54 protein-coding genes (2 of these 54 cut by a window edge) are annotated in these 56141 nt (G+C 67.8%); 32 read left to right on the top strand and 22 right to left on the bottom strand.

Annotation, left to right across the window (positions count from 1 at the left end; translation table 11 throughout):
• Both cynS and ACKY0X_RS03240 read right to left on the bottom strand, forming a co-directional pair.
• Positions 1–406, bottom strand: partial view of a cyanase gene (gene cynS, locus ACKY0X_RS03245; protein WP_065042350.1) — the 5' portion only. It extends 56 nt beyond the left edge of the window; 406 of the gene's 462 nt are visible here — the first part of the coding sequence; it begins with the start codon at positions 404–406; its stop codon lies off the left edge, out of view.
• A gap of 11 nt (positions 407–417) precedes the next feature.
• A complete protein-coding gene (locus ACKY0X_RS03240; RefSeq protein ID WP_409428292.1) occupies positions 418–855 on the bottom strand; it encodes an SRPBCC family protein in 438 nt (145 codons plus the stop codon).
• Positions 856–899: 44 nt separating this feature from the next.
• On the opposite strand from ACKY0X_RS03240, the gene ACKY0X_RS03235 reads away from it, so the two are divergent.
• Genes ACKY0X_RS03235 through ACKY0X_RS03220 form a run of 4 tightly spaced genes read left to right on the top strand, consistent with a single transcriptional unit; the run spans position 900 to position 3443 of the window.
• On the top strand, positions 900–1412 hold the full coding sequence (locus ACKY0X_RS03235) for a redoxin domain-containing protein (protein WP_409428291.1): 513 nt from the start codon (positions 900–902) through the stop codon (positions 1410–1412).
• Positions 1409–2269, top strand: a complete 861-nt coding sequence (locus ACKY0X_RS03230) for a cytochrome c biogenesis CcdA family protein (RefSeq protein WP_409428290.1) — start codon at positions 1409–1411, stop codon at positions 2267–2269. Before ACKY0X_RS03235 ends, ACKY0X_RS03230 begins: the two co-directional genes overlap by 4 nt.
• Positions 2270–2317: 48 nt before the next feature.
• Entirely contained in the window at positions 2318–2833 is a 516-nt protein-coding gene (locus tag ACKY0X_RS03225) for a hypothetical protein (protein WP_409428289.1), read from the top strand.
• Positions 2826–3443, top strand: a complete 618-nt coding sequence (locus tag ACKY0X_RS03220; protein WP_409428288.1) for an RES family NAD+ phosphorylase — start codon at positions 2826–2828, stop codon at positions 3441–3443. The genes ACKY0X_RS03225 and ACKY0X_RS03220 overlap by 8 nt, the downstream gene beginning before the upstream one ends.
• Before the next feature lie 84 nt (positions 3444–3527).
• Here ACKY0X_RS03220 and ACKY0X_RS03215 read toward each other — a convergent pair whose 3' ends face one another.
• From ACKY0X_RS03215 to ACKY0X_RS03195, 5 genes are read right to left on the bottom strand one after another with little or no spacing between them, the layout of a single operon-like run.
• Positions 3528–4286: a class I SAM-dependent methyltransferase gene (locus ACKY0X_RS03215; protein ID WP_409428287.1), complete on the bottom strand. Its 759-nt coding sequence runs from the start codon at positions 4284–4286 to the stop codon at positions 3528–3530.
• Positions 4279–5403: a 6-phosphofructokinase gene (locus tag ACKY0X_RS03210; RefSeq protein WP_409428286.1), complete on the bottom strand. Its 1125-nt coding sequence runs from the start codon at positions 5401–5403 to the stop codon at positions 4279–4281. Before ACKY0X_RS03210 ends, ACKY0X_RS03215 begins: the two co-directional genes overlap by 8 nt.
• Positions 5400–6566 carry a zinc-binding dehydrogenase gene (locus ACKY0X_RS03205; RefSeq protein WP_409428285.1) on the bottom strand — a complete coding sequence of 389 codons (1167 nt, stop codon included), beginning with the start codon at positions 6564–6566 and terminating at the stop codon, positions 5400–5402. Before ACKY0X_RS03205 ends, ACKY0X_RS03210 begins: the two co-directional genes overlap by 4 nt.
• A gap of 37 nt (positions 6567–6603) precedes the next feature.
• Positions 6604–7431, bottom strand: coding sequence for a cytochrome c biogenesis CcdA family protein (locus tag ACKY0X_RS03200; protein ID WP_409428284.1), 828 nt, complete (start codon positions 7429–7431; stop codon positions 6604–6606).
• Positions 7432–7917, bottom strand: coding sequence for a protein disulfide oxidoreductase (locus tag ACKY0X_RS03195; RefSeq protein WP_409428283.1), 486 nt, complete (start codon positions 7915–7917; stop codon positions 7432–7434).
• Positions 7918–7988: 71 nt separating this feature from the next.
• Here ACKY0X_RS03195 and recC point away from each other — a divergent pair, with 71 nt between their 5' ends.
• The 7 genes from recC to ACKY0X_RS03160 all read left to right on the top strand — a co-directional run bounded on the left by recC (position 7989) and on the right by ACKY0X_RS03160 (position 18343).
• Positions 7989–11288: an exodeoxyribonuclease V subunit gamma gene (gene recC / locus ACKY0X_RS03190; RefSeq protein ID WP_409428282.1), complete on the top strand. Its 3300-nt coding sequence runs from the start codon at positions 7989–7991 to the stop codon at positions 11286–11288.
• Complete coding sequence (recB, locus tag ACKY0X_RS03185; protein WP_409428281.1) at positions 11288–14581, top strand: exodeoxyribonuclease V subunit beta; 3294 nt, start codon at positions 11288–11290, stop codon at positions 14579–14581. The genes recC and recB overlap by 1 nt, the downstream gene beginning before the upstream one ends.
• Positions 14578–16326 carry an exodeoxyribonuclease V subunit alpha gene (gene recD / locus ACKY0X_RS03180; protein WP_409428280.1) on the top strand — a complete coding sequence of 583 codons (1749 nt, stop codon included), beginning with the start codon at positions 14578–14580 and terminating at the stop codon, positions 16324–16326. The genes recB and recD overlap by 4 nt, the downstream gene beginning before the upstream one ends.
• Positions 16327–16362: 36 nt before the next feature.
• Positions 16363–16635 (top strand): type II toxin-antitoxin system Phd/YefM family antitoxin, encoded by a 273-nt coding sequence (locus tag ACKY0X_RS03175; RefSeq protein WP_409428279.1) that lies wholly within the window; start codon positions 16363–16365, stop codon positions 16633–16635.
• Entirely contained in the window at positions 16635–17033 is a 399-nt protein-coding gene (locus ACKY0X_RS03170; RefSeq protein ID WP_409428278.1) for a type II toxin-antitoxin system VapC family toxin, read from the top strand. The genes ACKY0X_RS03175 and ACKY0X_RS03170 overlap by 1 nt, the downstream gene beginning before the upstream one ends.
• Positions 17034–17074: 41 nt before the next feature.
• Entirely contained in the window at positions 17075–17383 is a 309-nt protein-coding gene (locus tag ACKY0X_RS03165) for a hypothetical protein (protein ID WP_409428277.1), read from the top strand.
• An 81-nt stretch (positions 17384–17464) separates the two neighbouring features.
• Positions 17465–18343, top strand: coding sequence for an NYN domain-containing protein (locus ACKY0X_RS03160; protein WP_409428276.1), 879 nt, complete (start codon positions 17465–17467; stop codon positions 18341–18343).
• Positions 18344–18351: 8 nt separating this feature from the next.
• Here the strand turns inward: ACKY0X_RS03160 and ACKY0X_RS03155 are convergent, their stop codons facing one another.
• From ACKY0X_RS03155 to ACKY0X_RS03140, 4 genes are read right to left on the bottom strand one after another with little or no spacing between them, the layout of a single operon-like run.
• Positions 18352–19944, bottom strand: coding sequence for a peptide chain release factor 3 (locus ACKY0X_RS03155; RefSeq protein WP_409428275.1), 1593 nt, complete (start codon positions 19942–19944; stop codon positions 18352–18354).
• Between the two features lie 37 nt (positions 19945–19981).
• A complete protein-coding gene (locus tag ACKY0X_RS03150; RefSeq protein WP_409428274.1) occupies positions 19982–20599 on the bottom strand; it encodes a TetR/AcrR family transcriptional regulator in 618 nt (205 codons plus the stop codon).
• A 9-nt stretch (positions 20600–20608) separates the two neighbouring features.
• A complete protein-coding gene (locus tag ACKY0X_RS03145; protein WP_409428273.1) occupies positions 20609–23482 on the bottom strand; it encodes an RND family transporter in 2874 nt (957 codons plus the stop codon).
• Entirely contained in the window at positions 23479–23919 is a 441-nt protein-coding gene (locus tag ACKY0X_RS03140; protein ID WP_105294730.1) for an MmpS family transport accessory protein, read from the bottom strand. Before ACKY0X_RS03140 ends, ACKY0X_RS03145 begins: the two co-directional genes overlap by 4 nt.
• A gap of 224 nt (positions 23920–24143) precedes the next feature.
• Between ACKY0X_RS03140 and ACKY0X_RS03135 the strand changes: the two genes are divergently transcribed.
• Complete coding sequence (locus ACKY0X_RS03135) at positions 24144–25562, top strand: SDR family NAD(P)-dependent oxidoreductase (RefSeq protein WP_409428272.1); 1419 nt, start codon at positions 24144–24146, stop codon at positions 25560–25562.
• A 4-nt stretch (positions 25563–25566) separates the two neighbouring features.
• Here the strand turns inward: ACKY0X_RS03135 and ACKY0X_RS03130 are convergent, their stop codons facing one another.
• The 3 genes from ACKY0X_RS03130 to ACKY0X_RS03120 form a co-directional block, all read right to left on the bottom strand.
• Positions 25567–26391: an SDR family NAD(P)-dependent oxidoreductase gene (locus tag ACKY0X_RS03130; RefSeq protein WP_409428271.1), complete on the bottom strand. Its 825-nt coding sequence runs from the start codon at positions 26389–26391 to the stop codon at positions 25567–25569.
• 2 nt (positions 26392–26393) lie between these two features.
• A complete protein-coding gene (locus ACKY0X_RS03125; RefSeq protein ID WP_409428270.1) occupies positions 26394–26870 on the bottom strand; it encodes a nuclear transport factor 2 family protein in 477 nt (158 codons plus the stop codon).
• 193 nt (positions 26871–27063) lie between these two features.
• Positions 27064–27198 carry a hypothetical protein gene (locus ACKY0X_RS03120; RefSeq protein WP_268811455.1) on the bottom strand — a complete coding sequence of 45 codons (135 nt, stop codon included), beginning with the start codon at positions 27196–27198 and terminating at the stop codon, positions 27064–27066.
• Between the two features lie 223 nt (positions 27199–27421).
• Here ACKY0X_RS03120 and ACKY0X_RS03115 point away from each other — a divergent pair, with 223 nt between their 5' ends.
• Positions 27422–27853: a hypothetical protein gene (locus ACKY0X_RS03115; RefSeq protein WP_409428269.1), complete on the top strand. Its 432-nt coding sequence runs from the start codon at positions 27422–27424 to the stop codon at positions 27851–27853.
• A 139-nt stretch (positions 27854–27992) separates the two neighbouring features.
• Here the strand turns inward: ACKY0X_RS03115 and abc-f are convergent, their stop codons facing one another.
• Positions 27993–29657 carry a ribosomal protection-like ABC-F family protein gene (gene abc-f, locus ACKY0X_RS03110; protein WP_409428268.1) on the bottom strand — a complete coding sequence of 555 codons (1665 nt, stop codon included), beginning with the start codon at positions 29655–29657 and terminating at the stop codon, positions 27993–27995.
• A gap of 219 nt (positions 29658–29876) precedes the next feature.
• Between abc-f and ACKY0X_RS03105 the strand changes: the two genes are divergently transcribed.
• The 9 genes from ACKY0X_RS03105 to ACKY0X_RS03065 all read left to right on the top strand — a co-directional run bounded on the left by ACKY0X_RS03105 (position 29877) and on the right by ACKY0X_RS03065 (position 38437).
• The gene (locus ACKY0X_RS03105; protein WP_409428267.1) at positions 29877–30557 is read left to right on the top strand and encodes a S1 family peptidase; all 681 of its coding nucleotides are present in this window, start codon (positions 29877–29879) and stop codon (positions 30555–30557) included.
• A 176-nt stretch (positions 30558–30733) separates the two neighbouring features.
• A complete protein-coding gene (locus ACKY0X_RS03100; protein ID WP_409428266.1) occupies positions 30734–31006 on the top strand; it encodes a sigma factor-like helix-turn-helix DNA-binding protein in 273 nt (90 codons plus the stop codon).
• A complete protein-coding gene (locus ACKY0X_RS03095) occupies positions 31003–32631 on the top strand; it encodes a carotenoid oxygenase family protein (protein ID WP_409428265.1) in 1629 nt (542 codons plus the stop codon). The genes ACKY0X_RS03100 and ACKY0X_RS03095 overlap by 4 nt, the downstream gene beginning before the upstream one ends.
• Before the next feature lie 103 nt (positions 32632–32734).
• A complete protein-coding gene (locus ACKY0X_RS03090; protein WP_046283350.1) occupies positions 32735–33226 on the top strand; it encodes a sigma-70 family RNA polymerase sigma factor in 492 nt (163 codons plus the stop codon).
• A complete protein-coding gene (locus tag ACKY0X_RS03085; RefSeq protein WP_409428264.1) occupies positions 33223–33942 on the top strand; it encodes an anti-sigma factor family protein in 720 nt (239 codons plus the stop codon). Before ACKY0X_RS03090 ends, ACKY0X_RS03085 begins: the two co-directional genes overlap by 4 nt.
• Positions 33943–33996: 54 nt before the next feature.
• A complete protein-coding gene (locus tag ACKY0X_RS03080; RefSeq protein WP_409428263.1) occupies positions 33997–35736 on the top strand; it encodes a thiamine pyrophosphate-binding protein in 1740 nt (579 codons plus the stop codon).
• On the top strand, positions 35714–36379 hold the full coding sequence (locus ACKY0X_RS03075) for an SRPBCC family protein (protein WP_409428262.1): 666 nt from the start codon (positions 35714–35716) through the stop codon (positions 36377–36379). The genes ACKY0X_RS03080 and ACKY0X_RS03075 overlap by 23 nt, the downstream gene beginning before the upstream one ends.
• A 7-nt stretch (positions 36380–36386) precedes the next feature.
• Entirely contained in the window at positions 36387–37409 is a 1023-nt protein-coding gene (locus tag ACKY0X_RS03070) for a 3-oxoacyl-ACP synthase III family protein (protein ID WP_409428261.1), read from the top strand.
• Positions 37406–38437: a pyridoxal phosphate-dependent aminotransferase gene (locus ACKY0X_RS03065; RefSeq protein WP_409428260.1), complete on the top strand. Its 1032-nt coding sequence runs from the start codon at positions 37406–37408 to the stop codon at positions 38435–38437. Before ACKY0X_RS03070 ends, ACKY0X_RS03065 begins: the two co-directional genes overlap by 4 nt.
• Positions 38438–38454: 17 nt before the next feature.
• Here the strand turns inward: ACKY0X_RS03065 and ACKY0X_RS03060 are convergent, their stop codons facing one another.
• From ACKY0X_RS03060 to ACKY0X_RS03050, 3 genes are read right to left on the bottom strand one after another with little or no spacing between them, the layout of a single operon-like run.
• The gene (locus ACKY0X_RS03060) at positions 38455–39471 is read right to left on the bottom strand and encodes an NAD(P)/FAD-dependent oxidoreductase (RefSeq protein WP_409428259.1); all 1017 of its coding nucleotides are present in this window, start codon (positions 39469–39471) and stop codon (positions 38455–38457) included.
• Entirely contained in the window at positions 39468–39968 is a 501-nt protein-coding gene (locus ACKY0X_RS03055) for an isoprenylcysteine carboxyl methyltransferase family protein (RefSeq protein WP_046283345.1), read from the bottom strand. Before ACKY0X_RS03055 ends, ACKY0X_RS03060 begins: the two co-directional genes overlap by 4 nt.
• 2 nt (positions 39969–39970) lie before the next feature.
• The gene (locus ACKY0X_RS03050; protein ID WP_409428258.1) at positions 39971–41011 is read right to left on the bottom strand and encodes a type III polyketide synthase; all 1041 of its coding nucleotides are present in this window, start codon (positions 41009–41011) and stop codon (positions 39971–39973) included.
• Between the two features lie 145 nt (positions 41012–41156).
• Between ACKY0X_RS03050 and ACKY0X_RS03045 the strand changes: the two genes are divergently transcribed.
• Positions 41157–43493: an MMPL family transporter gene (locus tag ACKY0X_RS03045; RefSeq protein ID WP_409428257.1), complete on the top strand. Its 2337-nt coding sequence runs from the start codon at positions 41157–41159 to the stop codon at positions 43491–43493.
• 13 nt (positions 43494–43506) lie between these two features.
• Here the strand turns inward: ACKY0X_RS03045 and ACKY0X_RS03040 are convergent, their stop codons facing one another.
• A complete protein-coding gene (locus tag ACKY0X_RS03040) occupies positions 43507–44934 on the bottom strand; it encodes a protein adenylyltransferase SelO (protein ID WP_409428256.1) in 1428 nt (475 codons plus the stop codon).
• Positions 44935–44968: 34 nt separating this feature from the next.
• Between ACKY0X_RS03040 and ACKY0X_RS03035 the strand changes: the two genes are divergently transcribed.
• Together ACKY0X_RS03035 and ACKY0X_RS03030 are read left to right on the top strand one after the other, a co-directional pair.
• Entirely contained in the window at positions 44969–45754 is a 786-nt protein-coding gene (locus tag ACKY0X_RS03035) for a hypothetical protein (RefSeq protein WP_409428255.1), read from the top strand.
• A 53-nt stretch (positions 45755–45807) separates the two neighbouring features.
• Entirely contained in the window at positions 45808–46248 is a 441-nt protein-coding gene (locus ACKY0X_RS03030; RefSeq protein ID WP_409428254.1) for a hypothetical protein, read from the top strand.
• A gap of 16 nt (positions 46249–46264) precedes the next feature.
• On the opposite strand, the gene ACKY0X_RS03025 is transcribed toward ACKY0X_RS03030, so the two are convergent.
• The 3 genes from ACKY0X_RS03025 to ACKY0X_RS03015 all read right to left on the bottom strand — a co-directional run bounded on the left by ACKY0X_RS03025 (position 46265) and on the right by ACKY0X_RS03015 (position 49138).
• Positions 46265–46675 carry a hypothetical protein gene (locus ACKY0X_RS03025; RefSeq protein WP_409428253.1) on the bottom strand — a complete coding sequence of 137 codons (411 nt, stop codon included), beginning with the start codon at positions 46673–46675 and terminating at the stop codon, positions 46265–46267.
• A 4-nt stretch (positions 46676–46679) separates the two neighbouring features.
• The gene (locus ACKY0X_RS03020) at positions 46680–47462 is read right to left on the bottom strand and encodes an enoyl-CoA hydratase/isomerase family protein (RefSeq protein ID WP_409428252.1); all 783 of its coding nucleotides are present in this window, start codon (positions 47460–47462) and stop codon (positions 46680–46682) included.
• A gap of 107 nt (positions 47463–47569) precedes the next feature.
• Complete coding sequence (locus ACKY0X_RS03015) at positions 47570–49138, bottom strand: acyl-CoA carboxylase subunit beta (protein WP_409428251.1); 1569 nt, start codon at positions 49136–49138, stop codon at positions 47570–47572.
• An 88-nt stretch (positions 49139–49226) separates the two neighbouring features.
• Here ACKY0X_RS03015 and ACKY0X_RS03010 point away from each other — a divergent pair, with 88 nt between their 5' ends.
• The 7 genes from ACKY0X_RS03010 to ACKY0X_RS02980 form a co-directional block, all read left to right on the top strand.
• Positions 49227–50072 carry a class I SAM-dependent methyltransferase gene (locus ACKY0X_RS03010; RefSeq protein ID WP_409428250.1) on the top strand — a complete coding sequence of 282 codons (846 nt, stop codon included), beginning with the start codon at positions 49227–49229 and terminating at the stop codon, positions 50070–50072.
• Between the two features lie 60 nt (positions 50073–50132).
• Positions 50133–50912 carry an acyl-CoA thioesterase gene (locus tag ACKY0X_RS03005; protein ID WP_409429485.1) on the top strand — a complete coding sequence of 260 codons (780 nt, stop codon included), beginning with the start codon at positions 50133–50135 and terminating at the stop codon, positions 50910–50912.
• A gap of 61 nt (positions 50913–50973) precedes the next feature.
• On the top strand, positions 50974–52212 hold the full coding sequence (locus ACKY0X_RS03000; RefSeq protein WP_409428249.1) for a DUF4226 domain-containing protein: 1239 nt from the start codon (positions 50974–50976) through the stop codon (positions 52210–52212).
• A gap of 21 nt (positions 52213–52233) precedes the next feature.
• Positions 52234–52578, top strand: coding sequence for a hypothetical protein (locus tag ACKY0X_RS02995; RefSeq protein ID WP_065041580.1), 345 nt, complete (start codon positions 52234–52236; stop codon positions 52576–52578).
• A complete protein-coding gene (locus tag ACKY0X_RS02990) occupies positions 52575–52877 on the top strand; it encodes a hypothetical protein (protein ID WP_409428248.1) in 303 nt (100 codons plus the stop codon). Before ACKY0X_RS02995 ends, ACKY0X_RS02990 begins: the two co-directional genes overlap by 4 nt.
• A 27-nt stretch (positions 52878–52904) precedes the next feature.
• A complete protein-coding gene (locus ACKY0X_RS02985; protein WP_409428247.1) occupies positions 52905–53780 on the top strand; it encodes an oxidoreductase in 876 nt (291 codons plus the stop codon).
• 175 nt (positions 53781–53955) lie between these two features.
• Positions 53956–56141, top strand: partial view of a lysylphosphatidylglycerol synthase transmembrane domain-containing protein gene (locus ACKY0X_RS02980; protein WP_065041582.1) — the 5' portion only. 181 nt of this gene lie beyond the right edge of the window; only the first 2186 of its 2367 coding nucleotides appear in the window; its start codon is at positions 53956–53958; its stop codon lies beyond the right edge, outside the window.

The raw sequence follows: 56141 nt of genomic DNA, 5'->3' as shown, positions 1-56141 counted from the left end.
CTCGGTCGCCGCCCGGATGGGGCTTGCGCTCGATGTCCATGCTGAAGTTGATCGCGCTCATGATGCCGTCGCCGAACTGTTCGTGAATCAGTTCCTTGATCGCCGGGCCGTACACGCCCACCGCCTCATAAAGCCGGTAGATGGTCGGGTCGGTGGGCGGCCCCGTAAGCCCGCCGCGCACCGGTACCGCGGCCAGTACCGGCACCACCTCCGGGTCCAGCCCGAGCAGGCTCGCGAGGACCTTGCCCGACTCGGCGGGAATGGGATGCTGGCCCAGCAGTGCCGAGGTGGTCCACACCACCGGCTTGTCGATTGCGTCGGCCAATTCCTGCCAGGTCAGTCCCTTGGCGAGGCGGGCGGCGATGATCTGCTCGGTGATCTGGCTTCGGTTCATGGCTTCCAGCATGCCCGCCTCGCTCACTGTTCGAAATAGCGACGCAGGTTGTCCCACATCGCGGCGTGGGAGCTGCCGCCGTCACGCAGCACGGTCTTCATCAACCACCTTGGCGCGCTGATGTCGACCAGTTCGTGCAATCTGGTGCCGCCGGCATGCGGGCGAACCGTCATGGTCGACCACATCTCGATGCCGGGCCGCTGCAGGGTGTGGGTGCGGATTTCGCCGGGCGCGCTTTGGCGCAGGTCCACCCGGCAGGTGAACCGAATCGGTATTCCGTAGAGGCGCATGCGATGCGGAGCCAGGTATCGGGTGACGCCGTCGGCGCCGCCGGGGAGTTGCCGCACGTCCACCAGCATCGGGTGCAGGGCTTCGTAGTTGACCAGATCGGCGAGAAACGCCGCAACGGTTTCGGGCGGCGCAGCGATGTCGGCGGTGTGCTCCAGGCGTCCGCGTGCCATGGCAGCACCTTAGCCCCGCAGGTTGCGGTGGCATACTCGCCGGTATGCCGCGAGACAAGGCCTCTGGGCGTCGCCAATCGGCCGTACTGCTCATGGCTGTGGCGGCGATAGCCGTACTGCTCTTCGGCTGCGGTTCGCAGACCCGGGCCGAGAACACCCAACTTGATTTCGCCGCTCAAACCCTCGACGGCCGACCGTTTTCCGGTGCGAGCCTGGTCGGCCGACCGGCCGTATTGTGGTTCTGGGCGCCCTGGTGTCCGCTCTGCCAACGGGATGCACCGATGGTCGCTCGACTGGCCGCCGCACACCCCAAGGTGACGTTCGTCGGCGTGGGCGCGCAGGACCGGCTCGATGCGCTGCGGGCGTTCGTCGACAGGTACGGCGTCGACGAGTTCACCGAGTTGGCCGATACCGACGCCGCGGTGTGGGCCAGGTTCGGGGTGACGCGACAACCGGCGTACGCCTTCATCAGGCCGGACGGCCGGATCGAGGTGGTGACGGGCTCGCTGGCCGAAGCCGAGCTGAACCGGCGGCTGCAGGCCCTGACGGGTTCGTGATCGACACCGCCGCACTCAGTTTTGCCCTGGGGGCAGGGCTGGTGGCGGCGCTGAACCCGTGTGGATTCGCGTTTCTTCCCGGCTATCTGGGCCTGGTGATCGCCACCAGCCGAGACGCCTCGCGACCGGCTGCACTGGGGCGGGCAGCGCTGGCCACCATGGTGATGGCCACCGGATTTCTGACGGTGTTCGGCATCTTCGGATTGGCCGTCTCGCCGTTGATCGCTTCGGCGCAGAAGTATCTGCCGTTCGCCACCGTGGTGATCGGCGTGGCGCTGCTGGCGATGGGCGCCTGGCTGTTGGCCGGCCGCGAGATCCCACTGCTACTGCCCGGCACGGCGGGCGGGACGCCCACGGCACGTCTGGGGTCGATGTACGGCTACGGCGTCGGCTACGCCGTAGCGTCCCTGTCCTGCACGATCGCGCCGTTTCTGGCGGTGATCAGCACGACGTTTCGGCAGGGTTCGACGTTGGCGGGGGTGTTGGCGTTCATCGCCTACGCCGCGGGCATGAGCATCACCGTCGGCGTTGCGGCGCTGGCGGTGGCACTGACGGGTTCTAGCGCCAGCTCCGCGATGCGGCGGGTGCTGCCGTACGTCGGACGCATCGCCGGGCTGATCGCGCTGCTGACCGGGTTGTACGTCAGCTATTACGGCTACTACGAAATCCGCCTGTACTTCGCCGAGGGCGACGCCGATGATCCGGTGGTCGGCGCGGCGGGTGCCGTGCAGTCCTGGTTGGCCGATCAGGTCGACGCACTGGGTGTTTGGCCGCTGCTGGGGGCGATCGCCGCGCTGGTGGCCGGCGCACTGGGTTGGCGAGCCCTGCGACGCCGTTATCGGCTCACCCGCGGATGATTGTTTCGATTGTTTCAATCTTGGGCAACGGCGGGTAGTATTGGGCGCATGCCCACCGCCGTCGCCCCGATCGCCCGTCAGGTCGCCGAACGCGCCCGCGCCGATGCCGGGTTCGCCCTCGTCCTCGACGCGCTGCTGGAGGCGCCCACCGCCCCTCAAGGGACGTTGGAGCGCATCGCCGCGCACGCCCTCAACGACCAGCGCCGCGCAGCCCTCGTCGATGACTTCGTCGCCGGGGCGCTGCCCACCCCGAAGGTCCAAGATCTCCTGCGGCTGGGCACACCGCAGGCGGTGCACCGGCTACGCAGCCGCGGCAAGCTCATCGGCGCGGCCGTGGGCAACCAGACCTGGTTCCCGGCCTGGCAATTCGACGACGCCCGGCTGCGCCCCGACCTGCCCGACATCCTGGAGCAGCTGGGCCGGTTCACCACCGACCCGCTGGCTGCGGACCGCATCATGCGGCTCACGCATGACGAACTGGGCGGCGTCTCGATCGCCGAGGCGCTGCGCCACAGCGAGACCGCGCCGGCCGCGCGGCGACTGCTCACCTCACTCGGTGCCTGAACTGCCCGCCGGCTATCGGGCGCCCCTGCCCGATGCCCGGCCCAGCGGGCTGCGCCGCCGACGGATCGCCGCCGGCTCACAGCTGTGGCGCCTCGATGCCGAGCATCCCGACCAGTGGACCTGGGGCGGTTTCGGCCAACCGCGCTTTCGCTTCGATCCGCCGTCGGGTGGGTTCCGTACCCGTTACGCGGCAACCGATCTCGTCGGCGCGTTCCGGGAACGCTACCGGTTGACCGGACTGATGATCCCCGGCGATCACGCCCGCCACCACCTGGTGCGCCTGTCCTCCTCCCGGCACCTGCGGGTGCTCGATCTGCGCACCGAGCGCAACCTGGATGCGCTCGGCGTCGACGACCAGATCAGCACCGGCCAGCACGACGCGGTGTGGGCCACCTGCCAACACCTGGCAGATGCCCTGCGGCGCTGGTGGCCCGAGCCCGACGAGTGCCCGGACGCGATCGTCTACCGCTCGCGCACCACCCCGGAGACTTCGGTCAACTATGCGTTCTTCGACGTCGGGGCATTCACGGTCGAGTGCTGGCCGCTCGCGGAACGCCCGGATGTGACCGCGGATCTGGTGCTGCGGCACGGGTTTACCGTCGCGTACTGAGCCTCCCGCCCGCCGAGTGGGAACCACACGACGCATCGGCGGCGTGTCGCGTCGTGGATTTCACACTCGGCGGCTCCCCGGCGCTCAGCCCGGCTTCGTCGCGGTAACCAGCCGGGTCGACGTCCACGGCCCGCCGTACCACATTCGCCAGCCCAGGTTGCGCCATGTCACGTCACGCCAACCCATTTCACGCAGTTGGGCGGCGTGGTGGCGGATCTCCCACAGGTCGGCGATGGCCAACCGGCCTCCGGGCCGCAGCACCCGGGCCGCCTCGGCCAGCGCACGCCGGCGGCCCTCGCGGGACCCGATGTTGTGGATCGCCAGGTTGGACACCACCACATCGACGCTGGCGTCGGCCAGCGGCAGCTCGGTCATGTCGCCGGTGCGCACCTCGATCCGGTCGGCGACGCCTTCCAGTGCGGCGTTGGCCCGGGTCGCATCCGCCGAGTTGTCGGTCTGATCGGCCTGCCACAGGTCGACTCCGATCGCCCGGCCGTCAGGCAATCGCTTGGCCGCGGCGCACAACACCGCGCCTCGACCACATCCCATGTCCAGTACCGTTTCGTCGCCGCGCAGCCGCAGCCCGTCGAGGACGTCGTCCCACACCTTGAACTTGCCGGCCCGCGTCGCATGCCAATACAGCCCGACCTGGGCCAGGATGGCGGCGTCGAGGACCAACGCCGCCGCGCCGGCCCACAGCGGACCGCGAGCCACCGCGAAGACGCCGTAGATCGCCAGCGCGGCGCACCCGATCACCAGGGCGGCGAGCTGCCCGCGGAGCGGCACCCGGTGAAACGATCCGTCGATGCCGTAGTCGCCGCGATGGCGTGACGCCTCAGTCATGGCGCAGGCTCTCGTCACCGAACCTGATACCCAGGTCTCGGGCGGTCTGGATCGAATCACAGTCCACTGGAACGGTTTTCTGTCGACGGGTGGCTTCGGCCAACGGCACGTAATCCACCGTCGGCGGGTTGAGCGCCACCATCACCCCGCTGTGCCCCTCGTCGAGGGCCCGCACCGCCGCAGCGCCGAACCGCAGCCCCAGTAGCCGGTCCACCGACGACGGCGAACCGCCACGCAACAGGTGCCCGAGCACGACGGCACGCGACTCGCGCCCGGTGAGCGCCTCCAGTTCGGCGGCAACCTTGGCGCCCACACCGCCCAGGCGTTCGGCCTGGCCTACCGCCTTGCCCGCCACGGTGAGTTCGCCACCCACCGGCTTGGCACCTTCGGCCACGCAGACAATGGAGTACGTCGAACCACGTTGCGCGCGTTCGCTGATCAGCTCGGCCACCGACTCCAGCCGATAGGGGATCTCCGGAAGCAGGATGGCATGCACCCCGGACGCCAGCCCGGCGTGCAGCGCGATCCAACCGGCGTAGCGGCCCATCACCTCCACCACGATGATCCGGCTGTGCGAGGTCGCGGTGGGAAACAATCGATCGATGCACTCCGAGGCGAAATCGACCGCGCTGTCGAAGCCGAACGTCGCCGCGGTGCCCTCCAGATCGTTGTCGATGGTCTTGGGCACCCCGACCAGCCGCAGCCCGGCCTGGTGCAGGTGGTGGCCGATCGCCAGAGAGCCGTCGCCGCCGATGGTGATCAGCGCGTCGATCTCGTGCTCTGCGATGCGCTCGAGCAGTTCGTCGGTGCGGTCCTGTTCACTCCAGCTGCCGTCGGGCTGTTGCACCGGGTACGCGACTGGATTGCCGCGGTTGGTGCTGCCCAAGATGGTGCCGCCCTGGTGGATGATGCCGCGCACCCGGTTACGGGTCAGCTCGATCAGTCCGCCATCGGGGTATTCGTCACCCAGCAGCAGCCCGTTGTAGCCGTCGCGGATCCCGACCACGTCCCAGCCTCGCCTTCCAGCGGCCAGGGTGGCGGCATAGATGACGGCATTGAGGCCGGGCGCGTCACCACCACCGGTGCTGATCGCGATGCGCTTGATGCCCGCGGTCACCCCTGGACCTCCTGCACCGGGCTTTTGGGATCGATCAGAACCTTGGCGTGCCGGGCCGGGTCCGCCAGCGCGTCGAACGCGTTCGCCACCCCGCCCAGTCCGACGGTGCCGGTGATCAGCGGCGAGACGTCGACCTTGCCCTCGGCGATCATGTGCAGGGTGTCTCGGAATTCCATTGGCGTGTATCCCAATACGAACCGCAGATCGGTTTCCTTGTTGATTGCGATCGCCGGCCGGATCGCGTCGGTTCCCATACAGACCCCGACCACCACCACCCGGGAGAACAGTGGCGCGCCGGCGATGATGCCGTCGATGACACCCGGCACCCCGACGCACTCGAAGATCACCGGGCGGTTGGGGGTGGCGGCGCCGACGGCTTCGGCGGCCCGCCAGACATGCCACCAGGGCAACCGCGCCTTGTACAGCTTTTCGACGGTGCCCACCGCCAGGCCCAGCGCATCGGGCGCTTTCTCCAGGTGGCCGTGGCCCGCTGCCGCCGCATATGGCGAGTCCTGTGCCGGGTCGACGACGATGTCGGCGCCGCATCGGGTGGCCAGCGCGCGCCGGCCGGGCGAGAAATCGCTGGCGATCACCGTGCGCACGCCGCGCGCCTTGAGCATGCACACCACCGCCAGGCCGATGGGTCCGCAGCCGATCACGATCGCCACGTCGCGTTTGCGCACCTCGCCGCGCCGCACGGCATGCCAGGCGACCGCCATCGGCTCGGTGAGGGCGGCCGCGTCCACCGACAGCCCGTTGGGAACCGGCAGGGCCAGCGACTGCTCGACGAGCATCTGCTCGGCGTAGCCGCCGGGCGCCGATTCCGACAACCCGACCGCATGGACGTCCTCGCCGCGCCGCAACAGTGGGATCGCGACCACCCGGGTGCCGGGCCGCGGCGCCTTTCGGGTGCGGGGACCGTGATCGAGTACTTCGCCGCAGACTTCGTGCCCGAGCACCACCTGCTGGTTCGAGCGCATGAAACCGTCGTATCCGGTCACGGCCATAACATCGGCGACCTCGTCGCAGTGCTGGCGGGCGTGCAGATCAGATCCACAAATGCCGCACCGCAACACATCGATGAGGAGCTGGCCTCTGGCCGGGATCGGAGTAGGTAGGTCGACGAGCTCGAGTTCACTGTTGCTGCAGCTGACGGCTTTCACGGTTTCCAGCCTACGAGGGTGCCCGGCCGGCGGGGTGTCAACGACCGGGGCGGCGAGCCCGCAGCAAGGCTCCCACCAGGAGGATCGCCATCACCGCCAGCCACGGCCAGGCCCCATACTGGTGCACCCATCCCGCGAGCGTGCCTTGCAACCGGCCGGCGGCGGCCAGTACCGGATCGTCGGCGCTGGCGCCGCTCTCGAACAGGCGAACTTCGTGGTAGCCGTAGTAGCCGACGTAGAGTCCGACGGCCACCAGCAGCGCGCCGCTGATCCGGCTGGCGTAGCGCGTGATTCGGCGCATCCGGTCGATCAGTGCGGAGCGAGCCAGCGCCACCGCGATCGCCAACACCCCGACCAGTAGACCGAACCCGGCCGCATACGCCAGATAGGCGATCACGGCGTCGTGGCCACCACGCAAGGCCGCCCCGGTGACCGCCAGAAACGGGCCGATCGTGCAGCCCAGCGACGCGCAGGCGTAGGCCACCCCGTAGCCGAGCATCGACCCGATCCGGGCGGTGGGAGCCCATCGTCCGCCGAACGGGGTGACCGCGAGCCGACGTCCCGCCAGCAGCCAAACACCAAGCGCCACCAGCACGATGCCGATCACCACCGTGGCGTAGGGCAGATAACTCTCCACCCGCGTGGCCACGGTGACGGTAAGCAGCCCGAAGGCGCCGAACACCGCCAAAAAGCCCAGGGTCATCGCGGCGGTGGCCGCCAACGCCCGACCCACCGCCGCCCACCCGCCGGCCCGCTCACCACGCACCACCAACGCCAGATAGGCGGGCAGCAGCGCGAACCCACACGGATTCAGGGCTGCCACCAAGCCTGCGGCGAAGGCCAGTCCCGGCAGATTCTGGTTCACCTACGTCAGCGCCGCGACGCGGTCGGACAACTCCTGTTGCGACATCGCCGACGTCGGATTGTTTACGAAGGTCGAGGTGCCATCGGAGCGCTCGAAGACGTATGCGGGCTGCCACGGCACCCCGAATCGCGCCCAGATCGAGCCGTCGGCGTCGTTGAGATTGGTGAAGTTCAGGTGGTACTTGGCCGCGAAGTCCTGCATCGACGCGACATCCGCGCGGCCCGCGACCCCGATGAAGGTCACCCGGGGGTTGGCGGCCGCGACCTGGCTCACCGACGGCGCCTCGGCGTTGCAGAACGGGCAACTCGGTCTCCAGAACCACAGCACCGCGGGTTTGCCCTGCAGGCTGGCGCCGTTGAACGGGGTCCCGTCAATGGTGGTGGCGGTGAACTGCAGGCGGTCGTCGGCGGCGGTGGCGGCCGGTGGGGCGGCCAGCCCGATAAGCAGTGCGGCGACAGCGGCCATTACCAGCGTGTAGATCCTCATGTAAGGCACCACGAACCCGACCGGCCGATGGTTCAGCCCGAGCGTCGGGGCCGCGGTTTAGGGTGGCCGCGATGGCACTGCACCTGCACCGCGCCGAGCGCACCGACGTCCTCGCCGACGGCCTCGGTGCCCTGTTGGCGGCGCCGCCGGCCGACCCGTTCGCCCAGGAGTTGGTGCTGGTGCCGGCGCGTGGGGTGGAGCGCTGGCTGTCCCAACGCCTGTCCCATGTGTTGGGTGCCGGTCCCGGAGGCGACGGGGTGTGCGCCGGCGTGGAGTTTCGCAACCCGACCTCGCTGATCGCCGAGATCACCGGCGCCGGCGACGACGATCCGTGGTCCCCGGATGCCATGACCTGGCCGCTGTTGGCGGTGATCGACGCGAGCCTGGACGAGCCCTGGTGCGCCACGCTGGCAAAGCATTTGGGCCACGACGACCCCAGCGGAGAAGGTGAGCTGCGCCGCGGCCGCCGCTATGCGGTGGCACGCCGGCTGGCCGGATTGTTCGCCTCGTACGCCCGGCAGCGCCCGCAGCTGCTCGTCGACTGGAGCGCCGGCGTGACCACCGACGGTGCCGGTGGATCGTTGCACGACGACTTGGGTTGGCAGCCGCCGCTGTGGCGGGCGCTGGTGGCTGCCGTCGGGATCGATCCCCCGCACGTTCGGCACCGCGATACGGTCGAGCGGCTGCGCCGGGCGCCGACCGAAACGCTGCCGGCCCGGCTGTCGTTGTTCGGCCACACCCGCTTGGCGTGCACCGACATCGAGTTGCTGGACGCGCTGGCCGCCCATCACGACCTGCATCTGTGGTTGCCCCATCCCTCCGATGCGCTGTGGCGCGCGCTCGGCGACGTGCACGGCACCGTTCCGCGTACCGATGACCAAACCCGGCGCCTGGCACACCATCCGCTGCTGGAGACCCTGGGCCGCGATCTGCGGGAGTTGCAGCGCGGCCTGCCCGCGGCACCCGCCAGCGATGAATACCTCAGTGCCGCAACATATCCCGATACGCTCCTGGGTTGGCTGCAATCCGATCTGGGCGCCAACGCGCTGCGCCCCGAGGGCCGCAACCGCGCCGTATCCGACCGCTCGGTGCAGGTGCACAGCTGCCACAGCCCGGCCCGGCAAGTCGACGTTTTGCGCGAAGTCCTGCTGGGGCTGCTGCACGACGATCCGACACTGGAGCCGCGCGACATCGTGGTGATGTGCCCCGACATCGAAACCTATGCGCCGTTGATCGTCGCCGATTTCGGTCTGGGCGAGCTGGCCGGCGACACCCACCCCGCGCATCGGCTACGGGTGCAGCTCGCCGACCGGGCGTTGACCCAGACCAATCCGCTGCTGGCGGTGGCGGCCGAACTGCTGGAGATCGCCGGCAGCCGCGCTACCGCCACCGCCGTGCTCAACCTCGCCCACACCGATCCGGTGCGGGCGAGGTTCGGCTTCACCGACAACGATCTGGCCCAGATCACCACCTGGGTGCGGACCGCCAACATCCGCTGGGGCTTTGACCCACACACCCGCGAGCGCTACGGCCTGTCGCACATCGTGCACAACACCTGGCGGTTCGGCCTGGATCGCATCCTGACCGGAGTCGCGATGTCCGATGATTCGCAGGCCTGGCTGGACACCGCGCTCCCCCTCGACGACGTCGGCAGCAGTCAGGTGGAGCTGGCCGGGAAGCTGGCCGAGTTCGTCGCCCGGTTGCAGTCGGCGGTCGACAAGCTGGACGGCACGCGCCCGCTGGCGGAGTGGATCACCGCGCTGCGCGACGGGGTCGCCGAGTTGGCCGATGCCGGCACTGATGCCTGGCAGAGCGCGCATCTGCAGCGGGAGTTGGCGCAGGTGCTCGACGATGCCGCGGCCCGCAGCGACACCGCACTGCGGCTGCCCGATGTGCGCGTGCTGATGGCCGGGCATCTGGCCGGGCGCCCGACCCGGGCCAACTTCCGCACCGGAACGCTGACGGTGTGCACCATGGTGCCGATGCGGTCGGTGCCACACCGGGTGGTGTGCCTGCTGGGGGTGGACGACGGGGTGTTCCCCCGGCTGGACCTGCCCGACGGCGACGACGTGCTGGCCCGGCGCCCGATGACCGGGGAACGTGATATCCGTTCTGAGGACCGGCAATTGCTGCTGGATGCGATCACCGCCGCCACCGACAAGCTGGTAATCACCTATACCGGTGCCGACGAACACAGCGGCCACGCCCGCCCGCCCGCCGTCCCGTTGGCCGAGTTGATCGACGCCCTGGATCAGACCACGCCCGAACCGGTGCGGCAGCACCTGGTTGTGGAGCATCCGCTGCAGCCGTTCGACGTCAAGAACGTCGAACCGGGCCGGCTGATCCCCGATGTGCCGTTCACCTTCGACCCGACCGTGCCGCTGGCCGCCAGAACCGCCGCCGGAACCCGGCGTGCCGCGCGGGAGTTCATCGCCGAGCCGCTGCCTGCACCGCCGCCGGGAGACGTCGCGCTCGTGGACCTGCTGAGGTTCTTCAAGGATCCGGTCAAAGGCTTTTTCAGTGCGCTGAATTACACGCTGCCGTGGGAGGTCGACGAGGTCGACGACGGTATGCCCGTCGAGATCGACGCGCTGGGCGAGTGGGCGGTGGGCAACCGAATGCTGCACGACATGCTGCTGGGCACCGACTCCGCCAATGCCATCGCGGCCGAGTGGCGGCGCGGCAGCCTGCCGCCTGGGCAACTGGGCTGGCGCGCCGCCAAACAGATCCGGGACCGGGTGGTGCAATTGGCAGCCGCGGCGCTCGAGCATCGCCGAGGTGCTCCGGCGACCTACGACATCGATCTGGATCTCGGGGGTGGGCGCCGGCTGACCGGCACGGTCACCCCGGTGTTCGACGCGACCACGGTGGCGGTCAACTACTCCAAGCTGCGGGACACCCACTTGTTGCAGGCCTGGATCCCGCTGGTGGCGCTGGCCGCCCAGCGTCCCGACATCGAGTGGACCGCGCGCTGCATCGGCCGCGACCGAGGCGGGGAACGCGCCCTGCAGCGGGTGTTCGGGCCGCCACCCAACCCGGTCGAAACGTTGCGGGAGCTGTTGTGGCTCTATGACATCGGGCGCTGCGAACCGCTGCCGCTGCCGATCAAGACGTCGTTTGCGTGGGCCGAGAAGCGGCACGCCGGTCGCGACCCGGTCTGGTATGCCAGCAGCAAGTGGGCCACCCAGCGCTATCCCGGTGAGGACGCCGAACCCGCGAGCGTCCGGGTCTGGGGACCACGCGCGCCGTTCGACGTGCTGCAGGGACCGCCGCGCCCGGGTGAGGAGACCGACGGCGAGGACACCCGACTGGGCGCGCTGGCGGCCCGACTGTGGCTGCCGCTGCTGCGCGCGGAACGGCGGGTGCGCTGATGGAACGCTTCGATCTGCTCGGCCCGCTGCCGGCCCGCGGCACCACCACCGTCCTGGAGGCCAGCGCCGGCACCGGTAAGACGTTCACGCTGGCCGGTCTGGTGACGCGCTATCTGGCCGAGGGCCACGCCACGCTGGACGAGATGCTGCTGATCACGTTCAGCCGCGCAGCCACCCGGGAGCTGCGGGACCGGGTGCGCCGCCAACTGGTGGAGACATTGGCCGCCCTCGACGGCACCGACACGCAGGAACCCAATGATCTTGTCGCGCATCTGTGCAGCGGCAGCGCCGACGAGCGGGAGTTGCGCCGGCGCCGACTGCGTGATGCGTTGGCCGGCTTCGACGCCGCGACTATCGCCACCACCCACCAGTTCTGTCATCTGGTGCTGAAGTCACTGGGCATCGCCGGTGACACCAGCGCCGGCGTCGAGTTGGTGGAAAGCCTTGACGACCTGGTGATCCAAGTGGTCGACGACCTGTACCTGGCGAAGTTCGGCACGCAGCGCGACGAGGTGGCCCTGAGCTATGCCGACGCGCTGAAACTGGCGCGGGTGGTGGTCTCCGACCCGTATGCCCAACTGCGCCCGCAGGATCCCGAACCCGACACCGTGGCCGAGGTGCGGTTGCGCTTCGTCGACGCGGTCTGCACCGAATTGGAGCTGCGCAAACGCCAGCTCGGCGTGTTGGGGTACGACGACCTGCTGCGCCGGCTGGCGGGTGCCTTGGAACCCGAGAATTCCCCGGCCCGCAAACGGATGCGGCAACGCTGGCCGATCGTGATGGTCGACGAGTTTCAAGACACGGACCCGATCCAGTGGCAGGTGATCGAACGCGGCTTCGTCGGGCATTCGGCGGTGGTGCTGATCGGCGATCCCAAGCAGGCGATCTACGGGTTCCGCGGCGGCGACATCTACACCTATCTGCAGGCGGCCCGCACCGCGGGGCAGCAGCGCACCCTGGCGGTGAACTGGCGCAGCGACGCGGCGCTGGTCGACGCGCTGCAGACCGTGATGGGCGGTGCGGCGCTGGGCGATCCGCAGATCGTGGTCCACGAGGTCGAGGCCGCGGTCGGCGGAACCCGACTGGCCGGTGCGCCCAGCACCGCGCCGTTCCGGCTGCGGGTGGTCGGCCGCGCGACCTTCGGCGTCAGCGCCGATCGTGTCGTCCCGATGCCCAAGCTGCGACGTCACATCCCCGATGATCTGGCCGCCGACGTCGCCGCCTTGTGGGCCAGCGGCGCGACTTTCGACGGCCGGACGATCAGCCCCGGCGACGTGGCGGTGATCGTCGAGAACAGCAAGGACGCGGCCGCCTGCCAAGAAGCCTTGCTGCGGGCCGGGATTCCCGCCGTGTTCACCGGCGACGCCGACGTGTTCTCCTCGGCCGCGGCCGCCGACTGGTTGTGTCTGCTGGAGGCGTTCGAAGCAACCCATCGCGCTGGGCTGGTGCGGGCCGCCGCGGCGACGGTGTTCTTCGGCCATACCGCCGCCGCACTGGCCGACGGTGGTGACGCGTTGACCGACCAGGTGGCGTCGACGTTGCGGGACTGGTCCGATGAGCTGCGGTTGCACGGGCCTGCGGCGGTGTTCGAGGCGGCGCAGCTGGCCGGGTTGAAGCGCCGGCTGCTCGGCGAGTACGGCGGGGAACGCACCATGACCGATCTGGCGCATGTGGCGCAGCTGCTGCATGAGGCCGCGCACCGGGATCGGCTGGGCCTGCCGGCGTTGCGGGATTGGTTGCGTCGCCAGTGCACGGAAGGAAACGGTGGCGGGCAGCACAATCGTCGACTGGATTCCGACGCCGCCGCCGTGCAGATTCTGACGGTGTGGGGTTCCAAGGGTTTGCAGTTCCCGATCGTGTACCTGCCGTTCGCGTTCAACCGGCACATGTTCGACGAGGCCATCCCGCTCTACCACGAAGCCGGTGTCCGCTGCCGGCACGTGGGCGGCCCGGACAGCCCCGATCACACCGACGTGCAGCGGCTGAGCCTGGCCGAGGCTGCCCGCAACGACATTCGGCTGGCCTATGTGGCGTTGACCCGCGCGCAGTCGCAGGTGGTGGCGTGGTGGTCGGCGTCCTACGACGAACCCAATGGCGGTCTGTCCCGGCTGCTGCGGGGCCGGTGCCGTGGCGAGGCGCCGGTGCCGGATCGCTGCGAGCCCAAGCCGTCCGATGACGAAGCCCTGAGTTGCTTTCGGGAGTGGGAGGCCGCCGGCGGTCTGGTCATCGAGGAGTCGGTGATCACCCCGTTGGCCCCGGTCGCCCCGGCACAGCCTCCGGATGACTTAGAAGCACGGCACTTCCACCGGCACATCGACACCGGCTGGCGGCGCACGTCGTATTCCGGGCTGATCCGGCATGCCTCTGAGGGGGTGGCAGACGGGGCGTCGGGGGTGCACAGCGAACCGGAGCTGACCGCCCGCGACGACGAGGCCGACGACATCCCGGTGGCGGTGGCGGCGCCGCCGGTCGGCGCGGATCTGGTCTCGCCGATGGCCGAGCTGCCCGCGGGGGCGGCGTTCGGTTCGCTGGTGCACGCGGTGTTGGAGACCGCCGATCCGTTCGCGGCCGACTTGGTGGCCGAGTTGGAAGCCCAGGTACGCGTGCACGCCGCCTGGTGGTCGGTCGACGCCGAGCCTGCCGCGCTGGCCGCGGCGCTGGTGCCCATGCACGACACCCCGCTGGGGCCGCTGGCAAACGGGCTGACCCTGCGCGGCATCGGCACCCGGGACCGGTTGCGGGAGCTGGACTTCGAGATCCCGTTGGCCGGCGGCGATGTTCGGGGCATGGCACCGGACGTGCGGCTGGCCGAAGTCGGGACACTGTTGCGCGAGCATTTGTCCGCCGACGATCCGTTCGCCCCGTATGCCGACCGGCTGGCCACCGAGGCACTGGGTGGCCAGCCGCTGCGCGGATATCTGTCCGGGTCGATCGATGTGGTGCTGCGGGTGCCCGAGCAGCGCTTTCTGGTGGTCGACTACAAGACCAACCGGCTCGGTGACACCGCCGCCGACTACGGCTTCGATCGGCTCACCGCCGCGATGCTGCATTCGGATTATCCGCTGCAGGCGCTGTTGTATACCGCGGTGCTGCACCGGTTCCTGCGATGGCGGCTACCCGGCTACGACCCCGAGCAGCATCTGGGCGGGGTGCTGTATCTGTTCGTGCGTGGGATGTGCGGGCCGGACACCCCGGTCATCGACGGGCATCGCGCCGGGGTGTTCGACTGGCGGCCGCCGACGGCACTGGTGGTGGCGTTGTCGGACCTGTTGCATGCAAGGCGGGCGGCATGAGCGAGTTGTTGGAGTGGCGAGTGGCCTCCGGCGCCACCGGGCTGTTGCGGGAGTTCAATCGGGCCGGCGTGCTGGATGCCGCCGATGTGCATGCCGCCCAACGCATCACGGCGTTGGGCGGTGAACCCGATGGGACGGTGGGCTTGGCGCTGGCGCTGACCGTGCGGGCGCTGCGGCACGGGTCGGTGTGTCTGGATCTGTCGTCGGTGGCCGCCGATACCGACGACGCCCAGGTGCCCTGGCCGGAGCCGGGGGCGTGGTTGGCCGCGGTGCGAGACAGCCAACTGGTGCAGGCCCGGGTGCTGCGGCTCTACGACATCCCTTCTGGCGCGCTGCTCTACCTCGACCGATATTGGCGCGAGGAGGAACAGGTCTGCGCCGACCTGCTGGCGCTGTCGGCGCCGGGGACGATACCGGCGGAGCTGCCCGCCTTTGAGCGACTTTTTCCGCCCGGCCAGTTCGATGAGCAGCGTGCGGCCGCCGAAATCGCGCTGTCGCAGCCGGTTACGGTGCTCACCGGCGGGCCGGGCACCGGCAAGACGACCACGGTGGCGCGGCTGTTGGCGCTGTTGGCCGAGCACGCCGAACGGTTGGGGACGCCAGGGCTGCGGATCGCGTTGGCCGCCCCGACCGGTAAGGCCGCGGCCCGGCTGACCGAGGCGGTCGCCGCGGAGGTGGCCGAACTGGAGCCGGTGGACCAGGCGCGGCTGGCCGGGCTGGGTGCCACCACGCTGCACACGCTGCTGGGTTCGCGGCCGGACAGTTCGGTGCGGTTCCGCCACGACCGGGCCAACCGGCTGCCGCACGAGGTGATCGTCGTCGACGAGACGTCGATGGTGTCGCTGACGCTGATGGCCCGGCTGTTGGAGGCGATGCGGCCGGATGCCCGGCTGATTCTGGTGGGCGACGCCGACCAGCTGGCGTCGGTGGAAGCCGGTGCGGTGCTGGCCGATCTGGTCGACGGGCTGGCGGCGCGGCCGGACACCCGGGTGGCGACGCTGCGGACCTCGCACCGGTTCGGCGAGTCGATCGGCGCGCTGGCGGTGGCGATCCGCGACGGCGACGCCGATCAGGCGATCGCGCTGCTGGCCGCCGGCGGCGAGCACGTGGAGTGGATCGACACCGACCACGCGGGCGACGTGGCCGAGCGGTTGGCGGCTCTGGTGGTTCCCCACGCGCTGGCGGTGCGCCAGGCGGCGCTGCTCGGTGATGCCACGGCAGCGGCGGCCACGCTGGACGAGCACCGGTTGCTGTGTGCGCACCGGGAGGGCCTGCACGGGGTGCGGCACTGGAATCAGCAGATCCGCCGCCTGGTGGCCGAGCAGACCGGTGATCCGATGTGGACCGAGTGGTATGCGGGGCGACCGTTGCTGGTGACCGCCAATGACTACGGGCTCGGGATGCGCAACGGCGATACCGGGGCGGTGGTGGTTCGCAACGAGGGGCTGCGCGCGGTGATCTCGACGGCGTCGGGGCCGCTGGAGTTCGCCACCAGCCGGCTCGCCGAGGTCGAGACCATGTATGCGATGACGATCCACAAGAGCCAGGGCAGCCAGGCCGGCGAGGTCACCGTGCTGATGCCGCCGGTCGAGTCGCGGCTGTTGACCAGGGAGCTGTTCTACACCGCGGTGACCCGGGCCAAGTCGAAGGTGCGTGTGGTGGGGTCGGAAGCTTCGGTGCGGGCGGCGCTGGGCCGCCGGGTGGTGCGGGCGTCCGGGTTGGCGTTGCGGCTGCGGGAAGCGTGACCGCGTTGTACTACAAATTCGTAGTACCATTTTTCTATGGCCGAGGTGCCGGTACGCGAGCTGAATCAGAACACCGCCGGCGTGCTCGCGCGCGTCAAACGGGGCGAACAACTTGAGATCACCGAGCGGGGCGCGGTGATCGCTCGCCTGGTCCCGGCCAAGGAGGATCCGTTAGCCGAGATGGTCAAGGCCGGGCGACTTCATCCCGCGACAGTCAGCGGGCCGGTGCCTCGTCCCTCGGGTCCGATTCGTACCGATCATGAGGCCGGAGAAGTGCTCCGCGAGATGCGGGATGACGAGCGCTACTGATGTTGTATCTGGACACGTCGGCGCTGGTGAAGCTCATCCGGCGTGAGCCGGAGACCGACGCGCTCGCCGATTGGCTCACCGCACAGGAGTCCGCGCCGTGGGTGTCGTCAATGTTGATCGAGGTCGAACTGCCCCGCGCCATTAGGCGGATGGATCCCGCCCGCCTGCCCGACATCCCCGCACTGGTATCCCGGATCTCCCGCTACGAGGTGGATGAGGTGGTTCGGACCGCCGCTGCGGCGTACCCCGACCCGACGCTGCGATCCCTGGACGCAATCCATCTGGCGACCGGTCACGCAGTGTTCGGCGCCAGGTTGACCGCGTTTGTCGCCTACGACCAACGTTTGCTCGAGGCCGCCGGAGCCCTCGGTCTGCCGACCACCTCCCCGGGTCGCTAGTAGCCCCCGGGCTGTCGTACCCCCGGATTACCGTCGCGACCATGGGGAATCGCAAGCAGTCGGGCAGCACCGGAACGGGCTTGGCCATTCTGCTGTTCATCGCGCTGCTGTGGTGGCTGCGCTGGCTCATTCTCGCCGGTGCCGTGGTCGCCCTGCTGGTGGTTGTCACGCGGCGGCTGATACGCAGCTACGCCGCGCACCGCGCCGCCGAGCTGAACCGGCTGCGCGAAATCCGGCAGCGCGCCGACGTGCAGAACGCCCAGGTGTTGCGCGGGGATCCGCACGGGTTCTTCGGGCAGTACCCGCTGCCGGACCCGGAGCTGATTCCGCGTTGGTACCGGGCCGGTTAGGCGCCTCGCCGGCCCGGACCATGTGGACCCTTGCCCGCCGAGGCGTTATGGATGGGGCCGGTGGTGCGCCACACTGGGACCATGACGGAATCCGGCGATACCCGGGTCGCGGTCTACCTGGACTTCGACAACATCGTGATCTCGCGCTATGACCAGGTCAACGGGCGCAGTTCGTTTCAGAAGGACAAGTCCAAGGGCCTGTCCAAGCATCCCGAACGCCTCGCCCGGGCGACCGTCGACGTCGGGGCGATCATCGATTTCGCCTCGTCGTTCGGGACGCTGGTACTCACCCGCGCCTACGCCGACTGGTCGGCGGAGGTCAACACCGGCTACCGCGCGCAGCTGGTGGGGCGAGCGGTCGATCTGGTGCAGTTGTTCCCGGCCGCGGCCTACGGCAAGAACGGCGCCGACATCCGCTTGGCGGTCGACGCGGTCGAGGACATGTTCCGGCTGCCGGATCTGACCCACGTGGTGATCGTGGCCGGCGACTCCGACTACATCCCGCTGGCCCAGCGCTGTAAACGGTTGGGCCGCTATGTCGTCGGCATCGGCGTGGCCGGCTCGACCAGTCGCGCCCTGGCCGCGGCCTGCGACGATTTCGTCAGCTACGACGCGCTGCCCGGCGTGCCGGTGTTCGAGCCCGCGCCGGTCACCGCCGACGCAGATGCCGAACCGAAGCGCCGCACCCGCCAGGCCAAAGAGGAGCCCGAGGAACCACAACCGGATCCCCAGGACACCGCCACCGGGCTGCTCATCCGCGCCCTGAAGATCGGCCTGGAAAAAGACGACGTCGAGTGGTTGCACAACTCGTCGGTCAAAGCACAGATGAAGCGAATGGACCCGTCGTTCAGCGAGAAAGCCCTGGGGTACAAGTCATTCAGTGATTTCCTGCGGTCCTACTCGGACCTGGTGGAGCTCGATGAGAGTTCGACGACGCGCATGGTGCGGCTGCGCACCTAACGGCCGAGCTAGCCCTCGGCGGCCACCAAGGACCGCAGCTTCACATCGGGGTTGTCGCGCTGGAAACCCTGCAGCCGCCATGCGTTGGAGAACAACACCAGGTGCACCCCGTCGGTGCGGGTCAAAACTTCCGCCAGCGACTGTTTGTTCACGAAGTCGACGTCGTCGGCGTCCACGATCCGGGCGACCTGATACGGCAGCGGCTCCAGCGTGATCGGCGCGCCCATCTCGCTGGCCATGCGGTGTGCGGCCACTTCGAACTGCATCGGGCCGACCGCGGCAAGCACCGGCGCCTGCTCACCACGGCGATCCGAGACCAGCACCTGCACCACGCCCTCTTGATCCAACTGCTCGATGCCGCGGCGGAACTGCTTGTGCTTGCTGGGATCGACGTTGCGCGCCACCGAGAAGTGCTCGGGCGAGAAGCTCGGGATCGGCGGGTACTGCACGGGCACATCGCAATACAACGTGTCGCCGGGGCGCAGCGCGGCGGCGTTGGCCAGCCCGATCACATCGCCGGGCCACGCGGTGTCCAAGGTGGAGCGCTGCTGGCCGAACACCGACTGGGCGTACTTGGTGACAAACGGCTTGCCGCTCGCGGCGTGGGTGAGCACGTCGCCACGTTCGAAGGTGCCCGAGTACACCCGCGCGAAAGCGATGCGATCGCGGTGCGCGGAGTCCATTCCGGCCTGCACCTTGAACACGAAGGCACTGAACGGTGCGTCGGTGGCGCGCCGGCCGCCGTCGACGTCGAGCGCCCCGCCGGGCGCCGGCGCCAACTCGGTGAGCACGTCGAGCAGCTGATTCACGCCGAAGTTCAATGCCGCCGAGGTGAACAGCACCGGTGTCGCCGTGCAGTCCAGGAACGCCTCGCGGTCGAAGTCGGATCCGTCGGCGCTCAGCAGCTCGCACTCTTCGACCGCGGTATCCCAGTCATCGCCGGCAGCGGCATGCGCGTCGGCCGCGGCGATGTGCTCCTCGGGTGCCGCGGTGGCGCCGCCGGCGGTACGGGTGAACCGAATGAAGTTTCCCGACCGGCGATCGAGCACCCCGTCGAATTCTCCGGCGATGCCGACCGGCCAGGTCAGCGGGGTGGGGCGCAGCCCGATGCGGGTGTGGATCTCGTCCATCAGTTCCAGGGCGTGCCGGCCGGGCCGGTCCCACTTGTTGATCACCGTGATGATCGGGATCCGACGATGGCGACACACCTGGAACAGCTTGAGGGTCTGCGGCTCAAGGCCTTTCGCGGCGTCGATGAGCATGACCGCGGAGTCGACGGCGGTCAGCACCCGGTAGGTGTCTTCGGAGAAGTCGGCGTGACCCGGAGTGTCGAGCAGGTTGATGACGCAGTCCTGCCCCTTGGGGGTGCGGTACGGGAACTGCAGCGCCGTCGAGGTGATGGAGATGCCTCGGGCTTTTTCCATCTCCATCCAGTCCGAGACCGTGGCACGACGGCCGGATTTGCCGTGCACGGCGCCGGCCTCGGTGATGGCCTTGGCGTGCAGCACCAGGGCCTCGGTCAAGGTCGATTTGCCGGCGTCTGGGTGGCTGATCACGGCGAAGGTGCGGCGGCGGCCCGCTTCAGCGGAGATCTCGGTCATTGCGCCAGCGATTGTATTTGCGACCTGGAGCGAATCACTAATCGGCGCTCGCCGCCAGGACGGCGGGCAGCACCAGCGTGTCGATGACCTGCCGGGCGAACTTCGCGTCGAAGCTCTGACCGCTCATGACTCGGATCAGACCCACTCCGGCCAGCACATCGGCGATCAGCGACCAGTCACGGCCGGGTGCCACCTCGCCACGGTCGGCGGCCCGCTGCAAGATGGTGGTCACCACCCGTCTGCCCTTGAGCAGAAGCATGTCGTCGAGCGCCGTGGCGAGGTGTGGATCATGGGCGGCCTCGACCGCAACCCGCAGCACCACGTCGTTGGGGATCAGCGCGTCGTCGGTGCGCGCCATCCGTCCCACCAACGCGTCGAAATCGCCGGCAAGGCTGCCGGTGTCGGCGACGTCGTTGTCCATCAGGTCGGGCCGCCAGTACACCAGCGCATCGGCGATCAGCGCGGCCTTCGACGACCAGCGGCGGTAGATGGCGGCCTTGCCGACACCGGCTCGCGCCGCGATGTCGTTCATGTTGGTGTCGTCGTAGCCGTGCTCGGCCAAGGCGGCCAAGGCGGCATCGAGGATCGCGGGGTCACGCGACCGGTCGAGTCGCCCATCGGTGCGCCTGCGCAACTTCGATTCGGTGTCTGCCATCGCTGACACCTACGACGTGGGTTGCGGAATGGGCGCGGTGTTGTCTTCGGCCGGCTGCGGTTCGGGTCCGCTGCGGCCTCGCCTGGTGATCTCAAAAGTGTTGAGCGGCCACCAGAACCAGCGACCCAGCGCCGCAGCGATCGACGGTGTCATGAACGCCCGGACGATCAACGTGTCGATGATCAGGCCGATACCGATAGTCGTACCGAGCTGTCCGACCACGCGCAGGTCACTGACGATCATCGCCATCATGGTGAAGGCGAACACCAAACCCGCCGCGGTCACGACACGCCCAGTCGCCCCCACACCTCGGATGATGCCGGTGTTGAGCCCGGCGGCTATCTCTTCCCGCAGGCGCGAGACCACCAGGAGGTTGTAGTCCGAACCCACTGCCAGCAGGATCACCATCGACAACGGGATCACGATCCACTGCACGCCCAGGCCCAGGATGTCCTGCCAGAGCAGGACCGACAATCCGCAGGCGATACCCAAGGATGCCGCCACGGTGCCGACGATCACCAGGGCGGCCACCACGCTGCGGGTGATGATCAGCATGATCGCGAAGATCAGGATCAGCGACGCGATAAGCACAATCATCAGGTCGATGACGACACCGTCCTGCATGTCGGCGTACAGCGATGCGGTACCGGCGAGCGAGACCTTCGCGCTGGCCAGCGGGGTGCCCTTGAGCGCGTCGGCGACAACGTCTTTGAGGTCCCGGACATGTGCGATGCCCTCCACCGAGGCCGGGTCGCCCTGGTGGGTGATGATCATCCGGACCGACTTGTGATCGGGCGACATGAACATCTTGATGCCGCGCTTGAAGTCTGGATTGTCGAACACATCCGGCGGCATGTAGAAGAAATCGTCGTTCTTGGCCTGATCGAAGTACAGGCCTATCTCCGTCTCGCCTTTGGCCAATTCCTGTTGCTGGGCCTGGGTTCCGGCCATGGTGCTGTGGGTCGCGAGCATGAAGTCGCGCATCGTGGTCATCGAGTCGATGGTGTTCTGCAGAACCGGCAACATCTGCGGCAGCAACTTATCCAGACGGTCCATGTCGACGGTGAGATTCTGGATCTGTTCGTCGAGTTCGTCGATGCCGTCCATGGTGTCGAAGATCGATCGCAGTGAGTTGCAGATCGGGATGTCGAAGCAGTGCGGTTCCCAGTAGAAGTAGTTGCGGAACACTCGGAAGAAATCGTCGAAATCGGCTATATGGTCCCGCAATTGATCGGTGGTGTCCGCCATGTCGTGAGTCCTGGCGACCATACTGTGCGTGACTTCGGTCATGCGCTTGGTGATGTCGTACATGCGTTCCATGTTGGCGACGGTCTTGCTCATTTCGTCGGCCTGTTCGAGCATCTGAGCCGAGTTATCGTTGTTGAACTTCGCGGCCTGCAGGGTGCCGGCGTTCTGCGCACCGAGCAGGAAGGGGATCGAGCTGTGCTCGATCGGTGCGCCCAGCGGGCGGGTGATGGTCTGCACCCGATCGATGCCCCGCATGCGAAAGACGCTCTTGGCGACCTTCTCGATCACCAGCATGTCTGCGGGGGTGCGCAGGTCATGATCGGTTTCGAGCATCAACAGTTCGGGGTTCATCCGGGCCTGGGAGAAATGCCGGTCCGCGACCGCCATGGCCAGGTTGGCCGGCATGTCGGCGGGAGTGAACTTCTGGTCGTTGTACTGCGGCACATACGTCAGCAAGCTGATGAAGCCCACGACGGCAAGCGCGCTGCTCATCAAGATGACCGGGACGGGCCAGCGGACTGTGACGGTTCCGACCTTGCGCCAGTTCCGCGTCGACAGTTTCTGTTTGGGGTCGAGCAGCCCGAACTTCGATGCGACCGTGAGTATCGCCGGGGCCAGTGTCAGTGACGCGGCGATGACGACCAGGATCGCGATCGCGCAGGGCGGACCCATGGTCTGAAAGTAAGGCAGCGTGGTCATGCTGAGGCACATCAAGGCACCGACGATGGTCAACCCCGAACCCAGGATGACGTGCGAGACGCCGCTATAGGAAACATAGAACGCCTCTTCGGGATCGAGGCCCTTCGCTCGCTCTTCGTGATATCGGCCGAGGAGAAAGATCAGATAATCCGTGATCGCGGCAATGGACAACATCGTCACCATGCTCACCGCATACGGGGTCAGGCCGACGATGTTCATATTGCCGGCGGCGGCCGTAACGCTCATGGCGGCAAACAGTCCCAGGCCGATGGCGACCATGGAGATCAGCATCGTCACCACCGAGCGGTAGATGGCGAGCAGCATCACGATGATGATGGCGACCGACACGAACTCCAGCCGATGCATGCTTTGGTGGCCGGCGACACTGGTGTCGGCATTGAGGACCGTGTTGCCCGCGACATGGGCCTTGATGCCCGGCGGCGGGGTGACCGACGCGACGATGTCGCGCACCGCCGCCACCGATTCGTGGCTTTCGGTGGTGCCCTGCGAGCCATTGAGGAAGATCTGCACGTAGGCGGACTTGCCGTCCACACTCTGTGAACCCGCGGCGGTCAGCGGATCGCTCCAGAAGTCCTGAACGTTCTGCACGTGCTCGTGATCGGCCTCGAGTTTGGCGACGATCTGGTCGTAGAACGCGTGCGCGGCCTCGCCGACCGGCTCATCGCTCTCGAGCACGACCATCGCCGTGGAGTCCGAATCGTACTGCTGAAATACCTTGCCGATATTGAGCATTGCCGCGTACGACGGCGCACCGGTAGGGCTGATCGGGACCGACCGGGTGGCCGCGACCTCGCCCAGTGACGGGATCACCGCCCCCAGGACGATCACCAGAAGCACCCAGAACAAGATGATCGGCAGCGAGAAGACCCGGACCATCCGGCCTAAGAAGGGGCGGTGGGCCTGCGGCTCGCTCATACGGATTTCACCAAGCAGTAGATGAACGGTTTGATGGTGTCGTCGCTGGCCCGCTCGTCGCGCACTTCGTCGTCGACGGTCACCCGGCATCGAAGGTCGCGGGTGTTGCGATCGCCCTGCGCCATGATGTTGGCCGACATCGACGGCAACGTCGTCACGATCGTGAACGACCAGGGCAACGACGCGTTTTCGATGAGATTCGGTTGCCCATTCTCGTCGAGGTAGTTGAGGTTCGCGGTCCCACCGGTCCCGGTGATCTCGTAGGTGATGTGCTTCGGATTGAAGTTCTCGGTGATTGCGGAACCCTCCGCCAGATTTGGGCCTTGGTGGCCCAGAGATGCGCGAATCCGGGATATGGCATACCCGCCCAGTGCCACGACAACCACCAGCAGTAGCGGAATCCAGAACCGCCTCATTAATCGGAACACCGGGTGCATGCCTCTCGGTCGTTCGGGTCGATCAGATCCAGACGGGGCAACCCGGCTCACGCGACGCCAATTCAGGCGAAGAAACCATGTCGCCAACCGATACGGAACCCGAGTTCCGCGTGTAGAACGATCGTCAGAGTACCTGACGAGCTGGCCGTGTGGCACTACCTTGATCCCGTTCGCGGGTCTGTCGTGTTCTGGCCGGTCATTACGGGGCCGTACCCTTACCAGGCGTGACCGTCATCGACCCGGAGAAACTCGCGACCTGCCTGCAGGTGTTGTCCGAGATCGACTCGCTGCCGCCCGAGCACCCCGACGCCGTCGCGGTGCGCCGGGCCACCGCGCGCATGTTCAAGGCGGTCAAGAAGGCTCGCCGGACCGCCCGACGCGACGCGGTGGCCGCCGCCGATCAGGCCGTCATCGCCGCCACGGCCACCGGGGCGCCGGGCCGCATCGATGACGAGACGCAGGGCATTCCGCTGGTGTCTGCCGCCGTCGGGGCGTCGGCGGGCACGCTGTTGCGCTCGCGGGCCTGCTACATCTGCAAGACCCACTACACGCAGGTCGACGCGTTCTATCACCAACTCTGCCCGGGCTGCGCGGCGATGAGCCGGGCCAAGCGTGACGCTCGCACCGACCTCACCGGACGACGGGCACTGCTCACCGGCGGGCGCGCCAAGATCGGCATGTACATCGCCCTGCGGCTGCTGCGCGACGGCGCGCACACCACCATCACCACCCGGTTCCCCAACGATGCGGTGCGCCGGTTCGCGGCGATGCCCGACAGCGCCGACTGGCTGCACCGGCTGCAGGTGGTGGGTATCGACCTGCGCGACCCGGCACAGGTCGTCGCGCTGGCGGACACGGTGGCCGCCCAGGGCCCGTTGGACATCCTGATCAACAACGCCGCGCAGACGGTGCGGCGCGCCCCCGGCTCGTATGCTGCCCTGGTCGAGGCCGAGCGCACCCCCGCAGGCGAGCTGGTCGACGTGATCACCTTCGACCATGTCAGCGACGCTCACCCGGCGGCCCTGGCCGGCAGCCTCGCCGAGCACCAGACACCGCACGCGCTGACCGAACTGGCCCTGACCGCCCGTAGCGCGTCCCCCGAGCGGATCGCCGCCGGTACCGCGATCGACGCGGGTGGGTTGTTGCCCGACACCGCCCCGATCAACAGCTGGACCCAGCGGGTGCACGAGGTCGACGCCCTGGAGCTACTCGAGGTGCAGCTGTGCAACCAAACCGCGCCGTTCATCCTGGTGAGCCGGCTTCGCCCCGCCATGGCGGCGGCCAGCGCCCGCCGTAAGTACGTGGTGAACGTGTCGGCGATGGAGGGACAGTTCAGCCGTCGCTACAAGGGTCCGGGCCATCCGCACACCAACATGGCCAAGGCCGCGCTGAACATGCTGACCCGCACCAGTGCCGGCGAGATGCTGGAGAACGACGGGATTCTGATGACCGCGGTGGACACCGGCTGGATCACCGATGAGCGCCCGCATCCCACCAAGCTGCGCCTGGCCGAGGAGGGCTTCCACGCCCCGCTGGATCTGGTCGACGGCGCCGCCCGGGTCTACGACCCGATCGTGCGCGGGGAAGCCGGCGAAGATCTGTACGGGTGCTTCCTCAAGGATTACGCGCCGAGCAACTGGTAGCCGGTCAGTACAGCGGCCCGCCGCCGAACAGTTCGCGGTGCGAGTCCGGCTGGTTTCCCTCGAGGTCGGTGATGCCGTAGTCGAGCGCGGTCTCGGCGGTGATCAGGGTGTGGCCGCTGCGGGCGGCTAGGTCGGGGTCATTGGCCAGGGCAGCGACGACGCGGCCGATGAACTCCGGGGTTTCGGCGTTGGCCAGCGGGAAACCTTGGAAGTTGTCCAGGCCACGGGCCATAAAGCCCTGCATGACTTCGTTTTTCACCAGACCCGGCCATAGCGATACCGCGCTCACCCCGGTTCCAGTCAGCTCGACGGCCATGTCGGCGGCCATCTTGTCCAGCCCGGCCTTGGACATGCCGTAGAGCACCGAGTGCAGGTGTCCGCGGGTCCCGAACGACGAGATGTTGGTGATCAGGCCGGCACCGCGCGGGACCATCAGCTGCGCGGCGTGCACCGAGGCGACATAGTGGGCGCGCAGGCCCACCCCGATCAGGGTGTCCCAGTCCGACAGGGGACGCTGCCAGAACTTCTCGGTGAATCCGCCGAACCCCTTGGGTGCCGCCCAGACGTTGTTGACCAGCAGATCCAGCCGGCCGTTCTGCTCGTCGGCGATGCGGGCGAACAGCGCGGCGATCTGGTCGTCGTCGCGGTGGTCGCACTGCACGGCGATGCCGCGCCCGCCGCGTTCGGTGACGCTTTGGGCGGCCTCGTCCAGCGGGCCCTGGTGCCGCCCGGTGACGTACACGGTCCAGCCGTGCGTGCCGAGCGCCAACGCGATGCCCTTGCCGACGCTGCGGCTGGCGCCGGTGACCAAGGCGATGCGGGTGGTCATCTCTAGGCCTCCACAATCGTGTCGTCGCCGAGCGGTCGGGTGATCACCCAGAGCTGACGGAAGTGGCTGCGGGCCATTTTCCAGGCGCCGTCCTCGATCACGTAGTCGTCGTCGTATTCGCCGGTGAGCAGGCGTTCGGTGCGCTCAATCATGTTGAGCTGGCGGAATTTCAGCGTCCATCGTCCGGTGGCCGTGCCGGGCCCGGTGATGGCGATGTCGGGGTGCATGCCGTGGTGCATGTCCAGGATCGCCGGTTTGCCGTCCACCTTGTGCAGCGCGATCCGGGTGAACACCTTCGCGATCTGGTCGGCGTCGTCGAACCCGCCCAGCGGTCCGTAGTGAATGTCGGCACCGCGGGCGATGAAGCAGGCCCGGAAGGTCTCGGGGTCTTTAGCGTCGCAGGCCCGGAAGTAGCGGTGCTTGAGGGCTTTGATCGCCTCGATCTGTTCGAGCGCGGTCAGCCGCTCCTCGGGTGTCATCGCTCGACGATAGTTGTCGGGTGCCCGGGCGGTGAGACCGTCCCCACCCGCCACAGGCGTACCGCGACTCGCGGTATGACATGAGTTCAAATCGGATAGCGCCGGGGATATCAGCCGGCTAGATCTTGCAGCTGGTCAACCGCCCCGTAGTAGACGTGACTCTGGGAGCGGCGGCTACCGCAGCCAGGTGGAATCAGCAGATTTGGCCGGCGAAGAAGGCGGCCGACACCAGACCGACGCACAACGCCAGGGTGGCATGACCCATCATTCCGGCGCCGACAGTCGCGGTGGCAGCGGTAGCAGCCAAGCCGCTCAGAAAAGTGGTCATTGCCCATCTCCTGTGGTGTACGTCACATTTATGTTTCCAACGTGGTCTACACCACATCATACCTCTAAGGAAAATGCCAGTCCCGTCCTATTCACCGGAAAGTCGGCGGATTGTTGTGGGGTTCGGCAGCCGGCGGGATAAGACCGCGGGGTGGCCTTGCGAGCGTCGGGCGCTTGTGGATAGACAGACTTCTCATGCCGCCGGTTCCGCGTACGCTGCCACCATGCCGCCGAAGGATCTCGAGTCACGGGTCAGCGCCCTGGAGGTGCAGGTGGGCGAGTTGCGCGGCCGGGTCAGCGCCAGCGAACGCGACGCCGCGGCAGCCCGGGTGCTCGCCGGTGGGGCTGATCGCGACGTGGGCGAGATCCGCGGTGAGATCCGTGACTTTCAGCGGGCCACCATCGGGAGCTTCAACGCGTTGCGCCAGGACATGGTCGATGGCTTTCGACAGATCGACGAACGGTTCGCGCAGGTCAACGAGCGGTTCACGCAGGTCAACGAGCGGTTCGCGCAGGTCGACGGAACGTTCGGACAGGTCGCTACCGGCTTCGCCGAGATGCGCGCCAAGTTCGACATGACCGCGGCCGGACAGCAGCGCATCGCCGAGCTGATCCAAACCGTCATCGACACGCAAGCCGGCAACGGCTCGGAGTGACCGATACTTCGAATGCGGTAGAGGTTTCTTGCGGCGATCGAGCCGTTCTGGACCCTGGCGTAAACGCTGTTTCACAACGGCTCGGGCTGACGCTTCGATCGTTGGCCGGCTCACGGCCGCCTCGGATAACCACTTCCGCCTACAACTCGATGACACTCCCGTCCTCGACCCGCCACGTGCGGTCCAACCGGACGTTCTGCAACATCCGGCGGTCGTGGGTCACCAACAACAGCGCACCGTCGTAGGTGTCCAGCGCCTGCTCAAGCTGTTCGATGGCGGGCAGATCCAGATGGTTGGTCGGTTCGTCGAGAACCAGCACGTTCGTGCCGCAGGCCTGCAGCAACGCCAGGCCGGCGCGAGTGCGCTCCCCGGGCGAAAGGTCGTCGACCGTGCGCTCCACATGGTCTGCGGTCAGCCCGAACTTCGCCAGCAGGGTCCGCACGTCGGCGGTCGACCAGTCCGGGACCCGCTGCTCGAAGCGATCGACCAAGCGTGCCGGGCCGGTGAAATCGGCGCGGGCCTGGTCGATTTCACCGATAGCGACGTTGGCCCCCAGACTTGCGCGGCCCGCGTCGGGCTGCTGACGGCCCAGCAGCAGGCGCAGCAACGTCGACTTTCCCGCCCCGTTGGGGCCCACGATGCCGATCCGCTCGCCGGCATCCACCTGGAGCGACACCGGCCCGAGGACGTAATCGCCTTGCCGCACTACGGCGTTGTCGAGTGTTGCAACCACTGAACTCGACCGTGGCGCCGCCCCGATGGTGAACTGCAGCGTCCATTCCTTGCGGGGTTCGACGACCTCCTCGAGGCGGGCGATCCGGCTCTCCATCTGACGCACCTTCTGCGCCTGCTTCTCACTGGACTCGGTGGCGGCGCGGCGGCGGATCTTGTCGTTGTCCGGGGCCTTACGTATGGCGTTGCGGACGCCCTGACTGGACCATTCCCGCTGAACGCGGGCCCGCGCGACCAGGTCGGCTTTCTTCTCGGCAAACTCCTCGTACTGCTCGCGCCGGTGCCGGCGGTTGATCTCGCGTTCCTCGAGATAGCTGTCGTATCCGCCGCCGAAGACGGTCGTGGTGTTCTGCGCCAGATCCAATTCCAGGACACGAGTGACGCTGCGGGCCAGGAACTCCCGATCGTGGCTGACCAGCACCACCCCGCCACGAAGATCACGGACGAACTGCTCCAGCCGGGCCAGCCCGTCCAGGTCGAGGTCGTTGGTCGGCTCGTCGAGCAGGACGATGTCGAAGCGCGACAGCATCAGCGCGGCCAAGCCCACCCGGGCGGCCTGCCCACCCGACAGCCCGGTCATCAGCGTCGACTCGGGCCGCACCGCCTCGGAGTCCAATCCGAGGTCGGCCAGCACCGCCGGCACGCGGTCGTCGAGGTCCGCCGCGCCGGTGACGAGCCAATGGTCCAGCGCAATGGAGTAGGCCTCGGCCGGATCGGTATGTGCGGGAGCCAGATCCGGGTCGGCCAGGGCCGCGGCCGCGGCGTCCATGGCCTGCGCCGCCTGTGCGCAGCCGGTCCGGCGAGCGATGTAGGCGGCGACGGTCTCGCCTTCCACCCGCTCGTGTTCCTGCGGCAGCCAACCGACGAACGCATCGGCCGGGGCGATGGTGACCGCACCGTCGAGCGGCTCCAGGGCGCCGGCCAGGATCCGCAACAGGGTGCTCTTGCCGGCGCCGTTGGCGCCCACGACGCCGATGACGTCGCCCGGTGCCACGGTCAGGTCGACGCCCTCGAACAGCGTGCGGTGCGCGAAGCCGCCGGCGACGTTCTTGGCGACGAGTGTTGCGGTCATCGGTACATGGTCGCAGGGGCTGGACGCGGGGTGGAGGGATGGCGGTGCGCGGCGTTCTCCAGTTCCCTCCCCTGTTCACCCTCCGCGTAACCGCCCCACCTGCACACCCGCCGCACCCTCGGTACCCTCGCCTAAATGGCCGCCTTCCGACGACCCCCGCCCAAAACCCTGCTCAAGCGCGTGTCCATCGCGGCTGGCGTAGTAACAGTCTTGGCGGGCATGGTCTGGGTCAGCCGCGCCCAGCCGGTGCAGCAGCTCATCCCGCAGCCGCCGGCCGAGGCGATCGGTCCAGGTGTCGGCATCAATGTGTCCTCCACCGGCAGCTCCGAGGCCACCAGCTGCACCGCGGGTTTCCTGGTACGCAGCAAGGACGGCCGGCCGGGCCTGCTGTCGGCGGGGCATTGCAACAAGCCTGGGGGCTCCGGGACAGTGTCCATCCACAACGGCGCCCTCTATCCCACCGTCGGCGCCTTCACCGAAAGCGTCTACGACGGCAAGGACGGCGACAACATCGGCCTGATCACCTTGGATGACCCGGACAAGTTCCCGCTGTCCTCCGAGGTCGACGGACACCAAATCAGCGGCGTCACTGACAACATCAAGGTCGGCGACACGCTCTGTCATTTGGGCGTCCGCAGCGGTGAGCCGATGTGCGGACCGGTTTCCGCCAGCGAGAAGGGCAAGGTCAGGTTCGCCGCGGCTACCACCTGCGGCGATTCCGGTGGCCCCGCCTACCGGATGCGCCCCGACGGCACCGCCGAAGCGGTAGGCATCCTCACCGCAGAGTCCGACGGTGAGGATCCCGAGACGGCCTGCGCTGAGCCGCGCGAGTCCTCCGTCGCGCAGCTGATCAAGCCGTGGCTGCAGGCCTGGCAGCTGACACTGGTCACCACGACCTAAAGAGCCTCTATCGCAGCCGCCCGGCGCGCGCGACACTGAACCGGACGGGACGCTGCCCCGTGTCACTTCCGGGAGGCTGGTGCATGGGTAGAGGAAAACCAGCGGCAGATCGACACTCGACCGCGGGCACACCGCGGCCGGACAATTCTGCGCGTGCGGGCAGGGCCTGAACCGCCATGACCACCGACGACCAGGCCCGGCCCCGCTTGAACAGCGCTTCCAGCGCCATGCACCGCGACTTCGCGCCGAATCGGGCCATGGTCGCCGACGCGCTGGCGCAGCTCTCCTCCGAACACCGGGCCCTGCTTCGTCGCGCCTATTACTACGGATGGAGCACCGAGCAGATCGCGGTCGACCTGGATATTGCGGAACGCAGCGTGAAGACCCAGCTGCACTACGCGCTACGGACACTGCAACAGACACTGCGAGATATGGGAACGGTGCTATGACGACGTCTCACCACGAGTACGGCATGTGGGATGCCGCCTACGTGCTGGGGTCACTCTCGGATTCCGATTATCGCGAGTTCGAGACGCACCTCGACGAATGCCTGTTGTGCCAGGACGCCGTCACCGAACTGTCCGAGATGCCGGCTGTCCTCTCGTTGTTGGATGAAGACGACTTCACCGAATCCAACGACGTGACAGCCGCCGTCGTCGGTGGGCTGGGTGCGGGTCTCGTCGCCGCCGGTGTCGCCCGCCAGGTCAACGGCCACGACTCCGGTGCTGCCGTGGCGGTTCTTCAGCCGCCCGAGACGGTCTTCCCGGTCTTTCGCCCGGGCAACTACGCTCCGGTCCCCGACGAGCTCACCGAGTTCGATCTAGCCGTCGACGGCAGCATCCCGCCGGAGTTGAACGGCTGGTATCTGCGCAACGGCCCCAACCCCCGCGAGGCGGGCGGGCACTGGTGCACCGGCGACGGCATGGTGCACGGGGTTCGGCTGGAGAACGGCCGGGCCGCCTGGTACCGCAACCGCTGGGTGCGCACCGAGAGCTTCGAAGAGCCCCTGCCGCTACTCAACCCGGACGGCAGCCGCAATCTGCACTCCAGCGCGGCCAACACCCACGTCATCCGGCACGCCGGCAAGACCCTGGCACTGATGGACACCGCACTGCCCTACGAACTCACCCCCGATCTCGACACAGTGGGCGCCTACGATTTCGCCGGCAAGCTGACCGATTCCATGGCGCCACACCCCAAGATCTGCCCGATCACCGGCGAGTTGCACTTCTTCGGGTACGGCGACCTGACCCACCCGCACATCAACTACTACCGCGCCAGCGCCGACGGGGCCGTCCAAGTCCGGCGTCCGATCGACGTCCCCGGGCTGACACTGATGCACGACTTCGCGCTGACCTCGCAGCATGTGGTGTTCCTGGACCTGCCGCTGGTGTTCAATCCGCAAATTGCGCTCACCCGACGAATCGAACGCGACCCGCCCTACCGGTGGGACGACAACTATGGCGCCCGCCTGGGTGTGCTGCGCCGCGATGACCCATACGGCCCGGTTCGCTGGTTCGACATCAACCCGTGTTACGTCTTCCACGTCGCCAACGCGTTCGACGTGTCGTCGGCCCAGGGCGACGCGATCGTGATGCAGGTGGTCCGCTACCCGGAAATCTGGCGCGACAACAGCGATTTCGAGACCGACGCCTCGCTGTGGCGATGGACCATCGACTTGGACGCCGGCATCGTGGCCGAGGTTCAGCTCGACGACCGTGATATCGAGTTCCCCCGCGTCGACGACCGGCGGGTGGGCGCCGCGGCCCGCTACGCGGTCACCGTCGGAACAGACGGCCTGGTCCGCTACGACTTGGCGCGCGACAGCGCCGAGGTCCACCGGTTCGGCGTCAACGGCATGGCCGGCGCGCCCGACGAGGCGGTGTTCGCTCCAGCGCCGGGGCAGACCGACGAATCGGCCGGCTGGTATCTGAGCTATGTCTACAGCCCGGTCCGCGAGTGCAGCGAACTGGTGATCCTCAACGCGTCGGAGTTCGACGCCGAACCCGTCGCCCGGGTGCGGCTGCCGCGGCGCGTTCCGCACGGTTTTCACGGGAGCTGGATCCCTGACTGAGGGGCCAAAGCATGAACCCGACAAGCCCCCACGTCGTGTCATTAGGCAGGAGGTGATCAGCTTGCCTCGCATCGGCATACCGCCAGACCACGAAGCCGCGCTGATGAAAGCGCTCTACGACGAGCACGCCGCGGTGCTGTGGCGCTACGCCCTGCGCCTGACCGGCGACGCCAGCCGCGCCGAAGACGTCGTGCAGGAGACCCTGCTGCGCGCCTGGCAGCACCCGGAGGTCATCGGCGACACCGAGCGCTCCCCTCGGGCCTGGATGTGCACCGTGGCGCGCAACATGATCATCGACGAACGCCGCAGCGCCCAATACCGCCACGTCGTGGCCACGCTCGACGAGACGACCACGCCCGAGCAGCCCACCCGTGATGAGGTGGACACCGCCCTGGACCGGATGTTGATCGCCGACGCCATGACCCACCTGTCGGCGGAGCACCGGGCGGTGATCGAACGGTCCTACTACCGTGGTTGGAGTACGGGGCAAACCGCCGAAGACCTGGGGATCGCCGAGGGAACGGTGAAATCACGCCTGCACTACGCGGTGCGGGCTCTGCGACTCGCCCTGCAGGAGATGGGGGTGACACGATGACGTCGCCGCGCGAATTCGGCTCGGCCTGCGGGCCGGTCGAGAGTGAGCACCCTTACGCCATGTGGGATGCCGCCTATGTGCTCGGTTCGCTGTCTGCGGCCGACCGCCGAGAATTCGAGGGGCACCTGGCCGGTTGCCGGCAGTGCCGGGAGGCCGTCACCGAGATCAGCGGAGTGCCCGCCCTGCTGTCGCAGCTCGACGGCAACTGTGTGGCGGCGATCAACGAGTCCGACGGGGCCCAGCCGCTCCCACCGGTCCACCTGCTGCCGGCCCTGCTGACCGAGGTGCACCGGCGGCGCCGGCGTACCCGGCTGATGACGTGGGCGGCGTCGGCTGCGGCAGCCGCAGTACTCGGGATCGGTGTCCTGATCGGCATCACCTCATCGACCACGCCGTCCCCGCAGCACGATGCGGTGCCGATGGCGCAGGTGGGGACGACGGCGCTGGCCTCGACGGTCGCGGTCAGGGACGAATCCTGGGGCAGCTACATCGATTTGAGCTGCGTCTGCCTGGCACCGGTGAACGCTCACCACGACACCCTGGCGTTGGTGGTGGTCGGCCGCGACGGCAGCCAGACCCGGCTGGCCACTTGGGTTGCCGAGCCTGGGCACACCGCGACGCCGGCCGGCAGCATCTCGACACCGTCGGATCAGATCGCCTCGGTCCAAGTGGTGTCAGCCGACAACGGCCAAGTCCTGCTGGAGCGCACGCTGTGAACTAATGCCCGCCGCAAACCGTGTCAATGACATCGTCACGAGTTAGGCGGGCAGATGTCCAGGATCGCTTCCGTGGTCGATTTCATCGTCGCCCAACTGGCGGCTATGGGAGTCGGTCATATCTTCGGCGTCGACGGCGCGAACATCGAAGACCTATACGACGCAGCGTATTTTCGTCCCGACATCACGGCGGTGCTGGCCAAGCATGAGTTCTCGGCCGCCACCATGGCCGACGGTTACAGCCGCAGTGGCGCCGGGTTGGGGGTGGTCGCCGCGACGTCGGGCGGAGGTGCCCTGAACCTGGTTGCCGGACTGGGTGAATCATTAGCCAGCCGAGTTCCGGTGCTGGCACTGGTGGGCCAGGCCCCGACCACCTTGGACGGTCGCGGCAGCTTCCAAGACACCAGTGGACGCAACGGTGCACTCGATGCGCACGCGTTGTTCTCGGCGGTGTCGGTCTTCTGCGAGCGGGTGGCCGACCCCGAAGACATCGTGGAAGCGCTACCCCGGGCGATCGCCGCGGCACGCAACGGCGGGCCCGCGGTGCTGTTGCTGCCCAAGGACGTTCAGCAGGGGTTCGTCACCGCCGGCCCGTACCGCAACGGCGGCGATCCCATCGTGATCAGCGATCCGCATCCGATCATCCACGCGCTGCGCAACGCCCACGGCCCGGTCACGATCATCGCCGGTGAGCAGGTGGCCCGCGACGACGCCCGCGCCGACCTCGAGGACCTGCGGGCACTGCTGCGGGCTCGGGTGGTGTGCGTCCCCGACGCCAAAGACGTCTCGGGCACTTCGGGTTTGGGATCGTCGTCGGCGCTTGGCGTGGCGGGCATCATGGGCCACCCCTCGGTCGCCGACGCGCTGACCGGCAGCGCGGTGTGCCTGGTGGTGGGCACCCGGCTGACGCTGACCGCCCGCGCCGGACTCGAGGCGGCGCTGAGCTCCATTCGCACCGTGTCGATCGGTTCGGCACCGCCATACCTTCCGTGCACGCACGTACAGACCGCTGACCTGCGAACGTCCCTACGAGCGATCTGCCGCGAGCTCTCGGGAGCCGGGCGCCCCCGGTGGCTGCGGGTGCCCGAGACGGTGCCGCACACCGAGTTGATTCCCCCGCCCTACGCCGGCCCGGGGGTGCGCTATCGCGACGCAATGGCCGTGCTGGACCGCGCGTTGCCTGCCGGGACCGACATCGTCGTCGACGCAGGCAACACCGGCGCCGCGGCCATCCACTACCTGCCGCCGCGGCGCGACGGCCGTTTCCTGGTCGCACTGGGCATGGGCGGAATGGGCTACAGCTTCGGCGCCGGGATCGGGATGGCCTTCGGCCGCGGACGGCGCACCGTGGTGATCGCCGGCGACGGTGCGTTCTTCATGCACGGCATGGAGATCCACACCGCCGTGCAGTACCGCCTACCGATGCTGTTCGTGCTGCTGAACAACAACGCGCACGCCATGTGCGTCACCCGCGAGCAGCTGTTCTACGACGGCTTCTACAGCTACAACCGCTTCACCCCCAGCCAGCTCGGTGACGGCCTGGCGTCAATGTTCCCCGGGCTCAGCGCGATCGACGTCGACGACCCGGTCACCTTCGGCGCGGTCGTGGAGTCGGCGTTGGACCGTGAAGGGCCCTCGGTGATCAGCGTCGAGTGCGCCGCCGACGAGATACCGCCTTTCGCACCGTTCCTCGCCGCCATCGAGTCACCGAAAACCACTACTCCAGTACGTCGTAACGGCAAAGTTCCAACCCACGAGGAGGATCAATTCGATGTCGCTACCAGCCCTCGCTGATATCAGCGTCCACGCCGGTACGCCCGGGCCCATCGACGGCCTGGTGCGGGTCGAGACCAGTCCCCGGGAGGTCGCCACCCCGATCATCATGGAGATGATGCATTCGGTCTACCCCCACGACGTGGTGTTCGGCGACTACTGCACCGTCAACGACTACATCGACTGTCCGCCCGACGAATTGTTCGACTACCTCTCCGATACCCGCTGCCTGGAGGAGTGGACCTACAGCCTGCGCGGCTTCACCCCCACCGAAGAATCAGACCTCTGGCTCGCCTACGACCGGCTGGGTTCGGAGACCAAGATCTACACCCGCACCGTGTCCAACCGGGAAGCCCTCACGGTGGACTATCACTGCGCCTGGGATCAGCCCGACCACCTGTGGATGATCTACCTGATTCGGGTCGTCGACGCCCAGGTCGTGCTGAACAAGCCCGGTTCGGTTGTGCTGTGGACCAATTGCCACCACCCGTTCTACGACCACAACCCCTACCCGGACACCGCGCCGCCCCAGCGCCCGGTCTGGGTCGGCGACTTCTGGGACATGTTCAGTGCCGGTCACCTGCTGGAACTGAAGAATCTGAAGGCCATTGCCGAGTACCGACACCACAACGGCCTGCCGGTCACCCCGTTCTGGATGCGCTGAGGCGATCATGGACCAATCCGCCGTTAGTTTGATTGACGTCTCCAGTTATCTTCCCGGCGAACCCATCGGCGCCGACTACTACACGCAGTACGCCGAGTCCGATGCGTTGCGCGACAACCTGATGTTCCGCGCGCCCCGATTCCGCCATCACGTCGGCGAGGACGAGACGGCGGCCGACATGATCGAGCAGGCGGCGCAGGGAATCATCGAACGCCACGGACGCGAAATCATCGAGAACGTCGATATCTTGGTCACCCACACCCAGTTGCCGGACATCCCGTTCTGCGGCGCGGGCGGCGGCATCGCCCACCGGTTGGGGATGCAACCGTCTACGGTGCTGGATCTGCACAACGGTGGATGCGCCGCTTTCGTGCTGGGGCTGGGGCTGGCCCGGCAGTTGTTGGCGGCCGGAGCGGGGCAATCCGCGTTGATCGCGATCGCGCAGAACGCCGCCGGCCAGGTCTTCGATCAGCCCGCCGTGCGCGGCAAATCGCAGGCGTCGGTTCCCGGTGATGGCGCCGCGGTCGGGTTGCTGGCCCTATCGGATCGGTCGCCGATCCTCGATGTCGAGTGCCGGACCTACGGCCAGTACGCCGGCGACATGACCTACAACACCGACCCGCCCCGCAAGTGGTGGCAGCCCGGGCCCGGTGCCGCCTACATCGGTTTCACCGAAGACAAGATCACCAAGGTGCTCGCACGCGGTAACCGGCAGGTTCCCGAAGTCGCCCTCGCGGTCTGTCATCGCAACGGCCTGTCCCCGGCGGATATTGGGCTGCTGGTTACCAACCAGCCCAACCGGGTCTTTCTGCGCAATTGGCGCGAAGCGCTCGAAGTGCCCGAATCACGACACGTCGACACCTTTGATGAGTGCGGCAACCTGTTCGGCGCCGGGATCCCGATCAATCTGGATCGGGCGATCACCGGCAACCGGGTGCAGCCGGGCCAGGTGGTGGTGATGGCCGGCTTTGCGCACGCCGGCGACTTCGCCGGCGCGGCGGCCATCCGCTGGGGCGGACGACCGCAATGACCTCGGCAGCGCAAGCGGATTCGGCCACCACGCATCCTGACAACGCACTCCCGGCGGCCGTCGACCCGTATGCGTTGGCCCTCAACGAGAACCCGCTACCGCCGCTGCCCGCGGTGCATGCGGCGCTGGTTGACTTCATCGGCGCCGCCAACCGGTATCCGGAATTCCTGCCCATCCGGCTGCGCCGACTGGTGGCCGAGCATGCCGGGGTGGCCGAGGACAACGTTGCGCTGGGCCCGGGGGCGTCCGGGCTGGCCATGCGGGTGCTGCAGACGGCGGCGGCTCCTGGCGAACGGATCGTGCTGAGCAAGCCCACTTTTGAGGGCTATCCCGCCTTCGCCCAGATGGCCGGTCTGACCGCGGTGGACGTCCCCCTCGACGGCTATGGGCATCTCGATCTGACCGCGATAGCCCGCGCCGCCAACGATGCCCGGGTGGTAGTGGTGTGCCGTCCGCACAATCCGACCGGGACCTTGGAGACCGTCGCCGACGTCGAACAGCTGGTTGCCGACGTTCCTGCCGACACCATCGTGCTGCTCGACGAGGCCTACATCGAATTCGTCGCACCGCACCAGCGCATCGACGTCCCGCGGCTCATTGCACGCTTCCCGAATGTGATTGTGCTGCGCACCTTCTCCAAGGCCTACGGCCTGGCCGGGCTCCGAATCGGTTACGCACTGGCGGCACCGGAGCTGGCCGGCCTGCTGTGGTCGATGCAGCTGCCGTTCGGTATCAGCGCCGGCTGCACGGTGGCGGTGGCCGCCTCCTACCAGGCAGAAGCACAACTGGAGCAGCGCATCGCCCATATCGTGGCAGAACGCAGCTACCTGCGGACCCGGCTGCGCGCATCCGGGGTGTACACCACCGATTCCCACGCGAACTTTGTATACCTGCCGGCGGCGGGCCGGCCGTGGAGCCAGGTCTTCGCCGACAGCGGACTGCGGGTGCGGAACTATCCCGACGGAGCCGTGCGCATCACCGTCGGCTCCCGCGGCTCCACTCAGATGGTGCTGTCCGCCATCGAGTAACGCCTCAATGCGGACACTCAATGCGCCAGCAGATGCACCGCGCGGTCAAACACCGCCGGCAGTGCACAACAGGCGGGAACCACAGCGCGTCGAGCCGGCTGCCACGCGCTGGCCAGCACCAGACCGCGGGTGAGCAGGCGATAGCGGCGCGTGATCGAGTGCCAGGCGCGCTCGTAGGACATGGGGTTGTCATCGACGATCGCCGCCACTGCGGCGGCGGCCTGTTTGACGGCCAGGCTCACGCCCTCACCGGTCAGCGCATCCTCGTAGCCGGCCGCGTCACCGACCAGCAGCACCCGGCCGGCGACGCGGCGTGAAACCAGTTGCCGCATCGGTCCGCACCCGCGCGCAGGGCCGCGCTGAAAGTCGGCGAGGCGGGCGGCCAGGGACGGAAACCAGTCGAGCTGCGGGCGGTGCGGCGACAAGATGGCCACCCCCACCAGGCCCGGCTCCACCGGCGTCACGTAGGCCTCACCCCACCGTGACCAGTGCACCTCGACGAACTCCGACCACGCCGGTACCTGGTAGTGCCAGCGCAGCCCGTAGCGCCGCGGAGAGCCCGCGACACAGGAGATCCCGACGGCGCGGCGAACGACCGAGTGCAGCCCGTCGGCGGCGATCAGCCATCTGGCCCGAATGCCGCCCGCCGTGACGCCCTCGGCGTCTTGGACTACATCGTCCACCTTGGTCGCGATCCAGTCGACGTCGTTCTGCTTGGCCTGATCGGTCATGGCGGCATGCAACGTCGTACGTCGCACGCCGCGCCCCGGGCCGTTGCGAAAAGGCGCCTCGGCCCGGCGCTGCTCGTCGAGATAGTTGATGCCGCGCAGCGGCATACCGACCGGGTCCACCCCGAGCGACTTCAACACGGCCAGCCCGCCCGGCATCAGGCCCTCCCCACAGGCCTTGTCGATCGGGCTGGCCCGGGGATCGGCAACGACTACCGAAAGTCCCTGCTGTCGAGCGCATAACGCGGCGGCGAGTCCCCCCGGCCCGCCACCGACGATCAGCAGGTCGGTGTCGAAGCCGATCACCGGTACCCCAGCGCGACGTTCTCCACCCGAATCCGTTCCCGCAACACCGCCGCGTTGGCCAGGCCGAACCAGAGCGCGGTCAGCCAGGCGGTGTGGATCAACGGCAGCGCCAACCCCTCGAGTACCACTGCCACATAGTTGGGATGACGGATCCAGCGATACGGCCCGCCTTGCACCAGTGGGCTTTCCGGCAGAACGATCACCTGAGTATTCCAGCGCCGGCCGAGCGTGCGCACGCACCACCAGCGCAGCACCTGACTCAAGACCGCGACCGCAAACATCGGCCAGCCCAGCCAGGGAATGAACGGCCGGTGCAGCACCCACACCTCGGCAACGCAGCTGACCAGCAGCGCCGAGTGGATGCTGACCATCACCGGGTAGTGGCTGTGCCCGAACTCGACGCCGCCGTTGGCGAACGCCCACCGCGCGTTGTTTTTGGCCACCACCAACTCGATGAGCCGTTCAACGCCCACCGCCAGGACCAGTAAGTAGTACATGCCTACCACTCCAACAGTACGAGTTCGGCGGAGAAGCCCGGCCCCATCGCGATCATCAGCCCCAGTGATCCGGGCGGCGGCGGATCGGATTCGATGCCGTCGAGGATGTCCAGGACCGATACCGAGGACAGGTTCCCGTGGTCACGCAACGATTTTCGGGTCGGCGTCAGCGCCTCGGACCGCAGGTGCAGCAGGTTCTCGATCGCATCGATGATCTTCGGGCCGGCGGCGTGCACGATCCAGGTCGAGATGTCATCGCTGACCAGACCGTGATCGGCCAGGAACTCGCGGACGTTGTCGCCGAGGTATTTCTCGACGATCGTGGCGATCTCCACCGACAAGACGATGCTGAACCCCTCGCTGCCGATCTTCCATCCCAGGACGTCGTCGGTGTCGGGGTAGGTCTGGCTCCGGGTCGCCAACAGCCTCGGCCCGCGCGCCGCGCGTCGGGCACCGGTCGCGATGACCGCCGCGGCGCCGTCACCGAACAGGCTGGCGGCAACCAGGTTTGCCACCGAGAGGTCTTCGCGCTGAACCGTCAAGGAGCACAGTTCGACGGCGACCAGGGCCGCCACATGGTCGGGAAAGGCGCGCAGGTAGTCGTGGACCCGGGCCAGGCCCGCCGCGCCGGCGACGCAGCCCAAGCCGAACAGCGGGATGCGTTTGACGTCGGAGCGAAGGCCCATCCGCGTCACCAGCCGCCCCTCCAGCGAGGGAACGGCCAAACCGGTGACCGTCGTGGAGAACACGACATCGACCTCGGACGGGGCGATTCCGGCGCGATCCAGCGCCGCCTGCAGTGCTCGTTCGCTCAGATCCAGAGCAATGTCAAGGTATTCGTCGTTCGCCTCGCTGAATCCGCTGAGCTTGGGGTAGCGCGCCAACGGCAGCGCCAGCTGGCGGGTGGCGACACCACTGTGGGCGGCGAAGCGCTGAAAATCTGGGCCGGCGAAGTCCGACAGGGCGGCCATCACCTCGCCCTGACGGTGCTGGTGAGAAGGGAATTCCACGGCTACGGCGGCCACGGTCGGAGTGTTGTTCATGTCGAGGTCACGGTGCCGCCGCGGCCGTGGTTCAACGGCAAGGCATAGCCGGCGAATATTGAACGCCCGCGCCATCCACTACGTATCTTGTCGTTAGGGGTGCCGTCGGTACCTCCGGTGGACCATTTCGGCGGAAGGTCACTACGTGCTGCACCGGATCGCCCTGCTGGCCCTCGCCGCTCCACGCCGCGTCCTGGTCCTGGCCGGGCTAGTGATGGTCGCCGCCGCGGTGTTCGGGATTCCGGTGGCCGACAGCCTGTCCGCGGGCGGCTTTCAGGACCCCGGTTCGGAGTCCGCGCAGGCCACCCAGTTGCTGACCGAAAAGTTCGGCCAAAGTGACCAGCAGTTGCTGATTCTGGTGAGTTCGCCCGACGGAGCCGACAGCGAGCGGGCCCGCAAGGTAGGCACCGAGATCGCCGGAGTCCTGCAGCGCTCGCCGCACGTCTTCAACGTCGCCTCGCCGTGGACGGATCCGCCGTCGGCGGCCGCCCGACTGACCAGCACCGATGGCTCTGCCGGTCTGATCGTGGCCAACCTGCGCGGCGGCGAGAACGACGCGCAGAAATACGCCCGCACCCTGGCTGACCAGGTGGCCCACGATCGGGACGGGGTCAGCGTTCGCGCCGGGGGCGGCGCGATGGTCTACGCCCAGATCAATCACCAGAATCAACATGACCTGCTGTTGATGGAGTCGATCGCGATCCCGCTGAGCTTCGCGGTGCTGGTGTGGGTCTTCGGCGGTCTGTTGGCGGCGGCGTTGCCGGTCGCGCTCGGTGGGCTCGCGATCGTCGGCTCGATGGCGGTGCTGCGACTGATCACCCTGGGCACCGACGTGTCGATCTTCGCGATGAACCTCACCACCGCCATGGGTTTGGCGCTGGCCATCGACTACACCCTGTTGATCATCAACCGCTACCGCGACGAATTGGCCGACGGCGTCGCCCCCGATCGAGCGCTGATCCGGACGATGACCACCGCCGGTCGCACCGTGCTGTTCTCGGCGATCACGGTGGCGCTGTCGATGGCGGCCATGGTCTTGTTCCCGATGTATTTCCTCAAGTCGTTCGCCTACGCCGGGGTGGCGACGGTGACGTTCGTGGCGATCGCGGCCATCGTGGTGACCCCGGCGGCGATCGCCCTGCTGGGGCCCCGGCTCGACGCGCTGAACCTGCGTCGCCCGATTCGACGGCTGCTGCGGCGGCCCGAGCCCGTCGCCAAACCGATCGAAAAGGGATTCTGGTACCGGTCAACGAGATTCGTTTCCCGCCACGCGGTTCCGATCGGTCTCGCGGTGGTCACCCTGCTGGTGGCGGTCGGAGTGCCGTTCCTCGGGGTGAAGTGGGGCTACCCGGACGACCGGGTGCTGCCGCGAAGCGCGTCGGCGCATCAGGTCGGCGACGCGCTGCGCCAGGATTTCGCCGACGACTCCGACCGGGCGGTACCGATCGTGGTTCGCGACGCGAACGGCATCGCGCCCGAGGAGCTGAATCGTTACGCCGCGGAGCTGTCCCGGGTCCCGGAGGTGTCCTCGGTGTCGGCACCTACCGGGACCTTCGTCGGCGGCGACCGGGTGGGCGATCCCTCGGCAGCCACCGGCATCAAGGACGACACCGTGCTGCTGACCGTGGCCAGCACCGCCCCGCTCTTTTCGCAGCGTTCCGAAACCCAGCTCGATCTGTTGCATCAGGTGCCGGGCCCGGACCAGCGACCGGTGCAGATGGGTGGGCTGGCCCAGATCAACCGGGACAGTGTCAACGCGATCACCGACCGGCTGCCGCAGGTGTTGGGCCTGATCGCCGCCATCACCTTCGGGCTGCTGTTCCTGCTGACCGGCAGCCTGGTCTTGCCGATCAAGGCGCTGATCCTCAATGTGTTGTCACTGTGCGCCGCATTCGGGGCGCTGGTCTGGATATTCCAGGACGGGCACCTGGGGGCGTTGGGCACGACCCCCACCGGGATGTTGGTCGCCAACGTGCCGGTGCTGCTGTTCTGCATCTCGTTCGGGCTGTCGATGGACTACGAGGTGTTCCTGGTTTCCCGGATCCGGGAGTACTGGCTGGCCTCGGGACGCACCCGCGCCGACAACGACGAGAGTGTCTCGCAGGGCTTGGCGCATACCGCGCGGGTGATCACCGCCGCGGCACTGATCATGTCGATCTCGTTCGCGGCGTTGATCGCCGCGCAGGTGTCGTTCATGCGCATGCTCGGCCTCGGTCTGACGCTGGCGGTACTGGTGGACGCCACGCTGATCCGGATGGTGTTGGTGCCGGCGTTCATGCACCTGATGGGCAGTTGGAACTGGTGGGCACCTCGTCCGCTGGCGCGGCTGGCGCGGCGCTTCGAGATCAGTGAGAACGGCGGCTCAACGGGCCGCCATGCGGCGCCGCCGGGACTGCGGACCCCGCACGTGCCGTCGCATCATGGCGCGCATCGGGCTGCTCACGGAAGTACGCACAAGGCCGCGCTGTCCACCCCGGATTGATGGGCCGCGACCGTCAGGTCCCGCAGAACGTGCGGTAGGCCCCGAATTCCGGCGGTGCCGGCGCGGCGTATGCCTCCAACCCGTCGCGCGGCCGGTAGGGCTCGGCGATCACGTCCAGCAGTTTTTCCACCGGCGGCAGGTCGCCGCGCATCGCCGACGTCAACGCCTGCTCCACCAGGTGATTGCGCGCGATGTAGACCGGATTGATCTGGTCCATCGCGTTGACGTCGGGCTGCATGGCCCGCCAGCGCCCCAGCCAGTCGCCGAACACCGCGGGCAGTGCGTCGGTGTCCCCGCGCCCGGCAGCGGCCAGCTGCCGGAAGAACGAGGTGTAGTCCACCTGGTTGTCGGTCATGAGCGCCAACGCCTGGTCGATCAGCGCGGCGGCCTCCACACTGGCCGACAGCCCGAACTTCGCCAGCATCCCCGCCGACCAGAGGCCGTGGTAGCGCGGCATGAACCCTTCGAGGGTTTCCACCGCCACCGACAGCGCCAGCTCCTCGGTGGCGGCGAACAGCGGCAGGATGGTCTCGGCGAATCGGGCCAGGTTCCACTGCGCGACCAGCGGCTGGTTGCCGTAGGCGTAGCGGCCGGCGTGGTCGATGGAGCTGAACACCGTCGCCGGGTCGTAGGCCTCCATGAATGCGCACGGCCCGTAGTCGATGGTCTCCCCGGAGATGGTCATGTTGTCGGTGTTCATCACGCCGTGCACGAAGCCGACCAGCATCCAGCGGGAGATCAGCGACGCCTGGGCTTCGACGACCGCTTGAAATAGTGCGAGGTAAGGGTTTTCGGCCTGCGCGACGTCGGGGTAATGCCGGGCGATCGCGTAGTCGGCCAACCGGCGCAGCAACCCCAGGTCACCGGTGGCGCGGGCCTGCTGGGCGACCAGCTGGAAGCTGCCCACCCGCAGGTGGCTGGCGGCCACGCGAGTCAGTACCGCCCCGGGCACCGGCGCCTCGCGTTGCACCTGGGCTCCGGTGGCCACCACGGCCAACGACCGAGTGGTGGGGATCCCCAGTGCGTGCATGGCTTCGCTGATGACGTATTCGCGCAGCATCGGGCCGACGACGGCCAAACCGTCGCCGCCGCGGGCGAATGGGGTCGGCCCGGAACCTTTGAGGTGGATGTCGCGGCGGTGGTCGCCGTCGAGTTCGCCGAGCAGCAAGGCGCGGCCGTCGCCGAGCAGTGGCACGTAGTTGCCGAACTGGTGTCCGGCATAGGCCTGGGCCACCGGGGTGGCACCCGCGGGAATATCAGTACCGGTCAACAGCTGTAGGCCCTCGGCACTTTTCAGCCAGGCCGGATCCAAGCCGAGTTCGGCGGCCAGCTTCTCGTTGAGCACCAGCAGCTTCGGATCCGGTGGAGTGGCGGCCTGCCAGGGCTGGGCGAGTTCGGGGAACTCGCGGGCGAAGTCCGCGGTCAATATCGGGGACGCCATCTGGCCAGCCTACGCAACCGCTACCGTTGCCACGGTGACGGAACGGCGCCGCTGGGAGACGCTGAAGACGGCGGCATGGCGAATCGGGACCGCCGTCGTCGTCGCCGCGATCTTCATCGGCCTGTACCACGTGAACCGCACCCACCCGGCGCACCCACTGATCCCGATCCCGATGGCGCACGCGATCGGGCCTGGCATCGGCATCAACGTGTCCCCCGGCGGTGACGCAGCGGGCACCAGTTGCACCACGGGATTCCTGGTGCGCACCCGCGACGGCCGGCCCGGGCTGCTGGTGGCCGGGCACTGCAACCCGGGTGGCGGGCCCGGGCAGGTGGTGATCCGCCACGGCGGCGCTTTCGCCTATCGCACCATCGGAACCTTCACCGAGACCGTCAGCGACGGCAGCAACTGGGATGACTACGACATCGGGCTGATCACCGTGGAAGATCCAGGCAAGATTCCGTTGACTTCGACCGTCGATGGGCATCCGGTGATCGGGGTAGCCGAGTATGTATCGGTCGGTGATGTGCTGTGTCACTATGGAATCCGCAGCGGCGGGCCGGTGTGCGGTCCGGTGGTGGCCAGCGAGGCGAACAAGGTCCGGTTCGAAGCCGGCGGTACCTGCGGCGACTCCGGCGGGCCGGTGTACCGACTGCGCGACGATGGTGCCGCCGAGGCAGTCGGCATCTACATCGCGGTGTCCGATGGCACCTACTCCGAACCCAAGTGCGAGGACCCGCATCCCTTCTCGATCGCCCAGACCATCACCCCGTGGCTGTCGGCGTGGGATCTGACGCTGGACACCACCACCGGCCGTTGACGCGGCACACAATGTTCGTAACCTGGTGAAACAAGGTCCAGGAGGGCAGCGCGATGAGTGTGTCAGAGCAATCTCAGGCCCGGACGCGGATGTTCGCCCGCGTGATCGGTCCGTTCCTGGTCATCGTCACCGCGGCGGCCCTATCTGGTGCCCCGCAGGTGTGGGCGCAGGCCTCGGACTTCGGACCCGATCCGTTGTTGCTGTGGGAGGCTGGGGCGTTCACCCTGCTGTCCGGATTGACGGTGGTGACCCTGCACCGGCTTTGGCGCGGCGCTGCGGCGATCTGCGTCTCGGTGACGGGCTGGATCACCCTACTCAAGGGGCTTGCGTTGACGGTGTTTCCCTACGCCGGTTTGTCGAGCGCGACCATCGCGATGCGCGCCGACGGGTGGCCGCGCGCCGGCTACGTGCTGTTCGCACTGGTCGGGCTGTACCTGACTTACGTCGGGTGGGCGCCGTTGCGAGATCGGCCGGATCTGCGCTCGGCGGCGTGATCGGCGAATGCGACTTCTATCCGGTTGCTACGGCGGCGCGAATCCCGCGCAACAGGTAGTTCGTGGCGACGACGTGCATCCGTGTCCCGATAACCAAGGCGCGATAGATGCCGCCGTGCAGTCCGGGGAACGCCGCGTAGCTGTGGGCGTGCACGCGCGTCGCACCTGCCTGATCGTCGGTGAGCTCGAACACCAGCCGGTAGCGCGAAAAGCGATGCTGTCCGGCCAGTTCGAGCCGTTGCGACTCAACGCGTTCGGCCACTGCGAAACCGGCGCGGGGTTGCAGGCCGAGCGGCGCGAGCAGCGGATTGCGTTCGTTGTCGCGCAACATAGCCTCGACATAGCGTTGCAGGGCACTCCATACCCGGTTGCGGGGCGCGTCGATCCGTAGCGTGTGCTCGTCGATGTAGGGCAGGTCGCTGGTCATGGAATCACCTTGTCTGCTTTGGAGTGGCTTTCTGGAAGTCGTCGGACGCCAGGCAGCGGGCCTGTTCGGTGACTGCCGCTCGTAGGCTGGCGGCGTCGTCGAGGGTTCGGCCGGCCACGATGGCACGTCGTGCCCCGCGGATCGCGATCGGCGGTTGACTGGCGAGACGTTGGGCGAATTCACGAGCCGCGGAATCAAGTTCGTCGTCGCCGACCACGCGGTTGGCCAGTCCGATGCGCAGCGCCTCGGCCGCGTCGATGACTTCGCCGAGCAGGATCAATTCTCGTGCTCGCCCCTCCCCGACGAGGCGTGGGAGTCGAAACGTGGCGCCCATGTCGGGCAGTAGGCCGTAGCGGGTTTCGGTCAAGCCGACCCGGGCGTCGTCGGTGAAGATGCGGAAGTCGCAGGCCAGCGCCAGCTGCAGGCCCGCCCCGTAGGCGTGGCCCCGGACCGCTGCGACGCTGGGACAGCCCAGCTGAGGAATCCATTCGAAGGTCCCGGCCACGCGGAAGCCGAGCTCCACGGTTTCGTCGTCGAGGGGTCGCTCGGCGAACGCGGTCAACGTCCCGGCCATGTCTTCGACCAGGTCGATCCCGGCCGAGAAGGAGGGCCCATCACCGGCGACGATCAGACAGCGAAGGGTCTCGTCAGTCAGCAATTGGCTGGCGAGGTGGTCCAACTCCGCGCGCATTGCCGGGTTGATCGCGTTGCGCTTCTCGGGTCGCGACAACGTCACGGTTCCGACGTGTTCGCTGCGGTCATAGCGAATGGTCTGATACCTGCTCATGTCATGTAGACGATTCCGCGCGGTTGAGTGTGACACCAGCGAACTGTCGCATTCGCCGGCCTCTTTCCGTCCTAGCAGATGAAGGCCCCAAACAGGAAGGGTCCGCCTTAGAAGGTGTCGACGAACCGCCGCGGTGGCACGTCTCGCCCGAACCCGGTCGACGCCGCCAGCGTTGCGACGATCAGACCGCGCGTCTCTGCGGGGTCAATGACGTCGTCGATCTCGAAAAGTGTTGCGGCGTTGAGCGCTTTGGCATTCTCCTGCGCGACGGCGGTGGCCTGGCGGACGCGTTCCTCCCGCTCATCGGGATCGGCGATGGCGTCGAGTTCCTTGCGCAACCCCAACCGGACCGCACCTTCGAGCCCCATCGGCCCCAGATGCGCGCTCGGCCAGGCCACGGTCAGCACCGGTTCGTGGAGACTGCCGCCCATCATGGCCTGGGCACCCAAGCCGTAGCCGCGCCGCAGGATGACCGCGATCAGTGGCACCCGCAGCGCCGCGCCGGCCACCAGCAGCCGAGAAGCCCTCCGTACCAGTGCTTCTGCTTCGGCGGCGGGCCCGACCATGTAGCCGGGGCAGTCGACCAGCGACACGATGGGCAGCCCGAAGGCGTCGCACAGCTGCAGGAAACGCGCGGCTTTGTCGGAGGCGGCGGCGGTGATGGCCCCGGCCATCACCATGGTGTTGTTGCCGATGATCCCGACTGGGCGGCCGTCGATCCGCGCCAGTGCAGTGACCATCTCGGGTGCGAATCGCTCCCGCAGGAACGTCACCGAGTCTGCGTCGGCGATGGTCTCGATGATCGGCTTGAGCGGATAGGCCCGCCGTGCCCGCTCGGGAATCATGGTGCGCAAGGCGTTCTGGTCTGCCGCCGAGCCGGGGGCGGTAGTGCCTTGGAAATAGCCGAGGACTCGCTTGGTCACCGCGACGGCCTCGGCTTCGTCGGCCACCACAACATCGACGACGCCGTTGGGTGCCTGCACGGACAGCGGGCCCACGTCATCCGGCGCGACGTGGCCCAATCCGCCGCCGGCGATCATCGCCGGGCCCGCCATGCCGATCGAGGTGTCCGCGGTCGCGATGATCAGATCCGAGACGCCCGCGATCACAGCGTTGCCGGCAAAGCAGCGGCCCTTGACCACCGCAATACGCGGCACCAGCCCGGACAGCTTGGCCCACAAGGCAAATGCCGGCACATCGAGTGACGACACCGTCGGATAGTCGGTGTCGCCGGGCCGGCCACCGCCGCCTTCGGCAAAGAAAACTGTCGGCAGGCGCATCCGTTCGATGAGCTCGAACAGGCGGTCCTTCTTGAAGTGGCCGATCGCGCCCTGCGTGCCCGCCAACACGGTGTAGTCGTAGGACAACACGGCGCAGGCGCCGCGCTCGGGTCCGAACAGTGCGCCGTTGATGGTGGCGGTGCCCCCCAGCAGGCCGTCGCCGGGGGTGTTGGCAATGAGGTCGTCGACGTCGCGACGGGCACGTTGGGCCGCGATCGCGAACCGTCCGTATTCCACGAAGGTCCCGGGATCGACCAGGTCGGCGATGTTCTCGCGGGCGGTACGGCCCCCGGCATCGTGTCGGCGTTGCACCGCGTGCGGTCGGGCTGCGTCCTCGGTCAGCGCACGACGGCGCAGCAGCTCAAGGTGATCGTCACGCAGCGGAGCGTCGGGCATGTGAGATTCCTTCGCCGGGGTGTTGACCTAGAACAACATCATGGGCCGCGCGCCATCCACCCTGACTTTCGGCCCCTACTCTGAGGGCATGGCGAACGAGGAACAACAGCAGGCCTGGGCGGCCCAGGGCATCGACTGGGTGGACAACGCGGCGATCTTCGAGGCGGTGCTGGCACCATTCGCCGAAGCGGTCATGCGCGCCGCCGGCATCACCGCGGGCGAGCGGGTGCTCGACATCGGCTGTGGCTCAGGCACATTGCTGCAGCGCACCGCGGCCCTCGGCGCCGTTCCGTTCGGCGTGGACATCTCCGAGCCGATGGTGCAGGCGGCGCTCCGGCGGGTCCCCGAGGCCACCGTGGTCCTCGGCGACGCCCAGACCCTGGATTTGCGCGCGGCCTCGGGCGGGGCATCGTTCGACCGGGTCATCTCCCGGTTCGGGGTGATGTTCTTCGACGATCCGGTGGTCGCATTCACCAACATCCGCCGGGCGGCGGCCCCGAGCTCCCGGCTGGCGTTCGTGTGCTGGCGCGAAGGCGACAATCCGATGTTCACCGCGGGCATCGACGTCCTGGCCGCCAAACTGGAATCACCTCCGGCAGCGCTGGATCCCGCCGCGCCTGGTCCGCTGGCATTCGGCAATCCCGAGCGGGTGCGAACCATCCTGACCGACGCCGGCTGGCACGACATTGCGTTGGAAGCGTTCGACGGGATCTGCAACTTCGGGATCGGCGGCAGCGACGGCGTCGAGGAACGGCTGGCGTTGATCCTGGCCAACCGCACCGGCCAACAGGCCCGCGCCGAGCTGGAGGCCAGGCTGGGTGCCGACGGCTGGGCCGCCGCGGTCGAGGAGCTGCGTGACGAGTTGCGCCGCCAACGGGTCGACGGTGTGGTGCAATTCCCGGGCCGCACCTGGGTGGTCACCGCGATAGCGTGACCGGGACCGCTTCGATCACCGGTAAGGACTTCCGTGACTTCACACCCCTTCGACCGCGCCATGCAGCTCGAGACCGTCGACGCCGGGACTTTTCGTGGCGCGACCCACCCGAAGTGGGCCAACATGGTCGGGCCCTTCGGCGGGATCACCGCGGCGGTCTTGCTGCGCGCGGTCGAGTCCCACCCCGAGCGCATCGGCGACCCGCTGGCGCTGACCGTCAACTTCGCCGCACCGATCGCCGACGGCGAGTTCGACATTTCGCTGCGCGCCGCCCGGACCAACCGCAGCAACCAGCACTGGGTGCTCGAGTTGCGCCAGGGCGACGAGGTCAAGACCACCGCCACCGCGCTGTTCGGCCTGCACCGTGACACCTGGGCCGACGACGAAAGCCACCCACCGAGCGCGCCCGCTCCCGAGGACGTCGCCCCCGGCACGTTCGTCGACGCCATCGTCTGGGCCAAGCGCTACGACATGCGCTTCACCGACGGCCCGGTGCCGCTCAAGACGGTAGAACCCAGCGCATCGTCGACCACCACGTTGTGGGTGCGCGACGCCGAAGATCGCCCGCTGGACTTCGCGGCGCTGGCGTGCCTGTCCGACGTGTTCTTCCCTCGGGTGTTTCTGCGCAGCGGCCGCTTCCTGCCGGCCGGCACTATCTCCCTGACCACCTATTTTCACGCCGACCAAGGCGAAATCGATACGCTCGGAAGCGATTTCCTGCTGGCCAGCGCACACGCCAACCGGTTCTCGCGCGGCTACTTCGATCAGAGTGCGCACCTGTGGTCACGGGCGGGACAGCTGCTGGCGAGCACGCATCAGCTGGTGTACTTCAAGGACTGACGCTCAGGACGCGACCTCGGGCGAATACCGGGATGGCCGTCGCTGAACTAGCGTCGCCGGTATGCCCGAGGAACTCGGCGCCCACGCCGATGCCGCGCGAGCGCGCGAGGATGTCCTGACGCGGCGACTGCAGAGGTCCATGCAGGCCGACCGGGCTTTCCTGGCGACGGTGCGCAGCGCCGCGCAGGTGGCCCTGCTGGGCCGCAAGCGGCTCGACAGCATCGAGGCCGAGATCCGCGAAGCGCTGGCCCAGCACCGCGCGCTGGCGTTGGACACTCCCGCCGGTGCCCGCCAGTTCCAGCGGTTCTTGACCGCCAAGACCCACGATATTCATCAGGTGATCGCCGACACCGTCGCCGACAGCCAGGCCCGCGCGCGGTCAGTGCGTTCTCTGAGTGGCGGTTACTCGGCCGAGGACCGCCAGCGGCCGACCATCCAGGCCGTCGACCACTCCTTCAAACGGGGTCCGGGCACCGCTGACACACGCCGGCTCAACCAGATCGACGCGTTCCGGGAGGTCTTCGGCCGCGATCCAGTGTCAGTCTCCGATTGGACGACCGCGGCCGCGCTGGACGCGCACACCTACGATCCCAAGTTCCAGGGCGTGGACTCCGAAGTCCGGGTGGCCCGGATCGATCCGGTGCCTGGGCAAGGCGTGGTGCGTACGTCGCAGTGGATCCCCCAGCGCGATGTCTCTAGCGTTCCACCTTGGAAACGTGACTTCGGCAACGAACGCGGCCCCAACTCGCGTTTCGATCCCGAGGACACCAAAGTCACGACGTATATCGACTACGACAATGGCATTGTCGTGATGCGGCAGAACCCTTCCGTCGAACTCAATTCCGATGGATCGTCGGGGCGGGTGAAAGTCGGTGTCCCGCAAGGCAGCGTCGCTCAAGCCGCGGACGGGTCGGTACGTATCAAGTACGACGCGGGTAACCCATTCGCACCTGGTGCCTTGACCGACGCGCACGGACCATTCGGCAACCACCGCCTGAGCGTCAACGGCGACTTGGTGTTCACCCCCGGCCCGGGTGGGGTGCGCGTAGACGGCACACGCACCGACTATCCGTCGCTGGAGGTCTACCAAGATCTGCCGAACGGAACTACCCGAACGGTTTTGATCGATCCCGCACAGTCCGGCAACAGCGCGGGCCCGGCCCTGAACCTTCCGTTCCATCACGAAGTAGGCGTCGGCGGCAAGGCGTTTATGCCCTTCGATGCCACCGAATTCGTCCCGATCACTTCCGTGCCGTCGGTACCGTCAGCTTCGGGCAGACCGGGCGGCGCCCCCGCGTGACCAGCGAAAGGACCTAGATCCATGCCGATTGCAACGCTGGCCCGCATCCGCAGCAGCGACACCACCGTCTGGCGGGCCGCGACATGGGCAGCACCGCTCGTCGTCCAAGTCGTGTTCGCAGCAGCCTTGGGCGTCGGCTGGTTACTCGGTCGTTATCCGACCAATAGCGATGCCGGGTATTCCATCTTGATCGTGGCCACGGTCATCATCACCACCGTCGCATCGCTGCTGATCGGCGCGAGGCTGCTGCGCGCTGAGTCACCACGTCGACGCAGCCTGGGATTGGCCCTCGGGGGAGCCGGTCTGGCCGCCGCCGCCGTGGGCTTGTCATACGCCCTGATTTTTCTACCAATGCTCACCGCATGAGCGCCCCGCCCGCCGAAGATCGCTACGGTCCGTACGGTTTCGTCGCCGCGCTGGGGACAATAGCGATCGTCGAGACCGCGACGTGGGTGTTGGTTCCTTTTTGGCTCGCCCAGCTGTACCTGTTGGGCGTCGCGACCCTGATCCTGGTGCCTACCGGCTTTTTCATGTGGCAGACCGGTGGCGTCAAAACTGCTCAGGTGGGCCTGGGCATCCTGATCGGCTACCTGGCGACGCCACTGACGATCGCCCTGGTCGTCATCCCGTCAGTTGTCATCACCCAGCTACTGCGCCTGGCGTGACCGTTGCCGGCAGGTACGGTGACCAGCATGTCTTTCAGAATCACCGACACCCCAGATCAGTCCGGCCGCACCTTCGTGGTGACCGGCGCCAACGGTGGTCTCGGTGAGGTCGTCACCCGCACCCTGGCCGCCAAGGGTGCCAGCGTGGTGATGGCCTGCCGCAACACCGCTAAGGCCCAGGAGATCGCCGACGGCATCGACGGTGACGTCCGGGTGGCGGCGCTGGATCTGGGCAGTCTGGCCTCGGTGCGCGATTTCGCCGCACAACAGGGCAGCTTCGACGTGCTGGTCAACAACGCCGGGATCATGAATATCCCGATGCGACGCACGGTGGACGGCTTCGAGACGCAGTTCGGGGTCAACCACTTGGGCCACTTCGCGTTGACCGGCCTGCTGCTGGACCGGATCAGCGACCGGGTGGTGACGGTGTCGAGCATCGCGCACAAGCAGACCCCCAAGTTCTGGGTCGACGACCTCAACTACGAGCACCGCCCCTACCAACGCAACCTGGCCTACGCACAGTCCAAGCTGGCCAACCTGATGTTCGCCCGCGAGTTGCAGCGGCGGCTGGTGGCGGCGGGTTCGCCGCTGCGGTCCTACGGAGTGCACCCCGGGGTGTCGACCACCGACCTGTTCGACAACGACAAGACCATCGTCGGGTTGATCGCCAAGTACGGCCTGCCGCTGGTCGGTCAGCCACCAGAGCGGGGCGCCGAGTCGACCTTGTTTGCCGCGACCGTGCCCGACGCCGACCCGGACACCTACTGGGGCCCCACCAAGCTGAACCAGTCCCGCGGCCCGATGGGGCCGTGCCCGTCGAACAAGCTCTCGAAGGATCAGCGGCTGTGGCTGCGGCTGTGGGAGGAGTCGGAGAAGATGACCGGGGTCAGCTACCCGCTCTAGTCGCTGCAAGCTGGGCACACCGCATGCCGGCCCCGGCGGTGACGGGTGTGGCGCATGGGACTCAAGCGGGCCGACGCGGCCCCATGTCGCCGACAATCCACCGTGATACCGCAGCTCACCGGTTAAGTTGTGGCGAGCCGCCACGCGTGCGGCATGAGACGGACCGAAAGAGATCATGCGAGTTGAGGGGCGCGACGTCGCCGTCACCGGCAACCTGCTGCAGCCGCTGACCCGACGCACCAACGACATTCTGCGTCTGGTGCTGGCCGCACTCTTCCTCGCGACCGTCATCACCAGCTCGTTGGTCACCCGCTACGAATGGGTGTCACTCGAGCGGTCGGTTTCCCAGATCGTCGGGGTGCTCTCCCCCGTCCACGCCAACCTGGTCTACCTCGCCTACGGCATCGCGATCCTGGTGTTGCCGTTCGCGATTCTGATCGGGCTGGTGGTCTCCAAGCAATGGAAGCTGCTCGGAGCCTACGCCGTGGCCGGACTGCTCGCCGTGGTGTCCCTGTCGATCCGCAGCACCGGAATGGCCGCACCGAACTGGCATTTCGACCTCTCCGATCGGCTGGCCACCACGCTGGCGCAGTTCCTCGACGACCCGCGGTGGATCGCCATGCTCGCCGCCATGCTCACCGTCTCCGGCCCCTGGCTGCCGGCCCGCTGGCGACGCTGGTGGTGGGCCTTGTTGCTGGCGTTCGTACCGATCCACCTGGTGGTCAGCGCGATCGTCCCGGCCCGCTCCCTGCTCGGGCTGGCCGTCGGGTGGTTCGTCGGGGCGTTGGTGATCCTGATCGTCGGCACGCCCGCGCTGGAGGTGCCGTTGGACGGCACCGTGCGCGCCCTGGCCCGTCGCGGTCACACCGTCTCCGAACTCGCCGTCATCCGGCCGGCGGGCCCCGGGCCGCTGGTGCTGTCCACCGTCGGCGACCAGCCGGTGATCATCGAGTTGTACGGCCCCAACCAACGCAGCGGCGGCGCGCTGCGACAGCTCTGGCGCAAATTCCGGTTGCGCACCACCGAGACCGCGCCGCTGCACGCCTCGCTGCACCGTGCGGTGGAGCACCGCGCACTGATGGCGATCTCCATCGCCGATACCGGGTTCGCCAATACCAACACCGTCGCGGTCGCCTCCCTCGACCGGGGCTGGACGCTGTACGCCCACACCCCGCCCCGCGGCACCCCGATCGCCGACTGCACCGCCACCACGCCGGTGGCTAAGCCCTGGGAATCCTTGCGAAGCCTGCACGATCAGCAGATCTCGCACGGCGACCTGCGCGCCAAGGAGATGACCGTCGACGACGGCCAGGTGCTGTTCGGCGGCTTCGGCAACGCCGAGTATGGCGCCACCGACACCCAACTGCAGTCCGATATCGCCCAGTTGCTGGTCACGACATCCTGGCTGTACGACGCGGCCGCGGCGGTGGCAGCGGCGATCGAATACTTCGGCCGCACGATGGTGCTGGCCGCCTCGCGACGCCTCACCAAATCCGCGGTGCCCGCACGCCTTCGCAATGCCGTCCCCGATGTCGGCACGGTGATCGCCGCCGCCCGCGAGGAGGTGAAGCGTCAGACCGGTACCGATCAGATCCAGACCAAGACCATCACCCGATTCACCCGCAGCCAGCTGATTCAGCTGATCCTGCTCGTTGCCCTGGTGTATGTGGCCTACCCCTTCATCAGCCAGGTGCCCACGTTCTTCTCCCAACTGCGGCAGGCGAACTGGTGGTGGGCGTTGGTCGGGCTGATCGTGTCGTCGCTGACCTATGTCGGCGCCGCCGGCGCCCTGTGGGCCTGCGCCAACGGCTTTGTCAGCTTCCGCAATCTGGCGATCATGCAGGTGGCCAACACTTTTGCGGCTACCACCACCCCGGCCGGGGTCGGCGGCCTGGCGCTGAGCACCCGGTTCCTGCAGAAGGGCGGCCTGAGCACCCTGCGTGCGACCGCCGCCGTCGCGCTACAGCAGTCGGTGCAAGTGATCGTGCACGTGATCCTGCTGGTCATCTTCACCACCGCTGCGGGCGCCTCGACGGACCTGTCCCACTTCGTGCCCGGCGCGACCATGCTGTACCTGATCGCCGGTGTGGCGCTCGGCTTGGCCGGCATCGTGCTGCTGGTGCCGAACCTGCGCCGGTGGTTGACCACGGCGCTGCGGCCACGCCTCAAGGAAGTCACCAGCGATCTGATGGATCTGGCCCGCGAGCCCAAGCGGCTGGCATTGATCGTGCTGGGCGCGGCCGGCACCACATTGGGTGCGGCGCTGGCATTGTGGGCCAGCGTGGAGGCCTTTGGCGGCAACACGTCATTCGTCACCGTCACGGTGGTGACGATGGTCGGTGGCACCCTGGCTTCCGCGGC

Source organism: Mycobacterium sp. SMC-11 (assembly GCF_046250095.1).
In the GTDB taxonomy this organism is placed as follows: Bacteria; Actinomycetota; Actinomycetes; order Mycobacteriales; family Mycobacteriaceae; genus Mycobacterium; species Mycobacterium heraklionense_A.
Note: the sequence above shows the minus strand (reverse complement) of the source record. Positions and strands in the feature narration are given on the sequence as shown.

Excerpts from the sequence above, each read along its gene's own strand:
- ACKY0X_RS02990 (WP_409428248.1), top strand. The coding sequence starts at position 52,575 with ATGAGCGCCCCGCCCGCCGAAGATCGCTACGGTCCGTACGGTTTCGTC.
- ACKY0X_RS03125 (WP_409428270.1), bottom strand. The coding sequence starts at position 26,870 with ATGACACCCGAGGAGCGGCTGACCGCGCTCGAACAGATCGAGGCGATC.
- recC (WP_409428282.1), top strand. The coding sequence starts at position 7,989 with ATGGCACTGCACCTGCACCGCGCCGAGCGCACCGACGTCCTCGCCGAC.
- ACKY0X_RS02995 (WP_065041580.1), top strand. The coding sequence starts at position 52,234 with ATGCCGATTGCAACGCTGGCCCGCATCCGCAGCAGCGACACCACCGTC.
- ACKY0X_RS03170 (WP_409428278.1), top strand. The coding sequence starts at position 16,635 with ATGTTGTATCTGGACACGTCGGCGCTGGTGAAGCTCATCCGGCGTGAG.
- ACKY0X_RS03040 (WP_409428256.1), bottom strand. The coding sequence starts at position 44,934 with ATGGCGTCCCCGATATTGACCGCGGACTTCGCCCGCGAGTTCCCCGAA.
- ACKY0X_RS03085 (WP_409428264.1), top strand. The coding sequence starts at position 33,223 with ATGACGTCGCCGCGCGAATTCGGCTCGGCCTGCGGGCCGGTCGAGAGT.
- ACKY0X_RS03150 (WP_409428274.1), bottom strand. The coding sequence starts at position 20,599 with ATGGCAGACACCGAATCGAAGTTGCGCAGGCGCACCGATGGGCGACTC.
- ACKY0X_RS03105 (WP_409428267.1), top strand. The coding sequence starts at position 29,877 with ATGGTCTGGGTCAGCCGCGCCCAGCCGGTGCAGCAGCTCATCCCGCAG.
- ACKY0X_RS03155 (WP_409428275.1), bottom strand. The coding sequence starts at position 19,944 with ATGACCGAGATCTCCGCTGAAGCGGGCCGCCGCCGCACCTTCGCCGTG.
- ACKY0X_RS03130 (WP_409428271.1), bottom strand. The coding sequence starts at position 26,391 with ATGACCACCCGCATCGCCTTGGTCACCGGCGCCAGCCGCAGCGTCGGC.
- ACKY0X_RS03010 (WP_409428250.1), top strand. The coding sequence starts at position 49,227 with ATGGCGAACGAGGAACAACAGCAGGCCTGGGCGGCCCAGGGCATCGAC.
- ACKY0X_RS03240 (WP_409428292.1), bottom strand. The coding sequence starts at position 855 with ATGGCACGCGGACGCCTGGAGCACACCGCCGACATCGCTGCGCCGCCC.
- recD (WP_409428280.1), top strand. The coding sequence starts at position 14,578 with ATGAGCGAGTTGTTGGAGTGGCGAGTGGCCTCCGGCGCCACCGGGCTG.
- ACKY0X_RS03025 (WP_409428253.1), bottom strand. The coding sequence starts at position 46,675 with ATGACCAGCGACCTGCCCTACATCGACGAGCACACGCTACGGATCGAC.
- ACKY0X_RS03235 (WP_409428291.1), top strand. The coding sequence starts at position 900 with ATGCCGCGAGACAAGGCCTCTGGGCGTCGCCAATCGGCCGTACTGCTC.
- ACKY0X_RS03015 (WP_409428251.1), bottom strand. The coding sequence starts at position 49,138 with ATGCCCGACGCTCCGCTGCGTGACGATCACCTTGAGCTGCTGCGCCGT.
- ACKY0X_RS03020 (WP_409428252.1), bottom strand. The coding sequence starts at position 47,462 with ATGAGCAGGTATCAGACCATTCGCTATGACCGCAGCGAACACGTCGGA.
- ACKY0X_RS03100 (WP_409428266.1), top strand. The coding sequence starts at position 30,734 with ATGACCACCGACGACCAGGCCCGGCCCCGCTTGAACAGCGCTTCCAGC.
- ACKY0X_RS03005 (WP_409429485.1), top strand. The coding sequence starts at position 50,133 with ATGCAGCTCGAGACCGTCGACGCCGGGACTTTTCGTGGCGCGACCCAC.
- recB (WP_409428281.1), top strand. The coding sequence starts at position 11,288 with ATGGAACGCTTCGATCTGCTCGGCCCGCTGCCGGCCCGCGGCACCACC.
- ACKY0X_RS03055 (WP_046283345.1), bottom strand. The coding sequence starts at position 39,968 with ATGTACTACTTACTGGTCCTGGCGGTGGGCGTTGAACGGCTCATCGAG.
- ACKY0X_RS03070 (WP_409428261.1), top strand. The coding sequence starts at position 36,387 with ATGGACCAATCCGCCGTTAGTTTGATTGACGTCTCCAGTTATCTTCCC.
- ACKY0X_RS03215 (WP_409428287.1), bottom strand. The coding sequence starts at position 4,286 with ATGACTGAGGCGTCACGCCATCGCGGCGACTACGGCATCGACGGATCG.
- ACKY0X_RS03000 (WP_409428249.1), top strand. The coding sequence starts at position 50,974 with ATGCCCGAGGAACTCGGCGCCCACGCCGATGCCGCGCGAGCGCGCGAG.
- ACKY0X_RS03165 (WP_409428277.1), top strand. The coding sequence starts at position 17,075 with ATGGGGAATCGCAAGCAGTCGGGCAGCACCGGAACGGGCTTGGCCATT.
- ACKY0X_RS03030 (WP_409428254.1), top strand. The coding sequence starts at position 45,808 with ATGAGTGTGTCAGAGCAATCTCAGGCCCGGACGCGGATGTTCGCCCGC.
- ACKY0X_RS03160 (WP_409428276.1), top strand. The coding sequence starts at position 17,465 with ATGACGGAATCCGGCGATACCCGGGTCGCGGTCTACCTGGACTTCGAC.
- ACKY0X_RS03075 (WP_409428262.1), top strand. The coding sequence starts at position 35,714 with ATGTCGCTACCAGCCCTCGCTGATATCAGCGTCCACGCCGGTACGCCC.
- ACKY0X_RS03195 (WP_409428283.1), bottom strand. The coding sequence starts at position 7,917 with ATGAGGATCTACACGCTGGTAATGGCCGCTGTCGCCGCACTGCTTATC.
- ACKY0X_RS02985 (WP_409428247.1), top strand. The coding sequence starts at position 52,905 with ATGTCTTTCAGAATCACCGACACCCCAGATCAGTCCGGCCGCACCTTC.
- ACKY0X_RS03065 (WP_409428260.1), top strand. The coding sequence starts at position 37,406 with ATGACCTCGGCAGCGCAAGCGGATTCGGCCACCACGCATCCTGACAAC.
- ACKY0X_RS03050 (WP_409428258.1), bottom strand. The coding sequence starts at position 41,011 with ATGAACAACACTCCGACCGTGGCCGCCGTAGCCGTGGAATTCCCTTCT.
- ACKY0X_RS03090 (WP_046283350.1), top strand. The coding sequence starts at position 32,735 with ATGAAAGCGCTCTACGACGAGCACGCCGCGGTGCTGTGGCGCTACGCC.
- ACKY0X_RS03140 (WP_105294730.1), bottom strand. The coding sequence starts at position 23,919 with ATGCACCCGGTGTTCCGATTAATGAGGCGGTTCTGGATTCCGCTACTG.
- ACKY0X_RS03225 (WP_409428289.1), top strand. The coding sequence starts at position 2,318 with ATGCCCACCGCCGTCGCCCCGATCGCCCGTCAGGTCGCCGAACGCGCC.
- ACKY0X_RS03145 (WP_409428273.1), bottom strand. The coding sequence starts at position 23,482 with ATGAGCGAGCCGCAGGCCCACCGCCCCTTCTTAGGCCGGATGGTCCGG.
- ACKY0X_RS03115 (WP_409428269.1), top strand. The coding sequence starts at position 27,422 with ATGCCGCCGAAGGATCTCGAGTCACGGGTCAGCGCCCTGGAGGTGCAG.
- ACKY0X_RS03080 (WP_409428263.1), top strand. The coding sequence starts at position 33,997 with ATGTCCAGGATCGCTTCCGTGGTCGATTTCATCGTCGCCCAACTGGCG.
- ACKY0X_RS03175 (WP_409428279.1), top strand. The coding sequence starts at position 16,363 with ATGGCCGAGGTGCCGGTACGCGAGCTGAATCAGAACACCGCCGGCGTG.
- abc-f (WP_409428268.1), bottom strand. The coding sequence starts at position 29,657 with ATGACCGCAACACTCGTCGCCAAGAACGTCGCCGGCGGCTTCGCGCAC.
- ACKY0X_RS03120 (WP_268811455.1), bottom strand. The coding sequence starts at position 27,198 with ATGACCACTTTTCTGAGCGGCTTGGCTGCTACCGCTGCCACCGCGACT.
- ACKY0X_RS03095 (WP_409428265.1), top strand. The coding sequence starts at position 31,003 with ATGACGACGTCTCACCACGAGTACGGCATGTGGGATGCCGCCTACGTG.